Raw genomic sequence first — 57671 nt, forward strand, 5'->3', positions numbered from 1 at the left:
GCCGTGGGTGATTCGTGCGCAGGTCCTTGACCTGGCAGTTACTTTCGGGCTATCCGTGACTCCTTGGAAGTTTCCTTCACGAGCTTCCGGGGAGTCCGCACCTGGATTCCTTCAACCTCGCACGGCCGGAAGGAGCATCAGTGCACCACCGCGCCCCCGCCCCCTCCCGACGCACCCTCCTCACGGTGACCGCCGCCGCGGCAGCGGCCGCCGTCACAGGGGCGAGCAGCCCCGCCCTCGCCGGACAGGACCGGTACGACGACCGGAAGCTCCGGCGGATCATCGACCGCATGTCCCTGGAGGAGAAGGTCGGCCAGCTCTTCGTGATGCGGGTGTACGGCCACTCGGCCACCGCACCCGACCAGGCGGACATCGACGCCAACCTCCAGGAGATCGGCGTCCGTACGGCCGCCGAGCTCGTCGAGCGGTACCACGTGGGCGGTGTCATCTACTTCTCCTGGGCCCACAACACCCGGGATCCGCAGCAGATCGCCGCGCTGTCCAACGGCATCCAGCAGGCCGCGCTGGCCCAGCCCACGCCCGTCCCCGCGCTCATCTCCACCGACCAGGAACACGGCATCGTCTGCCGGATGGGCGAGCCGGCCACCCTGGTGCCCGGGGCCATGGCCCTCGGCGCGGGCGGCTCGCACGCCGACGCCCGCCGCGCGGCGCAGATCGCGGGCGCCGAACTGGCGGCCGTCGGCATCCGGCAGAACTACGCCCCGGTCGCCGACGTCAACGTCAACCCGGCCAACCCGGTCATCGGCGTGCGCTCCTTCGGCTCCGACCCGGCGGCGGTCGCAGGCCTGGTCGCCGCGCAGGTCAAGGGCTACCAGCGGGCCGGAGTCGCGGCCACCTCCAAGCACTTCCCGGGGCACGGCGACACCGCCGTCGACAGCCACTACGGCCTCCCGACGATCACCCACACCCGGGCCCAGTGGAGCGAGCTCGACGCTCCGCCGTTCCGGTCGGCGATCGCCGCCGGGATCGACTCGATCATGACCGCGCACATCGTCGTGCCGGCCCTCGACCCGAGCGAGGACCCGGCGACGCTCTCCCGGCCGATCCTCACCGGCATCCTCCGCGAGGAGCTCGGCTACGACGGCGTGGTGGTCACCGACGCGCTCGGCATGGAGGGGGTGCGCACCAAGTACGGCGACGAGCGCGTCCCGGTCCTCGCCCTGAAGGCCGGCGTGGACCAGCTGCTCAACCCGCCGAAGCTGGACGTGGCCTGGAACGCGGTCCTGAAGGCCGTCCGGGAGGGCGAACTGACGGAGGCCCGGCTCGACGAATCGATCCTGCGGATCCTGCGGCTCAAGTCCAAGCTCGGCCTGTTCCGGAACGCCTACGTCACCCGGGCCGGTGTCGAGCGGGTGGTCGGCACCGCGGCCCACCTCGCCCAGGCCGACCGGATCGCCGAGGCGACCACGACCCTGCTCGTCAACGAGGGCGGCTTCCTGCCGCTGGACCGGGCCCGCCACCGCTCGGTCCTGGTCGTGGGCGCCGACCCCGCCTCCCCGTCGGGCACGACCGGCCCGCCGACCACGACGCTCGCGACCGCGCTGACGGAGCTGGGGTTCACCGCGACCGCGCTCTCCACCGGGACCGCCCCGACCGCCGCGCGGATCGAGGAGGCGGTGGCGGCGGCCGCCGGGAAGGACGTCGTCGTGGTGGGCACGTACAACGTCACCGCGGCCAGTACGCAGCGCACGCTCGTGGCACGGCTGGCCGCCACCGGGGTGCCCGTCGTGACGATCGCGATCCGCAACCCGTACGACGTCGCCCGGACCTCCGGCCAGCGGGCCGCGCTGGCCACCTACTCCTGGACCGACGTCGAACTCCGGGCCGCCGCAAGGGTTCTGGCGGGCCGGGCGCGGCCCGGGGGCCGGCTGCCGGTCCCGGTGCAGAGCGCCGACGACCCGGCGACGGTGCTCTACCCGGTGGGACACGGCCTGTCGTACCGCCGGAGCGGCTGACACGGCGGGGGCGGGGCGGGCCGCCGGCGCGCCCCGCCCCCGCGCGGGGTCACGGCCGCAGGCCGTGCTCCTTCGTCGCGTCCTCGTCGACCTTCCGGTCGAGGCGCGCGTCGAAGCGGGCGAGCGGCTGCGCCGCCTGGACGGCCGGGGCGGGGACGCCGGCCCAGGCGAGGATGCGGGCGGTGGCCTTGTTCCGCTCGGCCTCGACGAGACCGTCGACGTTCGCGCCGTGGTTGGCGCCCGGCGCCACGTACACGTAGCTGTCGCGGGCGCTCTTGCCCAGGTGGAACTTCTCGGAGCCCCACGGGTCGTTGCCGCCGTACACGAACAGCATCCGGTTCGCGTTCCTGCGGACCCAGTCGTCCACGTCGCGCATGGCGTGCGGCTTGAACCTCATCGGGATCTCGCGCGGCACGAAGTTGCGCGCGGGCTGGTAGCCGTAGCGGCTCAGGCCCTTGAGGTGCGGCTGCTTGATGTCGGGCGAGCCGAGCTCCGTCGCCGCCTGGTAGTAGTACGGCGTGTACGGCTCCAGGCCCTGGTCGGTGTACGCGGACCAGCCGGAGTAGGCGTCGATCGTCTCGTAGACGGTGTCGTCGCTCGCGGTCCGGGCGTCCGGGATCTGGTCGCAGACGTCCTCGCCGTAGTACTGCCAGAAGCCCCACACGAAGTCGAGGACGACGGCTTCGAAGGCCTTGTCCAGGGTGCCGATGGTGTTGAAGGTGGCGCCCTCCGACTCGGCCCACGCCTTGTACTTGGCCTCCAGGGGCGCGCGGCGGAGCAGGGCCTCGCGCTGCATGCCGTTCAGCCGGTCGCGGCACTCCTTGGTGCCGACGGTCGCGAAGAACCGGTCGTAGGCCGAGTCCTCCTTGTTGACCACGTCGTTCGGGGCCACGTAGGCGACGACGCCGTCCATGTCGTTCGGGTAGAAGCGCTCGAAGTACGTGGCGGTCATGCCGCCCTTGGAGGCGCCCGTGGAGAGCCACTTCTGGCCGTAGATCTTCTTCAGTGCGGTGAAGATCCGGTGCTGGTCGCTGGCCGCCTGCCAGATGTCGAGCTTCGACCAGTCGGCGGGCTGCGGGCGGGACGGCGTGAAGAAGCGGTACTCCATGGAGACCTGGTTGCCGTCGACGATCCGCGTCGGCTCGGCGCGGCTCGGGGTGGTGCTCAGCGAGTATCCGCTGGTCCGGAAGACGGTCGGGCGGCTCGTGTCCTTGTGGAGGACGGAGATCCGCTGGTCGAACGTACCGGCCCACGGGCGCCGGTGGTCGATCGGCTGCTTGTAGTTCAGGACGAAGAAGCGGTAGCCCGCGTACGGCTTCTCCTCGATCAGGCTCATCCCGGGGATCGCCAGGATGCGGTCCTTGATGTCCGTGCTCTGCGAGTCGACGACGGCCGTGCTGTCCGTGTCCGTGTCCGCGGCGGTAGCCACGCCGGTCGGTGCCACGGTGCCTATGAGCACCGAAAGCGACAGCGCCCATCTCAGCGACTTGCGCATTGACCCTCCTTGGTTCACAACGGTGTCGCGAACCTAGCGGGGGCAACGTGCGGACCGCCAGACCCAGTTGACCCTTACCCTTGGACTTTCCTGTACATCAGCACAGGATCCAGCCCACGGACGTACCCCTCCCGGCCACCGAACCGCTCGCCCGGACGCAGCGGTTGAGGGCGTGGACGGTGACGGGGCCGGCCTGCCGCGCGAACCGGCCGGCCTGGACGGCGGGCCGGCCGCCGCGCGGCTGCAGCGAGACGGCCATCGGACGGCGGGCGCCGGGGCGCTTGGCGACGGTGACCGCGCAGGCGTAGTGCCGGGTGCGGTAGAGCCGGAGCTCTCCGGTCGCGAAGGTGATCGTGCGGGCGGGCCGGCCCTGGCAGACGGAGACCGCGTCGGCGGTGCCGGCGCCGGCCCCCGGGACGAGGGTGTCCGGGGTGAGCACCAGCACGAGGGCCGCGAGGAGCGGCGTGAGCACCCGGGCGAGCAGCCGTTGGCCACGTCGTGCGTGCTGCGTGTCCGTGGCCATGCGTTCCCCTCCCGAGTGGACCGGCGTACGGGCGTACGACGCACCCCGGCGCGGAATGGTTGCCTCCGCCCCTCGTCCGGCAGGGAACACGCGGCCCCGGAGATCACCGCGGGTGCCCGCCCGCGGGGCTCTCCGGGGGCTCCCCCCGCGGGGTCTCCGGGTGTTCGCCGGCGGGGTTCCGGGTGCTCAGACCCGCTCCGGCTCCCCCTCGTCGGCGGTCTCGCCGATGAAGGTCCGCCACAGCGTCGCGTAGCGGCCGTCCAGGGCGAGGAGCTCCGCGTGGGTGCCGTCCTCCGTGACCCGGCCGTGGTCCATGACGACGACCCGGTCGGCGCGGGCGGCGGTGGTCAGCCGGTGGGCGACGATCAGGGTGGTGCGCCCGCCGGGGCCCTCGGCGGGCGCGCCGGGCGGGGCCGCCCCGCCGGACCGGCGTCCGGAGAGGCGGTCCGTGGCCTGGTTGACCTGCGCCTCGGTGGCCAGGTCGAGGGCCGCGGTGGCCTCGTCGAGGAGCAGGATGTCCGGGTCGACGAGTTCGGCGCGGGCGAGGGCGATGAGCTGGCGCTGGCCCGCGGACAGGTTCCGGCCCCGCTCGGCGACCTCGTGGAGGTAGCCGCCGTCGAGGGTGGCGATCATGTCGTGGGCGCCGACCGCCCGGGCCGCCGCCTCCACCTCGGCGTCGGTCGCCTCGGGACGGCCGTACGCGATGGCGTCGCGGACCGTGCCGGCGAAGAGGTAGGCCTCCTGCGGGACGACGCCGAGCCGGTGCCGGTACGCGGTGAGGTCGAGGTCGCGCAGGTCGGTGCCGTCGGCGGTGACCCGGCCGGCCGTCGGGTCGTAGAACCGGGCGACCAGCTTGACCAGGGTGGACTTCCCCGCGCCGGTCTCGCCGACGAACGCGACGGTCTGCCCGGCCGGGATGCGCAGGTCGATGCCGGTGAGGGCGGTCTCCTCCTTCGGGGCGCCGTCCTCCCCGCCGTAGGCGAAGGACACGTCCTCGAAGGCGATCTCGCCGCGCAGCGACAGCACGTCCAGGGGCGCGGGCGCGGCGGCCGTCGACGTCGGCTCCTGGAGGAGCTCCTGCATCCGCTTGAGCGAGACGGCGGCCTGCTGGTAGCCGTCGAAGACCTGCGAGAGCTGCTGCACGGGGGCGAAGAACAGGTCGATGTAGAGGAGGTAGGCGACCAGCGCGCCGGTGGTGAGCGTGCCGCCGTCGATGCGGTTCGCCCCGACGATCATGACGGCCGCGGCGGCCACCGAGGACAGCAGGGTGACGAACGGGAAGTAGACGGAGATCAGCCACTGGCCGCGGACGCGGGCCTCGCGGTAGTGGTCGCTGCGCTCGGCGAACCGGGCCGCTCCGGACTCCTCGCGGCGGAAGGCCTGCACGATCCGGAGGCCGGAGACGGACTCCTGGAGGTCGGCGTTGACGACGCTGATCCGCTCGCGGGCCAGCTCGTACGCCTTCACGCTGGAGCGGCGGAAGAAGTACGTGGCGACCGCGAGGACCGGCAGGGTCGCGAAGACCACCAGGGCGAGCTGGAGGTCGAGCACGAGCAGCGCGACCATGATCCCGAAGAAGGTCACCACGGAGACGAAGGCGGTGACCAGGCCCGTCTGCAGGAACGTCGACAGGGCGTCCACGTCCGTGGTCATCCGGGTCATGATCCGGCCGGTCAGCTCGCGCTCGTAGTAGTCCAGGCCGAGCCGCTGGAGCTGGGCGAAGATCTTCAGGCGCAGCGCGTAGAGGACCCGTTCGCCGGTGCGGCCGGTCATCCGGGTCTCGGCGGTCTGCGCGACCCACTGCACGAGCACGGTGACCAGGGCGAGCGCGGAGGCCGCCCAGACGGCGCCGATCGCGAGCCGGTTCACGCCCTCGTCGATGCCGTGCCGGATCAGGACCGGCAGCAGCAGTCCCGCGCCCGCGTCGACGGCGACCAGGCCGAGGCTGATGAGCAGCGGGACCCCGAAGCCGCGGAGCAGCCGGCGCAGGCCGTAGCTGTCCTCGGGCGAGACGGCGCGGGCCTCGTCGATGCCGGGGGTGTCGGTGGCGGGCGGCAGGGCCTCGACGGCGGCGAGCAGCTCGGGGGTGGCTCCGGGGGCGTCGCTCTCCCGGTCGGCCGCCTCGTCGCGCACCCAGAGGGTGGGGGTGATGCCGCGCTCGGCGTCGAACTCGGCGTCCAGTTCGGCCCGCAGGGTGCGGTCCACGGGCGGCTCGACCGGGGTGGTGTGGCCCGGGGAGACGGCGCCCAGCTCGTCCGGGTCGGTGAGCAGGCGGCGGAAGAGCGGGGAGCGCTCCTCCAGCTCGGCGTAGGTGCCGAGGTCGGCGAGCCGGCCGCCCTCCAGGACGGCGATGCGGTCGGCGAGGCCGAGGGTGGAGCGGCGGTGGGCGATGAGCAGGGTGGTGCGGCCCGCCATCACCGCCTTCAGGGCCTCGTGGATCTCGTGCTCGACCTTGGCGTCGACGGCGGAGGTGGCGTCGTCGAGGAGGAGGAGCCGCGGGTCGGTGAGGATCGCGCGGGCCAGGGCGACGCGCTGGCGCTGGCCGCCGGAGAGGGTGAGCCCGTGCTCGCCGACCTTGGTGTCGTACCCCTCGGGCAGCTCGGCGATGAAGCGGTCCGCCTGCGCGGCGCGGGCCGCGGCCTCGATCTGCTCCTGCGTGGCGTCCGGGAGGCCGTACGCGATGTTGGCGCGGACCGTGTCGGAGAAGAGGAAGGAGTCCTCGGGGACGAGGCCGATCGCGGCGCGCAGCGAGTCCAGGGTGAGCTCGCGGACGTCGTGGCCCCCGACGAGGACGGCGCCGTGGTCGACGTCGTAGAAGCGCGGGAGGAGAAGGGACAGGGTGGACTTGCCGGAACCGGAGGCGCCGACGACGGCGACGGTCTCGCCGGCCCCGATCTCCAGCGAGAAGCCGTCGAGGACGGGACGGGTCCGGCCGTCGGCGGTCTCGTAGGCGAAGGACACGCCGTCGAACTCGACGGTGGCGGGCGCGTCGGCGGGCAGCTCCTTGCCCCCGTCCGTGACGAGCGGCTCGGTGTCGACGAGGTCGAGGACCCGCTCGACGCCGGCGCGGGCCTGCTGGGCGACGGTGAGGACCATCGCGAGCATGCGGACCGGGCCGACGAGGGAGGCCAGGTAGGCGGAGAAGGCGACGAAGGTGCCGAGGGTGATCTGGCCGCGGTAGGCGAGCCAGCCGCCCAGGGCGAGGACGGCGACCTGGCCGAGGGCGGGGACGGCCTGAAGGGCCGGGGTGTAGCGCGAGTTCAGCCGGACGGTCCGCAGCCGGCCGGCGAACAGCTTCCGTCCGGCCTCGCGGATCTTGCCGGTCTCCTGGTCCTCCTGGCCGAAGCCCTTCACGACCCGGACGCCGCTCACGGCCCCGTCGACGACTCCGGCGACTACGGCGGCCTGCTGCTGGGCGTGCCAGGTGGCGGGGTGGAGGCGGGTGCGGCTGCGCTTGGCGATGACCCAGAGGGCAGGGGCGACGGCGAGCGCGACGAGCGTCAGCGGCAGGGACAGCCAGGCCATGACGCCCAGCGAGATGAGGAAGAGGAGGACGTTCCCGATGGTCATCGGGAGCATGAACAGCAGGCCCTGGATGAGCTGGAGGTCGCTGGTGGCCCGCCCGATGACCTGCCCGGTGGACAGTTCGTCCTGCCGCCGCCCGTCGAGCCGGGTGATGGTGGCGTACATGTCGGTGCGCAGGTCGTGCTGGACGTCGAGGGCGAGGCGGCCGCCGTAGTACCGGCGGACGTAGGTCAGGGCGTAGACGAGGACGGCGGCCCCGATGAGGAGGCCGGTCCAGACGGCGAGGTCCCGGGTCTTCGCCCCGATGACGTCGTCGATGATCACCTTGGTGACCAGCGGGACGAGGGCGAGGACGGCCATGCCGGCGAGCGAGGACCCGAGCGCGAGCAGGGTGTTCGCCTTGTACCGCCATGCGTACCCGGCGAGCCTGCGCGCCCAGCCCTGTTGTTTCTCCCCGACCGCCGCCACGAGTGGCCTCCCGTTCCGTCCTGCTCTACCGGAAGGCCCAACACGCCTGGACTGCGATTTCATCCCGCCGCAACAAACCGGCGCACGGGTGCGTCCGCGGGCCCCGGGGTGCGGGAAGGGTGCGGTGGTGGGTAGGGAACCCGGCGGGCCGTCCTCGGGCCGGCCCCGGGTGTCCGGGAGAAGAGGTGGTACGTGGCACGGGTCGAGGACGGGATGCCGTACGCGTGGGGGCAGCTGTACGCGGCGCTGCTCGCGGTCGGGGGGCTGGCCAGGGCCGGCCGGGTGCAGCCCGCGGAGGCCCGGCAGCTGGAGCGGACGGCGGGCAACCCGCGCAACGTCTGCTGGCAGCTGCTGGGCGAGGCCGGGCAGCAGGCGTTCCTGGCGCGGGAGCGCGGCGGGGTCGTCGCCGAGGCGGCGGTGGCCGTGATGGCCGACGCGGTCCGGCTGCTGCCGGCGCGGCGGGTGTCCCGGGACGGCTTGCGGCAGGACGAGGCGGCGGCGTTCCGGCAGGGGTACGAGGAGCGGCTGGCCGCCTACCGGAAGGAGTGGGAGGGGCTCGTGGGGTGAGCGGCCGCCGCGGCCCTCGGCGGAGCGGGTGAGCGGCCGCTGCGGGCCCGGCCCGGATCCGGTGGCGGCCCGGTGGCCCCGCCCGGGTCGGGCGGGGCCACCGGTGCGGTGCCGTCGGCTCCGTCAGCGCGGTCGGCGCCGGCAGCGCGGTCGGCTCCGTCAGCGCCGGCAGCACCGTCAGAGGTGTGTCGGTTCGAACATCCTGAGGAGGGCGGGGAGGACGATGACCGAGGGGCCCGGGGCGGCGAGGGCCTTCGCGAGGTCCGCCGCCAGGTTCTCCGGGGTCGTCGAGGTCGCCGGGACGCCGAAGGACTCCGCGAGGGCCACGAAGTCGGGCCGGGACAGCTCCGTGCCCGTCGCCTCGCCGAACGCGCCCGTCATGTACTCGCGCAGGATGCCGTAGCCGCCGTCGTCGACGATCAGCCACGTCACGTCGAGGCCGTACTGCCGCGCCGTCGCCAGCTCGGCGATCGAGTACATCGCGCCGCCGTCGCCGGACACCGCGAGCACCGGCCCGCTCGGGTCGGCCGCCGCCGCGCCGAGCGCCGCGGGGAAGGCGTAGCCGAGGCCGCCCGCGCCCTGCGCGGAGTGCATCGTGTTCGGGTGCCGCGCGTCGAAGGCCGACCACGCCCAGTACGCCAGGATCGTCATGTCCCAGAAGCTCGGGGAGCGCGCGGGGAGCGCCTCCCGCACCGCCGCGACGATCTGCTGCTCCAGGTCCAGGCCCTGCGCCGCGATCCGGTCGCGGACCTTCTTCAGGACGGCCGCGACCCGCTCGGGGGCGGTGGCGTCCCGGCGCTCCCCCACCGTCTCCAGGAGGGCCTGGAGGGCGAGCCGGGCGTCCGCGTGGATGCCGAGCGCGGGGTGGTTGGACTCCAGCTTCCCGGCGTCCGCCTCGATCTGGATCACCCGGCCGCGCGGCGCGAAGGTGTGGTAGTTGGAGGACAGCTCGCCGAGTCCGGAGCCGACGACGAGCAGGACGTCGGCGTCCTCCAGGAAGTCGGTGGTGTGGCGGTCCTCCAGCCAGGACTGGAGCGACAGCGGGTGCTCCCAGGGGAACGCGCCCTTTCCGCCGAAGGTCGTCACGACGGGGATGTCGAGCCGCTCGGCGAGCGCCAGGAGCTTGCCCGAGGCGTCGGAGCGGACGACTCCGCCGCCCGCGATGATCGCCGGGCGCTCGGCGTTCGCCAGGAGGTGCGCGGCGACCGCGGTCAGCTCGGGGCGCGGGGCGATGTCCTCGGGGGTCGCGTCCATGGCCGTCACGACCGGCAGGGTGGTCTCCGCGAGGAGCACGTCCTGCGGGATCTCGACCCAGACCGGGCCGTGCGGGGCGGTGAGGGCGGACTCCCAGGCCGCGGCGATGGCGGACGGGATCTGGGACTGCGTACGGACCGTGTGGACGGACTTCACGACGTCCCGGAAGGAGGCCTGCTGGTCGCGCAGCTCGTGGAGGTAGCCGTGCCGGCCGCCGCCGAGGCCGGCCGCCGGGATCTGGCTGCCGATCGCGAGGACGGGCGCGGAGGCGGCGGCGGCCTCCTGGAGCGCGGCGAGCGACATGAGGGCGCCGGGGCCGGTGGAGAGCAGCAGCGGGGCCGCCTCGCCGGTGATCCGGCCGTAGGCGTCGGCGGCGAAGCCCGCGTTGTTCTCGACGCGGAGGCCCACGTACCGGAGGGAGGAGCGGCGCAGGGCGTCGAACATGCCCAGGGCGTGCTGGCCGGGGAGGCCGAAGACGGTGGTGGCGCCGAGGCCGGTGAGGGTCTCGACGACGAGGTCGCCGCCGTTCCGCCCGGCGGGCGGGTTGAGCGCGGCGGTCGTCTGCGCCTCCGTGGGCCGGAGTACCAGGTCGTGGTCGTGGGTCATGGCGTCCCTCTGGGCGTGGCGTGGTCGGTCGGATGCGGCCCGGCGGGTCGGGGGTGTGCCGTGCGTTCCGCCGGGGAGTGCCCCGGGCGGAAGGTACACGGCACACCCCCGGCGGGTGCTACTGCGCGGCGCGGCTCTCGGCGATCTGGCGGGACATGATCGTCGTCAGCTCGTACGCGGTGTGGGAGGCGGCGACCGCGGTGATCTCGGCGTGGTCGTAGGCCGGGGCGACCTCGACGACGTCCGCCGACACCAGGTTGCAGGAGGAGAGGCCGCGGAGGATCTCCAGGAGTTCGCGGGAGGTCATGCCGCCCGCCTCCGGGGTGCCGGTGCCGGGGGCGTGGGCCGGGTCGAGGCAGTCGATGTCGATGGAGATGTACAGCGGGCGGTCGCCGATGCGCTGGCGGAGCTGGTCGGCGACCTCGTCGGCGCCGCGGCGGTAGATGTCGGCCGAGGTGACGATGCCGAAGCCCATCTTCTCGTCGTCGGTGAGGTCCTGCTTGCCGTAGAGCGGGCCGCGGGTGCCGACGTGGGAGAGCGCCTCGGTGTCGAGGATGCCCTCCTCGACGGCGCGGCGGAACGGGGTGCCGTGGGTGTACTCGGCGCCGAAGTACGTGTCCCAGGTGTCGAGGTGCGCGTCGAAGTGGAGCAGGGCGACGGGGCCGTGCTTCTTGGCGACGGAGCGGAGCAGGGGCAGCGCGATGGTGTGGTCGCCGCCGAGGGTCATCATGCGGGCGCCGGAGTCCAGCAGGTCGTCCGCGGCGGCCTCGATGGTCTCGACGGCCTCGTTGATGTTGAACGGGTTGGCGGCGATGTCGCCGGCGTCCGCGACCTGGGCGAGGGCGAACGGGGAGGCGTCCTGCGCCGGGTTGTAGGGGCGCAGGAGGCGGGAGGCCTCACGGATGGCGTTGCCGCCGAAGCGGGCGCCGGGGCGGTAGGAGACGCCGCTGTCGAAGGGGACGCCGACCACGGCGATGTCGGCGGTGCCGACCTCGTCGAGCCGCGGCAGCCGGGCGAACGTCGCGGGACCGGCGTACCGCGGGATGCGGGACGAGTCGATCGGGCCGCGCGGGGTGTTCTGGTCGCTGCTGCTCATGGTCGGGTCCTCCTGGGTGTTTCGGTGGGGTCCGGCCGGGGCCCGGGTCTCGGGGCCCCGGCCGGGGGTCTCGGTGCGTCAGCCGGTCGCGGCGGCCGGCACGGTCTCCGGCGTCGCGTCGGTCTCGGGGGTCTCCCGGCCCGCGAGGCGGGCGCGCCAGTGCGCGAGCACGGCGGCGTCCGTCGGGCGGGTGGCCAGGGAAACGATCACATAAGCGGCAAGGGACGCCAACAATCCATAGTAAACAGGCTCATTTGCGAGGATTCCGTAAGCCCACATCAGGCCAATGACGGCCAGTCCGCCGACGGCGACCGCGGCGAGCGCGCCCTGGACCGTGCCGCGGCGCCAGAGCAGCCCGCCGAGGATCGGCACGAGCAGCCCGCCGACCAGCAGGTTGTAGGCGACGGTGAGGGCCTGGACGACGTCGTTGAGGGCGATGGCGATGAGGATGACGGCGACGCCCATGATCAGGATGAAGGCGCGGTTGCCCTTCACCTCGTCGTGGTCGTCCGCCCCGGTACCGCCGGATCCGCCCCGCAGCCGCGACCAGATGTCGTTGTTGGCGACGGTGGCGCAGGCGATCAGCGCGCCGGAGGAGGTCGACATGACGGCGGCGAGGGCGGCGGCGAGGACGAGGCCCCGGACGCCCATCGGCAGCTCGTCCTTGACGATGGTGGCGAAGGCGTCGTCCGCGCTGGGCAGCTTCGGGTAGAGCACCTTCGCCGCGGTGCCGATGACGGCCCCGGCGAGGGCGTAGGCGAGGCAGTAGGTGCCGGCGACGGTGCCGCCCCACCGGGCGACCTTGTCGGTGCGCGCGGTGAAGACCCGCTGCCAGATGTCCTGGCCGATGAGCATGCCGAAGGTGTAGATCAGCACGTAGGTGAAGATCGTCTCGCCGCCGATGCCGAGGGGCTCGAAGTACGAGGTGGGCAGCGCGGCCCTCATCTCGGCGAAGCCGCCGGCCTTGACGACGGCGATCGGCAGCAGCAGGAGCAGCACGCCGATGGTCTTCACCACGAACTGCACCATGTCGGTGAGGGTGATCGACCACATGCCGCCGAGCGTCGAGTAGGCGACGACGATGGTGCCGCCGAGGACGATCGCGAGGGTCCTCGGCAGGTCGAAGAGGACGTCGAAGATCGTCGCGTAGGCGATGGTCGAGGTGACCGCGAGCATCAGCGTGTACGCCCACATGACGACGCCCGAGATGACGCCGGCCCGGCCGCCGTAGCGCAGGTCGAGCATCTCGGAGACGGTGTAGACCTTCAGCCGGGCGATCCGGGCGGAGAAGAACACGCTCAGCGCGAGCAGGCCGAGGCCGATGGCGAAGACCATCCAGGCCCCCGAGAGGCCGTACTTGTAGCCGAGGCCGACACCGCCGATGGTCGAGGCGCCGCCGAGCACGATGGCGGCCATCGTGCCGGAGTACATCCAGGGTCCGAGGCGCCGGCCCGCGACCAGGAACTCGCTCTTGGACTTGGCACGGCGCATGCCCCACCAGCCCATCGCGAGCATGCCGGCCAGGTACAGGGCTATCACTGCGTAGTCGACGGCCATGCGGCCTCCTTCGTTCACCTCGGTGGCGTGTCGTGCAGGGGAGTGACCGGAAGCTGGTCGCGGGGACATCCGCCCGTACCCGCGGCCTCCGGATGCCATGACAGTAGGTGGCCGGAAAGCGACGTTGAAGTGTACGTTTCCTCCACTGACCGGGCGGGGGATGTACGAAGGATCCATGGCCATGACCTCCGCCGAGCCCACCCCCACCCCTCCCGCGCCGCCCGTCCCGCTGACCGCGCTGCTCGCCCGGCGGGACCTCGGGCTGCGGCTGCTCGCCGGGCCGGAGGACGTCCCGATCCACTGGGTGCACACCTCGGAGATGGCCGACCCGTACCCGTACCTCCTCGGCGGTGAGCTCCTCATGACGGCGGGAGTGCTGCTCGCCGACCCGGCGCACTACGTGGCCCGGGTGGTGGAGGCGGGGGCGGCGGCGCTCGCCTTCGGTGTGACCCCGGTCTACGACACGGTCCCGGCGGATCTCGTCGAGGCCTGCGCACGGCACGGGCTGCCGCTGGTCGAGGTGCCGCCGCGGACCCCGTTCACCGCGGTGGCGCGGGCGCTGTGGCGGCTGATGGCGGAGGCCCGGCTGCACGAGCTCCGCCGGGTGACGGAGGCGCAGCAGTCCCTGGCGGCGGCCGCGGCCCGGCCGGCCCCCGTCCCGGCGGTGCTCGGCGCGCTCGCCTCCCGCCTCGGCGGGCGGGCGGCGCTCTTCGCGGCGGACGGCACGGAGTCGGCGGCGGCCGGCCGGGAGGTGCCGGCGGAGGCGGCGCGCGCCCTGCGGGACCTCGTGGGCGTCCTGGGGCCGCGTCCCGGCGGACCCGCCTCGGCGAGCGGCGACGGCGGCGGGCTCCGGCTGGCCGCGTACGCGCTCGGCGGCGGGGACGGCCTGACGCTCGGGGTGGCGACGGAGCGGCGCGGCCCCGGGGACCACACGGTCGCGGGGGTCGCGGTCGTCCTGCTGTCCCTGCTGACGGCCCCGCACCGGGGCGCGGAGGCGGCCGTACGGGACGGGGCCCTGGTCCGGCTGCTGCTGGGCGCGGCCCCGCCGGAGATCGCGGAGACGCTGGGCGCGGGTCCGTGGACGGTGGTGCACGCGGCGGGCGGCGACGGCACCCCCTTCGCGGCGGCCTCGCTGGCCGCGGCACTGGGGACCCCGCTGGTGGACGCGGGCGAGGGCGGCGGAGGAACGGGCCGGGGTGGCGGGGTGCGGGCGGACGGCCGGGAGGCGGACGGCCTGGAGGCGGACGCCGTGAAGGCGGGCGGCGGCCTGCGGGACGGCACCCCCGTGACCGTCCGCCTGCTGCTGCCCGCCTCCACGCCCGTCACCGAGCAGCCCGGCTGGACCCTCGGGGTCGCCGCGCCCGCCGCGGCCGACGAGCTCGCCGCGGCCGACGCGCAGGCCGCGCGCGCCCTGCGCCGGGCGGAGGCCGTCCGGGCCCCCCTGGTCCGGCACCGCCCGGGCGGACTCGCGGCCCTGGTGGACCCGGACGAGGCCGCCGCCCACGCCCGCGCCCTGCTCGGCCCCCTCACGGAACCGCTCGGGGAGACCCTGCGCACCTGGCTGTCGCTGCACGGCAGCTGGGACCGGACGGCGGTGGCCCTGGACGTGCACCGCAACACCGTCCGCCAGCGGATCACCCGCTGCGCCGCGCTCCTCGACCGGGACCTGGACGACCCGGACGTGCGGATGGAGCTGTGGTTCGCGCTCGGGTCCCGCTGAGGCGCGGGGCGGCGCGGGGCGGCGCGGGGCGGCGCGGGGTCGTGCCGGGCGCTCGGGAGAGCGCCCGGACCAGCGGTCTCCGGATCAGTAGAGCTTGTTCACGGCCGTCTTCGTCGTCGTCTTGAAGGCGGTCAGCGGGGCGTCCTTCAGGTCGCCCATCTGGCCCCAGCGGACGAAGGTGACGGTCCGGCCGTCCCGGCCCACCGAGAAGAGGTGGATGTCGGTGCTGCCGATCTGCGGGTCGGCGGTGTCCAGGCTGTAGACCCAGGCGCCCTCCTCGACGGCGACCTTGCCGTGGGCGGCGCTGACGGCCTTCAGGCCCGGGTTCTGCTTCTGGAGCAGGGGGCCGCAGCCGGCGAGGGACTTGCGCAGGGTGTCGACCAGCTTCACGGCGTCGGCCTCGGTGCGGGCGACGTTGGTGATCTGGACGCCGTTGGTGTCGAGCTCGGTGCTGAACTCGCGGTAGCGGGAGTTCTGCGCCGGGATCTTGTACGGGGCGCAGAGGGCGCCGCCGTTCTCCGGGACGCCGGTGAAGACCTGGGTGGCGGTCCACGAGGTCGCCGACGGCGGCATCTGGGAGGCGGCGAGGAAGGCGGGCTGCGCGGCGGCCTGCGCCGGGCCCGTGGCGAGGGCCGCGACGCCCAGGGCAGCAGCGGCGGCGGTGGCCAGTGCGGTGCGGAGCTTGTTCATGGTGGTGGATCCCCCGTCGGGTGGTTCGGTCAGTGCTCCACCAGCGTCGGGTCCGGCACCCGCCGCCTGCAACGGTGCCGCGCCCGCCCTCCGTCCCGGAACCATTCCACCCCCGCTGACGTGCAAGGACGTGAAGGGTGGGACGCAGGGTCGAGGGGGATGGAATGCCGAAGGACGCCGCTGTCGAGGAGTTCGCGGGGCTCGTGCGCGCGCTGAAGGCGCGGGACGGGAGGAGTTACGAGGCACTGGGCCGGCGTCTGAGCGTCAGCGCCTCCACCCTCCACCGTTACTGCTCCGGCGCGACCGTCCCGGAGGAGTTCGCCGTGGTCGACCGCCTCGCCCTGCTGTGCGGCGCGGACGAGGAGGAGCGGCGGGCCCTGGAGGCGGCCTGGGCACGGGCGGACGACGCCCGCCGCCCTCCGGTGCCGGAACCCCGCGGGGAGCCCGCGCCGGAGGCGCGCACGGAGCCGACGGCGGCACCGCGCCCCGAGCCCGGCCCGGAGCGCGCACCAAGCCCCGGGCCCGCACCCGGACCGAGCCCGGAGCCCGCACCCGAACTGGACCCCGTGCACGCGCGCGTGCCGGACCTCCCGTCGGAGCGGCGGAGGCGCCGCTGGGGGTGGCCGGGCGTGCTCGGCGGGGCGCTGGCGGTCGCCGGGACGCTGGCGCTCGGAGCCGTACTCCTGCCCGGCAAGGCCCCCGGGCGGCCCGCCGCACCGCCGGCGCCGCTCACGTGGACGGTCGCCTCCGACCTCTGGGAGAACGGCTGCGGGCACACCTACCTCGCGCGGCGGACGCCCCCTCCCCCGCCGGAGGCCGCCGACGCGCGGCGCTGGGCGGCGGCGCAGGGGGCCGTGGACGGCGGGAAGACGCTCGTGCGGGTGTCGGTGCAGGGGAAGGGCACGGCGGCCGTGGTGCTCCAGGCGCTGCACGTGCGGGTGGTCGAGCGGGGCGCCCCGCTGCCGTGGACGGCGTACCGGATGGACGACGGGTGCGGCGGGGCGGTGACGCCGCGCCGCTTCGAGGTGGACCTGGACCGGCCGCGGCCGGTGGCGCGGGCGCGGGACGGGTACGACGCCTCCGGGCAGGAGGGCCGGACGCTCCCCGCGGTCTCCTTCCCGTACGCGGTCAGCGTCGGCGAGCCGGAGGAGCTGCTGGTCTCGGCGGGGACGGCGCGCTGCGACTGCCGCTGGTACCTGGAGCTGGAGTGGAGCTCGGAGGGGCGCCGGGGCACGGTCAGGATCGGGGACGAGGACGGCGCGCCCTTCCGGACGAGCGGGGCGAAGGGCCGGCCCGTGTACGGGTACGACTCCGCGGGGCGGGCCTGGATCACAGGCGAGGACTCTGGACAGGGCGGGTGACCGCTGGGTAACTTCGTTGACGACAGACTGAGCAAGCGCTTAGACAACTGGGCCCGCACACCGGAGGAGCCGCACCGTGCGCCGTACCGTATTCAACGAGGACCACGAGGCGTTCCGGGAGACCATCCGCGCCTTCATCGAGGCCGAGGTCGTGCCGGTCTACGACGAGTGGTTCGCGGCCGGCCAGGCGCCGCGCGAGTTCTACGACAAGCTCGGCGAGCTGGGCGTCTTCGGCATCAACGTGCCCGAGGAGTTCGGCGGCGCGGGCCTGGACACCCACAAGTTCGAGGCCGTCCTCTACGAGGAGACCTCGCGCGCGGGCGTGCAGTTCGGCGGCTCCGGCGTCCACGTGCTGCTCGCCCTGCCGTACATCAAGATGCTCGCCACCGGCGACCAGAAGAAGCGCTACCTGCCGAAGTTCGTCACCGGCGAGGAGATGTGGGCCCTCGCGATGACCGAGCCGGGCACCGGCTCCGACGTCGCGGGCATGAAGACCACCGCCAAGCTCTCCGAGGACGGCACGCACTACGTCCTCAACGGCGCCAAGACCTTCATCACCGGCGGCGTCCACGCCGACCGCGTGATCGTCTGCGCCCGCACCTCCGCCCCGACGGCCGAGGACCGCCGCTTCGGCATCTCCCTCTTCGCCGTGGACACGAAGTCCGAGGGCTACTCCATCGGCCGCAAGCTGGACAAGCTGGGCCTGCGCACCTCGGACACGGCCGAGCTGGCCTTCGTCGACGTCAAGGTGCCCGTCGAGGACCTCCTCGGCGAGGAGGGCAAGGGCTTCTCCTACCTCGGCCACAACCTGGCCTCCGAGCGCTGGGGCATCGCCTTCGGCGCGTACGCCCAGGCCAAGGCCGCCGTCCGGTTCGCCAAGGAGTACGTGCAGGACCGCACCGTCTTCGGCAAGCCGGTCGCCCACTTCCAGAACACCAAGTTCGAGCTGGCCGCCTGCCAGGCAGAGGTCGACGCCGCCGAGGCCGTCGCCGACCGCGCCCTGGAGGCCCTGGACGCGGGCGAGCTGTCCCCGGCCGAGGCCGCGAGCGCCAAGCTCTTCTGCACCGAGGTCGCGCACCGCGTCATCGACCGCTGCCTCCAGCTGCACGGCGGCTACGGCTACATGAACGAGTACCCGATCGCCCGCCTGTACGCCGACAACCGCGTCAACCGCATCTACGGCGGCACCAGCGAGATCATGAAGTCGATCATCGCCAAGTCGATGGGCCTGTAAGTGCCCCACGCCCCCACGGCACTGGATGGCCTGCTCGATCTGCTCGACCTGGAGCGGATCGAGCGGGACATCTTCCGGGGCGAGTCCCGCTCCGCGCTCGTCCCGCGCGTCTTCGGCGGCCAGGTGGCCGCCCAGGCCCTGGTGGCGGCCGGCCGGACCGTACCCCCGGACCGCCCGGCGCACTCGCTCCACGCGTACTTCCTCCGCCCCGGGGACCCGGGCGCGCCGATCGTCTACACGGTCGACCGGATCCGCGACGGACGCTCCTTCACCACCCGGCGGGTCGTCGCCGTCCAGCACGGACAGCCGATCTTCCACCTCTCGGCGTCGTTCCAGACGTACGAGGAGGGACTCGACCACCAGGCCGACATGCCGGCCGCGCCGGACCCCGAGTCGCTGCCCACCCCGGCCGAGATGCTGCCCCGCCACCTCCCGCGCGAGGTCGCGGACCGGCTGATCGAGGCCCGCGCGGCCGTCGACCTCCGCTACGCCGACGTCCCCCCGTGGGGCTCGGTCGGCGAACCGCGCGAGCCGCGCTCCCAGGTCTGGTTCCGCACCAACGGCAAGCTGGCCGACGACCCCCTGCTCCACGTCGTCCTCGCCACCTACGTCTCCGACATGACGCTGCTCGACTCCGTCCTGCTCGCGCACGGGCGGGGCGGCTGGGCCGTCGGGGACGTCGTCGGGGCGTCCCTGGACCACGCGATGTGGTTCCACCGGCCCTTCCGGGCCGACGAATGGCTCCTGTACGACCAGGAGTCGCCCACCGCGTCCGGCGGACGCGGCCTGGGCCAGGCGCGGATCTACACCCAGGACGGCCGGCTCGCCATCTCGGTCATCCAGGAGGGTGTCGTTCGCGTTCCCCGCAGCTGACCGGACATAACGTCCGGTCCATGGCGGAACAGGGCGAGAGCACGTTCACGGTGATCGTGGCGGCGGTGGCGAATCTGGGGATCGCCGCCGCCAAGGCGGTCGCCGGCATCGTCAGCGGGTCCAGCGCGATGCTGTCGGAGGCCGCCCACTCGGTCGCCGACACCGTCACCGAGGTCATGCTGCTCACCGCGCTCAAGCGGAGCGACAAGCCGGCCGACGAGGACCACCCGGTGGGCTACGCGGGCGAACGCTACGTCTGGGCGCTGCTCGCGGCCGTGGCCACCTTCGTGGGCGGCGCGGTCTTCTCGGTCTACGACGGCGTCCACACCCTCACCCAGGGCGAGGAGGTCGGCGACCCGCTCCTCTCGTACCTCGTGCTCGGCATCGCCTTCGTCCTGGAGGGCTTCTCGCTGCGGACCGGCGTCCGGCAGATGCGGGCCGAGGCCGAGCGGTCCCGGATCCCCTTCGCCCGCTACCTCCGCGTCACCCCCGACACCACGGTGAAGGCGGTGGTCATGGAGGACTCCGCCGCCCTGGCCGGCCTGATGCTCGCGGCCGGCGGTCTCCTCGGCGTGCAGATCACCGGCTCCAGCGTCTGGGACGGCGTCGCGTCGATCCTCATCGGCCTGCTGCTGGTCTACGTCGCCTGGGTGCTGGGCCGCTCCAACGCCGAACTCCTCATCGGCCGGCCGCTCCCCCGGCACGTGCGGACCGAGATCCGCGAGGAGCTGCTCTCCGTCCCGCACATCGTGTCCGTGCTCGACCTGACGACGCTCATCCAGGGACCGGGCGAGGTGCTGGTCGCGGCGAAGGTCGACTTCCGCGACGTGGCGTCGGCGGCGCAGGTCGAGTGGGCGTGCGAGGACGCCGAGTCCCAGCTCCGGGAGCGCTTCCCGTCGATCCGCCGGGTGTACCTGGACCCGACGCCGGGCGCGGCGCAGCGCCGGGACGGACGGCCCTCCGGTCCGGACCCGGTCTGACGAAATCGATCTTCCTTCCGCATCCCGTACAACCTTGCACGGTTGCCGCGGGTCCAGTGGTCGTGGCGTAGGAACGCCCCCACCACGACGCGGAGGAAGCCTCTTGAAGTACCTCAGCCCGGCCGGACGGAACGTCGCGGTCGCCGTCGCCGTCACCCTCGCCGTGACGGCCGGGACGGCCCTGGCCGCCACCCCCGCCCTCGCGACCCCCCAGGCCGCCGCCACCGTCGCGGCGGAGCAGCGGACGGGGCCCTTCGCCCTCGCCTCCGGCGAGGCGCTGTACGGCGCGGGCGCCACGGGTTTCGTGACGTTCGTCCAGGCCCACGACGGCGAGAACACCACCTGGCAGTGGCGCCGGTCCGCGGACGGGGCCGCGACCGTCCTGCCCAAGGGCGCCCCCGACTTCGCCAACCCCACGGCGGCCGCGAACAGCGACCTCGTCGCGGTGCAGACGGGGGTGAGCGCCTACCGGCTCCTGGACATGGCGGGCGGCCCGTCCGTCGACATCGACACCACCTCGGTCGGTGCGGGGGCGGAACTCCGGGAGTTCGCGCGGGACACCCTCGTGATGGTCCGCGACGGCCGCAGTCTCCACCTCGTCTCCAAGCCCGGCGGTTCCGTCGTGCACCGCCCGGTGCAGGGCCTTCCCGCGGACGCGGAGATCCGGGACCTCAGGTACTCCGCCTCCGGCGCCCTCGCCGTCCGGTACGAGGTCGCGGACGTGGAGCACCTCGCCGTCGTCGACCTCGCCACGGCGAAGGTCGTCGAGGACCGGGCCGTGCCCCGCCTCTACCACGCGTCCGAGATCGCGGTCTCGGCCACCCACCTGGCCTGGTCCGAGAGCAACGCCGACGGCTCCGTGACCCTGGTGACGGCCCTCCGGGGCGCGGCGGGGACGACCCGGCACACCACCTTCGAGACCCACGGCGGCCGCTACGTCCCGGTCTCCCTGCTCGGGGACTGGGTGGTGTTCGGCCTCTCCGACATGGACCTGTCGGCCGTCTCCCTCGAGGACGGGACGACCACCGGTCTTCTCGGCGACCTCAGGGGGGTGTCGGCGTCCGGCGACCACCTGCTGGCGCGGGCCGCCACAGCGGAGCACGGCAAGGGCCTGTACCGGATCGCCCCCGACGGCGACGGCCGTCCGGCCGTGACCCAGGTGGCGACCGACGGCGTGCGGACGCCCGTCGCCGTCGTGGACGAGCAGGTCCCCGCCACCGCGGGCTTCGGCACGGCCGGGTCCACGGCGGAGCTGCGGTGGAAGCTCAGCCGGGGCGACGTGAAGGTGAGCCTCAAGCTGACGCACCAGGCGACGGGCAGGACCTGGACGCCCGTCAAGGATCTCCTGGGAACGGCCACCGAGGCCGTCTTCACCTGGGACGGGACCTTCGCGAACGGGACCGCCGCGTACAACGGCGCCTACGCGTGGGAGGTGACCGTCTCTCCGCTCAACGGCGTCGGCGGGTCGGTCACGCGGAGCGGCGCCCTCCAGGTCGGCAGCGGCACCGCGCCGCACGACTACTCCGACAGCGGCTCCCCGGACCTGCTCGTCCGGGACAGCGCGGGCCGGCTCGCCTCGTACGACGTCCGGCAGTTCGTCACGCACCCGGAGGAGCCGTGGGAGCGGACCGAGCGGGGCGGCGGCTGGTCCGTGTACGACCGGCTGCTCTCCGCGGGGAACCTCGACGCGACCCCCTACGCGGATGTCGTCGCCCGCGACAGGGACGGCGTGCTGTGGCTCTACTCGGGCACCGGACACTCCCTCGCGCCGCGGGTCCGGGTCGGCTCCGGCTGGGGCGTCTACACGACCTTCGCGGCGGGCTCCGACCTGACCGGCGACGGCCGCCCCGACCTCGTCGCCACCGACACGGCGGGGGTGCTGTGGCTGTACAAGGCCACCGGCGACGCCGCCAAGCCGTTCGGGGCGCGCGTCCGCGTCGGCGGCGGGTGGAACACGTACGACCTGCTCACCGCCCCGGGCGACATCGGCGGTGCGAAGTCCGGCGACCTCCTGGCCCGCGACCGGGACGGCGGGCTGTGGCTGTACCTCGGCAAGGGCGACGGCACGTTCGCGGCCCGCAGCAGGGTCGGCGGCGGATGGAGCCAGTTCCGGCACATCGTCAACGTCGGCGACGTGGACCGGGACGGCCGGGCGGACCTGATCGCGGAGAGCGGTTCCCCGCAGGCCACGCTGCTCCACGTCTACAAGGGCACCGGTGACTGGAAGGCGCCGTTCGGGCGCGGAACGAACCTCGACGTGGTCTCGCCGTACAGCTCCCCGTACGACGCCCCCGCCCCCGTCGTCTTCTGATCCCCGTCACCGCGGAGGGGGAGGCACCCCCGGACACGGACGCCCCGCGCCCACTCGGCGCGGGGCGTTCCCCGTCACCGGGGGCGGAGGGTCCCGGCCGTCAGAGGAGCCCCGCCGCGTTCAGCGTGTACGCCGTCATCGGCTCGTAGAAGCGCGGGTCGAGGACGTGGTCGTCCAGCGGGATCGTGACCTGCATCGTGCCCTCCGCCTCGCCGATGAAGAGGGCGGGGTCGTTGCAGTCGGCGTAGCCGACGGAGTCGATCCCCCGCTGGCCGGCGCGCCCGGCCCAGCCGTGGTCGGCGACGACCAGGTCGGGGCGGCCGTCCTCGCCGAGCGCGTCGAGGATCGCGTTCATGGGCTCCGGCGAGTGGGTGTGCCAGAGGCTCGCGCCGCGCTCGAAGACGGCGACGTCGGCGAACTGCACGACGTACCCCTCGTCGGCGACGAGCCCGCCGGGGATCTTCACGATGTCGCAGCCCCGGGCCCGCAGGGCCGCGGCGACCTTGCCGTGCACGTCGATCAGCGCGCCGGGGTGGCCGGTGGCGAAGAGGACCCGCTCCCGGCCGTCGGCGGCCTTGCGCAGCCGGGCGGCCATCCGCTCCAGGCCGTCGACGGTGAGCTCGGGGTCGATGGTGTCCTGGCCGGTCCGGTGGGCCGGGTCGTCGATCACGCCGCAGCGCTCGGCCATCACGGCGAGCACGTCCTGCTCGTCGGTCCAGCGGTCGCCGAGCTCCAGGCCGAGCCAGTAGTGCCGGTCGCCGTTGGCGAGCTTGCGGTAGTGGGAGAGGTTGTTGTCGCGCGGGGTGGCGACGTCTCCCGCGATCCGGCTGCGGACGAGGTGCTCGACGAGGGCGGGGCGGCTGAGTATCGGCATGGGGTTCATTCTGGACGACGGCCCGTCGTCGTGGGCAATCGTTCCGTCCCGTGGACCCGGCGGAACCGGGGCGCCGCTCAGCCTCCGAGCGCCCCGAAGGCCCCGTGGGCGAGGCGTCTGAGGAGGTCCTCCATGGACCGGCGGCCCACGGCGTCGAGGTGCGGCGTCGAGTTGAGCAGCCCGAACACCGCGTGGACCGCCGTCCGCGACTCCGACTCCCCCGCGTCCGGGTACAGCTCGCGCACGACCGCCACCCACAGCTCGACGTACTGGCGCTGGAGCTGCCGCACCCGCTTGCGGTCCTCGTCCTTGAGCCGGTCCAGCTCGCGGTCGTGGAGGGTGATCAGGGGCCGGTCGTCGAGGGCGAAGTCGATGTGGCCGTCGATGAGGGCGCCGAGCAGGGCCTCGGGGTCGCCGGTGGTCTCGCCGACCCGCAGCCGGCCGCCGTCGAGGAGCCGCTCGCTGATGCCGACGAGGAGCTCGGCGAGCATCGCGTCCTTGCCGGGGAAGTGGCGGTAGAGGCCGGGGCCGCTGATGCCGACGGCCGCTCCTATCTCGTCCACGCCCACGCCGTGGAACCCGCGCTCGGCGAAGAGGCGGGCGGCCTCCTTGAGGATCTGCTCGCGCCGCGTCGGGGCATCGGTCCTGCCGGTGGCGGTCCGGGTCGGGGTGGTGGTCATGGATTCGATTCTAGACAACCCGGTTAGCGGTCGTTAACCTGAACGCCATACGTTAACGCTCATTAACCGAGCAAGGGAGCTCGAGGGATGCAGCAGGCACCTGTGCTGGCGAGTGCGGCGGACCCCGCCTCGCCGGCCTGGCAGGCGAACGAGGCGGCGCACCACGAGCTGGCGGCCGTCCTGCGCGCCAAGCTCGCGGAGGCGGCGCTGGGCGGCGGTGAGAGGTCCCGGGCCCGGCACACCGCGCGCGGGAAGCTGCTGCCGAGGGACCGGGTGGACACCCTGCTCGACCCCGGTTCGCCCTTCCTGGAGCTGGCCCCGCTCGCGGCGAACGGCATGTACGGCGACGCCGCCCCGGCGGCCGGCGTCATCGCGGGCATCGGCCGGGTCTCGGGCCGCGAGTGCGTGATCGTCGCCAACGACGCCACGGTCAAGGGCGGCACGTACTACCCGATGACGGTGAAGAAGCACCTGCGGGCCCAGGAGGTGGCGCTGGAGAACCGTCTCCCCTGCCTGTACCTGGTCGACTCGGGCGGCGCGTTCCTGCCGATGCAGGACGAGGTCTTCCCCGACCGGGAGCACTTCGGCCGGATCTTCTACAACCAGGCCAGGATGTCGGGCGCGGGCATCCCGCAGATCGCGGCCGTCCTCGGCTCGTGCACGGCCGGCGGCGCGTACGTGCCGGCGATGAGCGACGAGGCGGTGATCGTGCGGAACCAGGGCACGATCTTCCTCGGCGGTCCGCCGCTGGTGAAGGCGGCGACCGGTGAGGTCGTGACGGCGGAGGAGCTGGGCGGCGGCGAGGTCCACTCCCGGATCTCCGGCGTCACCGACCATCTCGCCGAGGACGACGCCCACGCGCTGCGGATCGTCCGGAACATCGTGGCGACGCTCCCCGAGCGCGGCCCGCTGCCCTGGTCGGTCGAGCCCGTCGAGGAGCCGAAGGTGGACCCGGCCGGGCTGTACGGCGCGGTGCCGGTGGACTCCCGCACGCCCTACGACGTGCGCGAGGTCATCGCCCGGGTCGTGGACGGCTCCCGCTTCCAGGAGTTCAAGTCCGAGTACGGGCAGACGCTGATCACCGGCTTCGCCCGGATCCACGGGCACCCGGTCGGCATCGTCGCCAACAACGGCATCCTGTTCGCCGAGTCCGCCCAGAAGGGCGCCCACTTCATCGAGCTGTGCGACCAGCGCGGCATCCCGCTGGTCTTCCTGCAGAACATCACGGGCTTCATGGTCGGCAAGGCGTACGAGCACGGCGGCATCGCCAAGCACGGCGCGAAGATGGTCACGGCCGTGGCCACCACCCGGGTCCCCAAGCTCACGGTCGTCGTCGGCGGTTCGTACGGCGCGGGCAACTACTCGATGTGCGGCCGGGCCTACTCGCCGCGCTTCCTGTGGATGTGGCCGAACGCCAAGATCTCGGTCATGGGCGGCGAGCAGGCCGCGTCGGTCCTCGCGACCGTCAAGCGCGACCAGCTCGGCGACGGGTGGAGCGCGGAGGACGAGGAGGCCTTCAAGGCCCCGATCCGCGAGCAGTACGAGACCCAGGGCAGCGCCTACTACGCGAGCGCCCGGCTCTGGGATGACGGGGTCATCGACCCGCTGGAGACCCGGCAGGTCCTCGGACTCGCCCTGACCGCCTGTGCCAACGCGCCTCTGGGAGAACCCCAGTTCGGCGTCTTCCGGATGTGAGGGTGTGAGGACGTCCATGTTCGACACAGTGCTCGTCGCGAACCGCGGCGAGATCGCGGTGCGGGTCATCCGCACCCTGCGGGCGCTCGGTGTGCGTTCGGTCGCGGTGTACAGCGACGCGGACGCCGACGCCCGGCACGTGCGGGAGGCGGACACGGCGGTGCGGATCGGCCCGCCGCCGGCCTCGGAGTCGTACCTGTCGGCGGAGGCGCTCGTCGACGCCGCCCGCAGGACGGGCGCCCAGGCGGTGCACCCCGGGTACGGCTTCCTCGCGGAGAACGCCGGGTTCGCGCAGGCCTGCGCGGACGCGGGGCTCGTCTTCATCGGCCCGCCCGCCGCGGCCATCTCCCTGATGGGCGACAAGATCACGGCGAAGGAGACGGTGAAGGCGGCGGGCGTCCCCGTCGTCCCCGGCGCGGCCGACCCCGAACTGGAGGCCGCGGCGCGCGAGCTGGGCGCTCCGGTCCTCCTCAAGCCGAGCGCGGGCGGCGGCGGCAAGGGGATGCGGCTGGTCCGCGACCTGTCGGTGCTGACGGAGGAGATCGCCTCCGCGCGCCGCGAGGCCCGCGCGTCCTTCGGCGACGACACCCTCCTGGTGGAGCGGTGGATCGACCGGCCCCGGCACATCGAGATCCAGGTCCTGGCGGACGCCCACGGGAACGTGGTCCACCTGGGCGAGCGGGAGTGCTCGCTCCAGCGCCGGCACCAGAAGATCATCGAGGAGGCGCCGAGCGTCCTGCTGACCCCGGAGATCCGGGCGTCGATGGGCGCGGCGGCGGTCGAGGCGGCGCGGTCCTGCGGGTATGTGGGGGCGGGCACGGTCGAGTTCATCGTCCCGGGCGGCGACCCGTCCTCGTACTACTTCATGGAGATGAACACCCGCCTCCAGGTCGAGCACCCGGTGACCGAGCTGATCACCGGCGTGGACCTGGTGGAGTGGCAGCTGAGGGTGGCGGCGGGCGAGCCGCTCCCCTTCGCGCAGGAGGACGTCACCCTCACCGGCTGGGCGATCGAGGCGCGGATCTGCGCCGAGGACCCGTCCCGGGGCTTCCTGCCCTCGGGCGGTACGGTCCTGGCCCTGAACGAGCCCTCGGGCGCCGGGGTCCGCACGGACTCGGGCCTCTCGGAGGGCACGGAGGTCTCGTCCCTCTACGACCCGATGCTCTCGAAGGTGATCGTCCACGCCGAGGACCGCGCGACGGCCCTGCGCCGGCTGCGCGCGGCCCTGGCGGACACGGTGACCCTGGGCGTGCCGACCAACGCGGGCTTCCTGCGTCGTCTGCTCGCGCACCCGGACGTGGTCTCGGGCGCCCTGGACACGGGGCTGGTGGAGCGGGACGCGGAGAGCCTGGTTCCGGCGGGCGTACCGGCGGAGGTGTACGCGGCGGCGGCCGCCGTCCGGCTCGCCGAGCTGGCCCCGGCGGCGCGGGACGGCTGGACCGACCCGTTCTCGGTGCCGAGCGGCTGGCGGCTGGGCGGCAGCCCGGCGCCGCTGCCCTTCACCGTGCGGGTGGCGGGCCACGAGCCCGTCCCGGCCGAGGCGCCGGCCGGCGCCCGCGTCACCGCCACCTCGGTGGCGGTCACGGTGGACGGCGTCGTCCACCGCTTCCACCGGACGGGTGACTGGCTCGGACGGGACGGCGACTCCTGGCACGTCATGGACCACGACCCGGTGGCCGCCGCGCTCTCCGGCGCCCGGCTCGGGGGCGCCGACACGCTCGCCGCCCCGATGCCCGGGACCGTGACCGTGGTCAAGGTGGCCGTCGGCGACGAGGTCGAGGCCGGGCAGAGCCTGCTGGTCGTGGAGGCGATGAAGATGGAGCACGTCATCTCCGCCCCGCACGCCGGCACCGTCACCGAGCTGGACGTCACGCCCGGTTCGACCGTCGCCATGGACCAGGTGCTGGCCGTGGTGACGCCCCGCGAGGAGGAGGACGCGTGAGCCTGCCGATGACCGTGGTGGACCCGTCGCTGCCCGCCCGGGTGCGGATCCACGAGGTGGGGGCCCGGGACGGGCTGCAGAACGAGAAGACGGCCGTCCCGACCGGGGTGAAGGCCGAGTTCGTCCGGCGGCTCGCCGCCGCCGGACTCGGCACCATCGAGGCGACCAGCTTCGTGCACCCCACGTGGGTGCCCCAGCTCGCCGACGCCGAGGACCTGTTCCCCCAGGTCCGCGACCTTCCCGTCCGGCTCCCGGTGCTCGTGCCGAACGAGCGGGGTCTCGACCGCGCCCTCGCGCTCGGGGCCCGCGAGGTGGCGGTGTTCGCCTCGGCGACCGAGTCCTTCGCGAAGGCCAACCTGAACCGGACCGTGGACGAGGCGCTCGCCATGTTCGCGCCGACGGTCACCCGGGCCATAGAGTCCGGCCTCAAGGTCCGCGGCTATCTGTCGATGTGCTTCGGCGACCCCTGGGAGGGCGCCGTCCCGATCGAGCAGGTGGTCCGCGTGACCAAGGCCCTCGCCGAGATGGGCTGCGACGAGCTGAGCCTCGGGGACACGATCGGCGTGGCCACCCCGGGACACGTCCAGGCGCTGCTGACGGCGCTGTCCGAGGCCGGTGTCCCGGTCTCCCGCCTCGCCGTGCACTTTCACGACACCTACGGCCAGGCCCTGTCGAACACCCTGGCCGCCCTCCGCCACGGAGTGACCACCGTCGACGCCTCCGCCGGCGGCCTGGGCGGCTGCCCGTACGCGAAGAGCGCGACCGGCAATCTCGCCACCGAGGATCTCGTGTGGATGCTCGACGGCCTCGGCATCGAGACCGGGGTCGATCTGGCCGCCCTCACCGCCACGAGCGTGTGGATGGCCGAACAGCTGGGCCGCCCCAGCCCCTCCCGTACCGTCCGCGCCCTCTCCCACAAGGAGTGACGAAAGACATGTCCCTCGACCACCGGCTCTCCGCAGAGCACGAGGAACTCCGCCGTACCGTCGAGGCGTTCGCGCACGACGTCGTGGCGCCGAAGATCGGCGACTACTACGAGCGGCACGAGTTCCCGTACGAGATCGTCCGCGAGATGGGCCGCATGGGCCTGTTCGGGCTGCCGTTCCCCGAGGAGTACGGCGGCATGGGGGGCGACTACCTGGCGCTCGGCATCGCCCTGGAGGAGCTGGCCCGGGTCGACTCCTCCGTGGCCATCACCCTGGAGGCGGGCGTCTCGCTCGGCGCGATGCCGGTGTACCTCTTCGGTACGGACGAGCAGAAGCGGGAGTGGCTGCCGCGGCTCTGCGCGGGCGAGCTGCTGGGCGCCTTCGGCCTCACCGAGCCCGGCGCCGGCTCGGACGCGGGCGGCACCCGGACCACGGCCGTGCGGGACGGCGACCACTGGGTGATCAACGGGTCGAAGTGCTTCATCACCAACTCCGGTACGGACATCACGGGTCTGGTGACGGTGACGGCGGTCACCGGCCGCAAGCCCGACGGCCGTCCGCTGATCTCCTCGATCATCGTCCCGTCCGGCACCCCCGGCTTCACCGTGGCCGCGCCCTACTCGAAGGTCGGCTGGAACGCCTCGGACACCCGGGAGCTGTCCTTCGACGACGTGCGCGTCCCGGTGGAGAACCTGCTGGGCGAGGAGGGCCGCGGGTACGCGCAGTTCCTGCGGATCCTGGACGAGGGCCGGGTCGCGATCGCGGCGCTGGCGACGGGTCTGGCGCAGGGCTGTGTCGACGAGTCGGTGAAGTACGCGAAGGAACGTCACGCCTTCGGCCGCCCGATCGGCGACAACCAGGCCATCCAGTTCAAGATCGCCGACATGGAGATGCGGGCGCACATGGCCCGGATCGGCTGGCGGGACGCGGCCTCGCGACTGGTCCTCGGCCAGACGTTCAAGAAGGAGGCGGCGATCGCGAAGCTGTACTCCTCGACGGTGGCCGTGGACAACGCCCGCGAGGCGACCCAGATCCACGGCGGCTACGGCTTCATGAACGAGTACCCGGTGGCCCGGATGTGGCGCGACTCGAAGATCCTGGAGATCGGCGAGGGCACGAGCGAGGTCCAGCGCATGCTGATCGCCCGGGAGTTGGGCCTCCAGGGCTGATCGGCGCCGGCCGTCCGCACGGGGGCGGCCGGGCGTGGACGGAGGGTCCGCCGCCCCGAGGGGTGGCGGACCCTCCCCCTGACCGGCAGTTATGAGGTTAGGCTAACCTATGTCCCCATGACGACGCCTGACACCGCCCCCTTCCAGTTCTTCCGCCTGCGGGTGGACCGGACCCGGCGGCTCGGTCCTTCCCTGGTCCGCGTCACCTTCACCGGCGACGAGCTGAAGGGCTTCGCCGCCGGCGGCCGCGACCAGTCGCTCTCCCTCTTCCTGCCGCACCCCGGCCAGGACGCCCCGGTCCTGCCGCCGCTGGACGGCGGGGACATGTACGCGATCCTCGGCGCCTGGCGCGCGATGCCCGACGACGTGCGGGCCGTGATGCGCTCGTACACCGTTCGCGAGCAGCGCACCGAGCAGGAGCACGGCGAGAACGCCGTCGACATCGACTTCGCGCTCCACGAGGACGGCGGCCCCGCCTGCCGCTGGGCCGCGCGGGCCGTCCCCGGCGACCGCGTGGTCGTCCTGGGCCCGGCGGTCGCCGAGAACACCGCCGTCCGCTTCCGGCTGCCCGAGGACGCCGACTCCGTCCTCCTGTGGGCGGACGAGACGGCCCTGCCGGCCGCCTCGGCGATCCTGGAGTGGCTGCCGGCCGGGACCCGTGCGCAGGTGTTCCTGGAGGTGCCCCACTCCGGCGACCGCGCCGAGCTCGCCACCCGGGCCGACGCGACCGTCACCTGGCTCGTGCGCGAGGAGGGCGCGCCGTCCGCCGTGGACGCGGTGCGCGGGCTCGAACTGCCCGGGGCGGCGCCGTACGTGTGGATCGCGGGCGAGTCGGGCGCGGTGAAGGCGCTGCGCCGCCACTTCGTGCGGGACCGCGAACTCGACCGGCGCCGGGTGACGTTCGTCGGCTACTGGCGCAAGGGGCTCTCCGAGGACGCGCTGCGCGAGGTTCCGGACGAGACCCAGGAAGACGTGTAGCCGTCCGCCTTGGTGACGTTCCGGACACTCCGGGCGTGATGTGCGTCGACCCCTGCGACCCATGAGGGGCGAGGGGCGGACACGGTGAGAAATTAGGTTAGGCTAACCTTGTTTCACCGTGTCGCCCCTCGCCCCTTTCCCCTGTCCGGAGGGCGCGACCCAGCCCCGTACCTGGAGGCCCCCCACATGCGCTCTCACCTGCTCAACGACGCCACGGCGGAGAGCTACCGGCGCTCCGTCACCGAAGGAGTCGAGCGGGTGGCGGGGAAACTCGCCGCGACGCGGGGCCCGTTCACCGGAGTGACCCCGGCCGAGCTCGCTCCCGCCCTCGACGCCGTCGACCTCGACCGGCCGCTGGGCGACTCCTCCGCCGCGCTCGACGAGCTGGAGAACCTCTACCTCCGCGACGCCGTCTACTTCCACCACCCCCGCTACCTGGGCCACCTCAACTGCCCGGTGGTCATCCCGGCCGTCCTCGGCGAGGCCGTCCTCTCGGCGGTCAACTCCTCGCTGGACACCTGGGACCAGAGCGCCGGCGGCACCCTCATCGAGCGCAAGCTCGTCGACTGGACCAACGGCCGCATCGGCTTCGGCCCGGGCGCCGACGGCGTGTTCACCAGCGGCGGTTCGCAGTCCAACCTCCAGGCGCTGCTCCTCGCCCGCGAGGAGGCGAAGAGCACCGACCTGTCGAGGCTGCGGATCTTCTCGTCCGAGTGCAGCCACTTCAGCGTCCAGAAGTCGGCCAAGCTCCTCGGCCTCGGCATGGACGCCGTCGTCTCCGTCCCGGTCGACCGGAACAGGCGCATGCAGTCCGTCGTCCTCGCCGCCGAGCTGGAGGCCTGCCGCGCCGAGGGCCTCGTCCCGATGGCGATCGTGGCGACCGCCGGCACCACCGACTTCGGCTCCATCGACCCGCTGCCCGAGATCGCCGCCCTGGCCGAGGAGTACGGCGCCTGGATGCACGTGGACGCCGCCTACGGCTGCGGTCTGCTCGCCTCCCCGACCCGCCGCCGGCTCCTGGACGGCATCGAGCGGGCCGACTCGGTCACCGTCGACTTCCACAAGTCGTTCTTCCAGCCGGTGAGCTCCTCCGCGATCCTGGTCCGCGACGGGGCGACCCTGCGGCACGCGACCTACCACGCCGACTACCTGAACCCGGCCCTCCCGGCCGCCGAGCGGATACCGAACCAGGTCGACAAGTCCCTCCAGACCACCCGCCGCTTCGACGCGCTCAAGCTCTGGATGACCCTGCGCGTGATGGGCGCGGACGGCGTCGGCACGCTCTTCGACGAGGTCTGCGACCTGGCCGCCGAGGGCTTCGCGCTGCTCGCCGCCGACCCGCGCTACGACGTCGTCGTCGAGCCGCAGCTCTCCACCCTCGTCTACCGCTACGTCCCGGCCGCCGCCGTCTCCCCCGAGGAGATCGACCGCGCCAACCTGCACGCCCGCAAGGCCCTGTTCGCCTCCGGCGAGGCCGTCGTCGCGGGCACCAGGGTCGACGGCCGCCAGTACCTCAAGTTCACCCTGCTCAACCCCGAGACCACCGCGGCCGACATCGCCGCCGTCCTCGATCTGATCGCCGGCCACGCCGAGCAGTACCTGGGAGAGACCCTTGTCCACGCCTGAGACGACCGAGATCCACGACTTCATCGGCATCGGACTCGGTCCGTTCAACCTCGGACTCGCCTGCCTGACCGAGCCGATCGACGAGCTGAACGGCCTCTTCCTGGAGTCGAAGCCCGACTTCGAGTGGCACTCCGGGATGTTCCTGGAGGGCGCGCACCTCCAGACGCCGTTCATGTCGGACCTGGTCACGATGGCCGACCCGACCTCGCCGTACTCGTTCCTGAACTACCTCAAGGACAAGGGCCGGCTGTACTCGTTCTACATCCGCGAGAACTTCTACCCGCTGCGCACCGAGTACAACGACTACTGCCGCTGGGCCGCCGCTCGCCTCTCCTCGATCCGCTTCTCGACGACCGTCGCGACCGTGGTGTTCGACGAGGCGGCCGAGGTGTACGCGGTGACCACCGAGGCCGGGGAGACCTTCCGCGCCCGCCGCCTGGTGCTGGGCACCGGCACCCCGCCGTACGTGCCCGAGACCTGCCGGGACCTCGGCGGCGACCTCGTCCACAACTCGCGCTACCTCCCGAACAAGGAGGAGCTCCAGAAGAAGAAGTCGATCACCCTGGTCGGCAGCGGCCAGAGCGCCGCCGAGATCTACTACGACCTCCTGAGCGAGATCGACGTCCACGGGTACCGGCTGAACTGGGTGACGCGCTCCCCGCGCTTCTTCCCGCTGGAGTACACCAAGCTCACCCTGGAGATGACCTCCCCGGAGTACGTGGACTACTTCCACGCGCTGCCCGAGCAGACCCGCTACCGCCTGGAGACCCAGCAGAAGGGCCTCTTCAAGGGCATCGACGGCGAGCTGATCGACGCCATCTTCGACCTGCTCTACCAGAAGAACCTGAACGGCCCCGTCCCCACCCGGCTGCTCACCAACTCCGCGCTGCGCGACGCCGCCTACGAGGAGTCGACGGGTACGTACACCCTCGGCTTCCGCCAGGAGGAGCAGGAGCGGGACTTCACCCTGGACACCGAGGGCCTGATCCTCGCCACCGGGTACCGGTACAGCGTCCCCGCCTTCCTGGAGCCGGTCCGCGACCGCCTCGTCTGGGACGGTCAGGGCCGCTTCGACGTGGCCCGCAACTACGCGATCGACACGACGGGCCGCGGGGTGTTCGTGCAGAACTCCTCCGTGCACACCCACTCGATCACCTCGCCCGACCTCGGCATGGGGGCGTACCGCAACGCGTACATCATCGGGGCGATGCTGGGCTACGAGTACTACCCCGTCGAGAAGACCATCGCTTTCCAGGAGTTCGCGGCATGAAGGTATCGATACGCCCGTACGACCCGCTGAAGGACGCGGAGCTGATCCATCCCTGGGTCACCCATCCCAAGGCCGCCTTCTGGATGATGCAGGACGCCACGCTCCAGGACGTCGAGCGCGAGTACGCGGCGTTCAGCGCCCACCCGCACCACCACGTCTCCATCGGCCTGGTCGACGGCGAGCCCGCCTTCCTGATGGAGCGGTACGACCCCTCGAAGCTGGAGCTGGTCGGGCTGTACGACCCGCTCCCCGGCGACGTCGGCATGCACTTCCTCGTCGCGCCCACGGACACCCCCGTGCACGGCTTCACCCGGACCGTGATCACCGCCGTGATGACGGAGCTGTTCGCCGATCCGGCCACCGAGCGGGTCGTCGTCGAGCCGGACGTGGACAACAAGGCCGTCCACGCCCTCAACGCGACCGTCGGGTTCGTGCCCGAGCGGGAGATCCAGAAGCCCGAGAAGAAGGCCCTGCTGAGCTTCTGCACCCGGGAGCAGTTCGAGGCCGCCGTGGGAGCCGCCGTATGAGCACCGCCGACCTGTCGAACCCCGTCGCGCACCTCACCCCCGAGCTCTGGGCCGAGGCCAACCGCGCGCTGATCCGCAAGGGCCTCGCCGAGTTCGCCCACGAACGGCTGCTCGACCCGCGGGAGCTCGGCGACAGCCGGTACGTGGTCCTGTCGGACGACGGCGCCACCGAGTACCGCTTCACCGCGGACCGGTTCGCCCTCGACCACTGGCAGGTCTACGCCGAGTCGATCAGCCGCCACCGCGGCGACGAGCAGCTCCCGCTGGACGCCCTCCAGTTCGTCACCGAGCTGCGCGGCGCCCTCGGCCTGAGCGACGAGGTCCTGCCGGTGTACCTGGAGGAGATCTCCTCCACCCTGGCGGGAACGGCCTTCAAGGCCACCAAGGAGCCGGTGACCTCCGCCGAGCTGGCCCACGCGGGCTTCCAGGCGATCGAGACGGGGATGACCGAGGGCCATCCCTGCTTCGTCGCCAACAACGGCCGGCTCGGCTTCGGCGTCGACGAGTTCCGCGCGTACGCCCCCGAGGCGGCGAGCGAGATCCGGCTGATCTGGCTGGCGGCGCGGCGCGACCGGACCACCTTCACGGCCGGCGCGGGCATCGACTACGAGGCCTTCGTCCGCGAGGAGCTCGGCGACGCGACGGTCGACGCCTTCGCGGCGACCCTGGCGGCGCGCGGCCTCGACCTGGCCGACTACCTCCTGATGCCGGCCCACCCCTGGCAGTGGTGGAACAAGCTGTCCGTCACGTTCGCCGCCGAGGTCGCGCAGCAGCGCCTGGTGTACCTGGGCGAGGGCGACGACACCTATCTGGCGCAGCAGTCGATCCGTACCTTCTTCAACACCTCGGACCCGGCCAAGCACTATGTGAAGACGGCGCTCTCGGTCCTCAACATGGGCTTCATGCGGGGTCTGTCGGCCGCGTACATGGAGGCCACGCCGGCCATCAACGACTGGCTGCACACCCTGATCGCGTCGGACGAGACGTTCCGCTCGGCCCGCTTCTCGATCATCCGTGAGCGGGCGGCCGTGGGCTACCGGCACCTGGAGTACGAGGCGGCGACCGACCGCTACTCGCCGTACCGCAAGATGCTGGCGGCGCTCTGGCGCGAGTCCCCCGTGCCGACCCTCGCCGAGGGCGAGCGCCTGGCGACGATGGCGTCCCTCCTGCACGTGGACCGCGCGGGCGCGTCGTTCGCGGGTGCGCTGATCAAGGAGTCGGGCCAGGAGCCGACCGCGTGGCTCCGCGGGTACCTGGACGCCTACCTGCTCCCGGTCCTGCACAGCTTCTACGCGTACGACCTGGCGTTCATGCCGCACGGCGAGAACGTGATCCTGGTCCTCGACGAGCGCGGAGGGGTGGCGCGGGCGATCTTCAAGGACATCGCCGAGGAGATCGTCGTCATGGACCCGGCGGCGGTCCTGCCGCCGGCGGTGGAGCGGGTCCGTGCGGACATCCCGGAGGACATGAAGCTCCTCTCGGTCTTCACGGACGTCTTCGACTGCTTCTTCCGCTTCCTGGCGTCGACGCTCGCCGCGGAGGGCGTCCTCGGCGAGGACGACTTCTGGCGGACGGTCGCGGAGTGCGTCCGCGGCTACGAGCGGTCGAAGCCGGAGCTGGCGGACCGGTTCGCCCAGTACGACATGTTCGCGGAGACCTTCGCGCTGTCGGCCCTGAACCGCCTCCAGCTCCGCGACAACCAGCAGATGGTCGACCTCTCGGACCCTTCGGCGGCCCTCCAGCTCGTCGGCGACCTGGTGAACCCGATCGCCCGCTTCGCGTGACCCCCTGACCGATGCGAGCCCCGCCGGAGTACGGTCCTCCGGCGGGGCTCGCATCTCCGTGTACGGGCTACTCCGCCGGCCAGGGCACCTCGGGCGAGCGGTAGTAGTCGATGCCGAGGGCGTCGAACCGGGGGGCCTGTTCCGCCAGGCGGACCTTGTAGGTGTCCCAGTCGTGGGTGGCCGCCGGCGACCAGCCCAGTTCCGCCAGGCCCGGGAGGCGCGGGAAGGCCATGACGTCCAGGTCGTCCGTGGTGGCCAGGGTCTCCGTCCACAGCGGGGCCTCGATGCCCCGGACGGAGTCCGCGGGGGCGCCCGCGAGGTAGCCGGCCGGGTTCCAGTCGTAGGACCTGCGGACCTCCACGTAGCCCGCCCAGGCGAGGCCGAGCTTGGTGTCCGCGGTGTACTTCATGTCGAGGTAGGAGCGGTCGGCCGGGGAGAGGATCAGGCCGGCGCCGTTGCGCGCGGCGGCCGCCACCCGCTCCTTCTCCGCGGCGGGGGTGCGGTCGAGGCCCCAGTACTGGACGAGGGCGCCCTCCGCCGGGGTGGTGCCGGTCAGCTGGTGCCAGCCGACGACCTTCTTGCCGTACTTGGCCACGACCGGCTGGACCTTGTCCATGAAGGTCACGTAGTCCGCGTGGCTGGTGGAGTGCGCCTCGTCGCCGCCGATGTGGATGTACCGGCCGGGGGTGAGGGCGGCGATCTCGCGGATCACGTCGTCGACGAAGTCGTACGTGACGGGCTTGGGCACGCACAGGGAGCTGAAGCCGACCTTGATGCCGGTGTAGAGCTCCGGTGCCACGCCGTCGCAGTTGAGCTCGGCGTAGGAGGCGAGGGCGGCGTTGGTGTGGCCGGGGAGGTCGATCTCGGGGATGACCTCCTGGTAGCGGGAGGCGGCGTACTCGACGATCTCCCGGTACTGCGCCTTGGTGTAGAAGCCGCCCGGGCCGCCGCCGACCTCGGTGGAGCCGCCGTGGGTGGTGAGGCGGGGCCAGGAGTCGACGGCGATGCGCCAGCCCTGGTCGTCGGAGAGGTGCAGGTGGAGGGTGTTGACCTTGTAGAGCGCGAGCTGGTCGATGTACCGCTTCACCTCGTCGACGGTGAAGAAGTGCCGGGAGACGTCGAGCATGGCGCCCCGGTAGGCGTAGCGCGGGGTGTCGGTGATCGTGCCGCCGGCGATCTTCCAGGGCCCGTTCTGGACGCTCTTGCGCTCGACGGCGGAGGGCAGCTGCTGGCGCAGGGTCTGGACGCCGCGGAAGAGCCCGGCGGGTGCGCGGGCGGTGAGGGTGACGCCGTCGGGGGCGGAGTGGAGCCGGTAGCCCTCGTCGCCGAGCTCGGTGTCGCCCGGGCTGAGGCGGAGCCGGATGCCGCCGCGGGCGGCCTGGTCGTCGACGACGGGCAGCGGGAAGCCGGTGGCGGGGCGGAGCAGCCCGGCGAGGTAGCGGGCGAGGTCGCGGGTCTCGCGGTGGGTGCCGTCGGCGCCGATGCGGGTGGTCCGGGAGAGGGCGAAGGGCTCGCCCTCGGGGGCGACGGAGGCGGGTACGGGCACGATCCGGCCGAGCGGGCGGACCTCGGGCTCGGCGGCCACTGCGTTCTTCCCGTCCGCCGTGCCGTCGGCGGCGGCCTCCCCGCAGCCGACGCCGGCGGCGGCGACCAGGAGCAGGGATCCGATCAGGCGCGGAATCCTCAGGCGCTGTGTCAAGGCTGGTCCCCTTCGGGCGTTGGATCAGTCGTCGGACGCGTCTGTCGAGTTCTATATCCGCACCGCCCCCATGCGTACCGCCGGGGCCCTCCACCGTCAAGGTCTGGACCAAGGGACCCGAAAAGGGGGTGGATCATGAAGGTCCTGCCCGATATCGGGCAGGATTCTTGCGGATGCCGTCGCCACACCTCAGTATTCATGGGTGCTCGAACGCCGCCCGTCGCACGACGACCTCATCGACCACCTGGTCCGCAGCACCGCGCTCCAGCGCGGTGAGGCCGCCCGGGTGATCCTCGACGTGCTGGCGTACTTCGACGAGACGACCGAGGAGTTCGTCCGCCGCCGACACCGCGAACTGCAGTCCGGCGGGGCCGTGAACACCGAGATCTTCGAACGGATCTCGGCGGAACTGCCCCACCGGGCCGTGGCGCCGCCGGAGCTCTCGCTCCGCCAGCTGCGCCGCATCGTCTACGGCTGATCCCGCGAGCGGGCACGCGGACACACTCACCAACCTGGAGGGGTTTCACCTTTATGTGCGGAATTGTCGGTTACATCGGAAAGCGCGACGTCGCCCCCCTGCTCCTTGAGGGCCTGGCGCGTCTGGAGTACCGGGGATACGACTCGGCCGGCATGGTCGTCACCAGCCCGAAGGCCTCCGGCCTGAAGATGGTGAAGGCCAAGGGCCGCGTGCGCGACCTGGAGGCCCGGGTCCCCAAGCGCTTCACCGGTACCACCGGCATCGCCCACACCCGCTGGGCCACTCACGGCGCGCCGAGCGACATCAACTCGCACCCGCACATGGACCCCGAGAACAAGGTCGCGGTCGTCCACAACGGCATCGTCGACAACGCCCAGGAGCTCCGCGCCAAGCTGGAGGCCGACGGCGTCGTCTTCGCCTCCGAGACGGACACCGAGGTCATCACCCACCTCATCGCCCGCTCCCAGGCCACCACCCTGGAGGAGAAGGTCCGCGAGGCGCTCAAGGTCATCGAGGGCACCTACGGCATCGCCGTGATGCACGCCGACTTCAACGACCGCATCGTCGTGGCCCGCAACGGCTCGCCGGTCATCCTCGGCATCGGCGAGAAGGAGATGCTCGTCGCCTCCGACGTCGCCGCGCTGATCGCCCACACCCGCCAGGTCGTCACCCTCGACGACGGCGAGATGGCCACCCTCAAGGCCGACGACTTCCGCACCTACACGACCTCGGGCGCGACCACCACCGCCACCCCGGAGACCGTGGAGTGGGAGGCCGCCTCGTACGACATGGGCGGCCACGACACCTTCATGCACAAGGAGATCTCCGAGCAGCCCGACGCGGTCGACCGCGTGCTGCGCGGCCGGATCGACGACCGCTTCTCCACCGTGCACCTGGGCGGCCTGAACCTGGACCCGCGCGAGGCCCGCACCATCCGCCGCATCAAGATCCTCGGCTGCGGCACCTCGTACCACGCCGGCCTCATCGGCGCCGGGCTCATCGAGTCCATGGCCCGCATCCCCGCGGACGCCGAGCCGGCCTCGGAGTTCCGCTACCGCAACCCGGTCGTGGACCCCGACACCCTTTACATCGCCGTCTCCCAGTCCGGTGAGACCTACGACGTGCTCGCCGCCGTCCAGGAGCTCAAGCGCAAGGGCGCCCGCGTCCTCGGCGTGGTCAACGTGGTGGGCTCCGCCATCGCCCGCGAGGCCGACGGCGGCGTGTACGTGCACGCCGGCCCCGAGGTCTGCGTCGTCTCCACCAAGTGCTTCACCAACACGGTCACCGCCTTCGCGCTGCTCGCCCTGCACCTGGGCCGCATCCGCGACCTGTCCGTCACCGACGGCAAGCGGATCATCGAGGGCCTGCGCAAGCTGCCCGCGCAGATCCAGGAGATCCTGGAGACCGAGGACGAGATCAAGAAGATCGCCGCGGAGTACGCCGGCGCCCAGTCGATGATGTTCATCGGCCGCGTCCGGGGCTACCCGGTGGCCCTGGAGGCCTCCCTCAAGCTCAAGGAGATCTCCTACATCCACGCCGAGGCCTACCCGGCCTCCGAGCTCAAGCACGGCCCGCTCGCCCTCATCGAGCCGGCCCTGCCGACGGTCGCGATCGTCCCCGACGACGACCTGCTGGAGAAGAACCGCGCCGCCCTCGAGGAGATCAAGGCCCGCAGCGGCCGCATCCTCGCGGTCGCGCACCAGCCGCAGGCCAAGGCCGACCACACCATCGTCGTGCCGAAGAACGAGGACGAGCTGGACCCGATCCTGATGGGCATCCCGCTCCAGCTCCTCGCCTACCACACGGCGCTCGCCATGGGCCGCGACATCGACAAGCCGCGCAACCTGGCCAAGTCCGTCACGGTCGAGTAGCAGCGTCTCGGGGCCTGTCCCCCCGAGCCTCGCCGCCGGGCCTGTCCCCCGGCGGTTCGACCGGACACGAAGCGGTCCCCCGTGCATCCCAGGTGCACGGGGGACCGCTTCTCTTCGTCCCGCTGCCGTACGTCCCGCCGTCAGCTCGCCGTGGCCGCGCCGCGGTTCGCCCGGCCGAGCGCGGTCGGCCAGCCGGCGACCGCCGCCGTGGCGCCGTACCAGGCGGCCAGACCGGCGACCGCCGCCACCCAGCCGCCGGCCTTCGCGAGCCCGCCGTTGTCGGCGAGCGCCCCGATGCCGAGCAGCAGGAGCGCGACGAAGAGCAGCCCGTAGACGCCCTGCCCGAACAGCCCGCCGCCCGAGGCGGCCAGCGTCAGCGTGAGCGCCAGGAGCGCCCACAGGAGCAGGAAGACGCCCACCGCGTCGGCGGACGCGCCGCCGCCGGCAGCGGTGCCCCAGGTGAACCAGAAGGCGCCGAGCGCCGCGAACGCCGTGCCGTCGCCCTTGTCGCCCGCGCGGAGGGCGAGCAGACCGACGAGGAAGAGCGTCACCCCGCCGACCCAGGTGGCGAGGCCCGCGGCATCCGTTGCCGCGACGTTGTCGATGATCCCCGTCCCGCCCAGGCCGAAGGCCAGCAGGGTCAGTCCGAGTGCGAGGTGGCCGAGAGTGGAGGTGGTGTTTCCCGCGGCGACGTCGTTGTCCACGGCGGGCTCCCTTCAGATGCGCAGGTGTCCTGCGTGAGCTGCTGTGTTCCGGTGACGCTTATGTACCCTTCACAAGCACACAATTCACCTGAGGAAGGCCGAATTTATGTCGCGATGACGTCAGTTGGGAGAGTCATCCCACGGGTCGCGCGGAACGGGCGGGAGAACAGGGGTGGTTGTGGCCGCGGACCGGGGCGCGGAAGCCCTCGTCCGCCCTACGGGATGACGATGACGGGCCGCTGGGCGCGGCGGGCGAGCCGGCCGGCCACCGAGCCGAAGATCCGGCCGACGATCCCGTGCGTGGAGCCGACCACGATCGCGTCGGCGGAGTACTCCCGGCCGACCTCCTCCAGCTCGTGGCAGATGTCGCCACCGCGCTCGACGAGGATCCAGGGCACCTCGGAGAGGTGCTCGGCGCAGGCCAGCTCCAGGCCGAGGACCTCGGTCCGGTGGTCGGGCACGTCGACGAAGACGGGGGGCTCGCAGCCGGCCCACACCGTGGTGGGCAGCCGGTTGGCCACGTGCACGATGATCAGGCCCGAGCCGGAGCGGCGGGCCATGCCGATGGCGTACGCGAGGGCGCGCTCACTGGACATGGAGCCGTCGAAGCCGACGACGACGCCGTGCCGGAAGGCCGGGTCGCAGGCGTGACGTGGCTGTTCGACCGCGAGGGGGTCGACCGTGGAGTCGGCGACGCGCTTGCGGTCCGCGGGTTCGGGGAATTCGTGACCGGCCATCGGTGTCTCGGCGAAGAGGGTCCTCGTGGGAAGGGACGGGAAACGGAGGGGCGGAACAACGGGTGGCGGCGGAGCTGTGTCCGGGAATCATCTTCCCAAGCCCATACCCCCAAGGGTACGGCGACACTCCTCTCCTGCCCAGAGCCCGCCGCGTCACTCCCCGGCGTGACCCCGCTCGCGCGCGGCGTCCCAGGGAGCATGCACGAGGGTCTCGGGATCTGGCAATGCCGGTTGTGCCCTACAGGTGTCCGTACAGGGGCCAAACGGACGTCGCCGAGAGTGACCGTAACGTTCCGCTTCTCGTTGCCACAGGTCCAGCCCACCGTCGCAGGGAGACCGCCCGTGCACGCACCATCGACCGCCGCCGGCCAGACCTCCACCGCCCCCGCCACCCGCACCGCCGCCGTCTCGGGGCCCCGCGGCCGCCGCCGGGCGCCCGTCCTCGGCCCGCTCGCCGGCCACCCGGATCCGGGCGCCGCGACGGGGGCGGGGCCGCGGGCGGGAGGCGGCGCCGGGCCGGCGGGCGGAGCGGACACGGGGCCGTACGGGGGGACGGGGGCGACCACGGGGAGCGACGAGGGGACGGCCCCCGGGTCGGCCGGGGCGGACCAGTCCGGTGACGTCGTCCGCTGGGCGGTCTTCTGCTGCGTCCTGGTCCCGGTGGTCCTGCTGGTCTACGGCAGCTCGCTCGGCGGCGCCACCGGCACCGCGCTGGGCCTCGTCTCGGTGACGGCGGCCTGCCGGGCCCTGCTGCGCCGCTCGGAGCGGGGCATGCGGAGCGAGGGTGTGCGCGGTCGTCGGCGGGGGCAGGACACCCCTTAGCTTTCCGGGGGTGCAAACCCTCCCGAACCGGGGCGCCGATCGGGCCCGGCGCCCGTGGAGTTGACAGGTTCGTACAGGCGAACCCATATGTTTTCAGCCAACTTCCAGCCACCGGCGAGTCCTTGGCGAAACGGTTGCCCAACCCCGGCCCCGACACCCGCGCGAGCCCTGTCCCCACGGCCCGCACCCCCCGCGTACGGGGGCGTTCGCCACCCCGCCCCTGCCGCGGGGCGGCTCCCGGCGGAAGACTTCGCGATCGATCGCTTCACGCCAAGTGGCCTTGTCGACAATCCACCGGATGAAGAACTTGTCACGCCGGCGCCACAGGACACAGTAGATTCGATCATGGGTACCGAAGACTGGGGTCTCGTGCAAAACCGAGGGGAAACGTGCAGGAGCGACACGACCAGGGAGACGCGAACACCGAGGGGGGCTTAGCGTCATGAGCCAGGACTCCACCGCACCGGAGGCCGCACGGAAGCTGACCGGGCGCCGCCGTCGCGAAGTCGTCGCGGTGCTGCTGTTCAGCGGCGGCCCCATCTTCGAGAGCTCCATCCCGCTCTCCGTGTTCGGCATCGACCGGCAGGACGCCGGAGTGCCCCGCTACCGACTGCTCGTCTGTGCGGGCGAGGACGGACCGCTGCGGACCACCGGTGGCCTCGAACTGACCGCGCCGTACGGCCTGGAGGCCATCAGCAGGGCGGGCACCGTCGTCGTCCCGGCCTGGCGGTCGATCACCTCGCCGCCGCCGCCGGAGGCGCTCGAAGCGCTGCGCCGCGCCCACGAGGAGGGCGCACGGATCGTCGGCCTGTGCACCGGGGCGTTCGTCCTGGCCGCGGCCGGCCTGCTCGACGGCCGCCCGGCGACGACGCACTGGATGTACGCGCCGACGCTCGCCAAGCGCTACCCGTCGGTCCACGTGGACCCCCGGGAGCTCTTCGTCGACGACGGGGACGTGCTCACCTCCGCGGGCACGGCGGCCGGAATCGATCTGTGTCTGCACATCGTGCGGACCGACCACGGCACGGAGGCCGCGGGCGCCCTGGCGCGCCGGCTGGTCGTCCCGCCGCGGCGCAGCGGCGGTCAGGAGCGCTACCTCGACAGGTCTTTACCCGAGGAGATCGGCGCCGACCCGCTGGCCGAGGTCGTCGCCTGGGCGCTGGAGCACCTCCACGAGCAGTTCGACGTGGAGACCCTGGCCGCCCGCGCGTACATGTCACGGCGGACCTTCGACCGCCGGTTCCGCTCGCTGACGGGTTCGGCCCCCCTCCAGTGGCTGATCACCCAGCGGGTGCTCCAGGCGCAGCGGCTCCTGGAGACCTCCGACTACTCGGTGGACGAGGTCGCCGGCCGCTGCGGCTTCCGCTCGCCGGTGGCTCTGCGCGGCCACTTCCGGCGGCAGCTCGGCTCCTCGCCGGCGGCCTACCGGGCGGCGTACCGTGCGCGGCGGCCGCAGGGCGAGGCCGCCACGGCCGTGCTCGACCCGGTCGTGCCCGCGCAGGTGGTGGCCGGAATCAGGCGCCCGGTGTCCCCGCTGGACCAGGGGAAGCCGCAGTCGGACGCCTACGCTCCGGGGCGCCCCTCGCTCCCGGGCCAGCGGAGCGCGCCGTGAGCGGCGCTCCGTAAGAAGGAGACCGTCGCCGCCACAAGCGGCGCGACGCGGGAACGACGGGCCCCCGGGAACATCCTCCCGGGGGCCCGTCGGCGTCCCGTACCCGCCGCGCGGCGGCCCCGTCGCCCGGGAACGGGCCGGTGCCGGGGCGGCTCGGCCCGCTCCGACCCGGGGAAGAGCCCCTAAGGTGGACGCATGAACGATCGCATGGTGTGGATCGACTGCGAGATGACCGGGCTCTCGCTGACGGACGACGCACTCATCGAGGTGGCCGCACTGGTCACCGACTCGGAACTGAACGTGCTCGGCGACGGGGTGGAGATCGTGATCCGCCCGCCGGACGCGTCCCTGGAGACCATGCCCGAGATCGTGCGCCAGATGCACACGGCCTCGGGGCTGCTCGACGCGCTCGCCGGCGGCACGACGCTCGCCGACGCGGAGGCCCAGGTCCTCGCGTACATCCGCGAGCACGTCAAGGAGCCCGGCAAGGCGCCCCTGTGCGGGAACTCGGTCTCCACGGACCGCGGCTTCCTCGCCCGGGACATGCCCGCCCTGGAGGGCCACCTGCACTACCGGATCGTCGATGTCTCCTCGGTCAAGGAGCTGGCCCGCCGCTGGTACCCGAGGGCGTACTTCAACAGTCCGGAGAAGAACGGCAACCACCGGGCGCTCGCCGACATCCGCGAGTCCATCGCGGAGCTGCGCTACTACCGCGAGGCGGTCTTCGTCCCGCAGCCCGGTCCCGACTCGGAGACCGCGAAGCGGATCGCGGCGCGCCACGTCGTCCCGGCCGAATAACCCCCTCCGCGCAGGGCCGCTCGTGCCCGCAGATCAATGCGGGCGCGAGCACCCTCCAGGACCCTGTAGACTTCTTCTCGGCCGGTCGGGGAAACCCTCGGGAAACCGCCGGTCATGGTGGGTATAGCTCAGATGGTAGAGCACCTGGTTGTGGTCCAGGATGTCGCGGGTTCGAGTCCCGTTACTCACCCTTTCGGGTCAGGCCCCGGTTCCTTGCGAACCGGGGCCTGAGTCATGTCACGGCCCCCCTGCCCATCGGGCCCCGGGCCGGCGCGCCCGTCTCCGCGGGGCCCGGCGTCCGCGCGAGTCGAGCACCTCTCACTAGCTCACTCGTTCGGGTGAGGCGTTGACCACGTTCCGCCGTCACCCTGTTAGCGTCCCCTTATGTCCAATATCCTCACCATTCGCCCTGCTTGGGCGGGGTGAGGGCGGATGGGAGTCCTGCGCGACAACCCCGAACTCGCCCTCTTCCTCTGCCTCTCCGCCGGCTACCTCGTCGGCAAGCTCCGGGTCGGTCCCATCACCCTCGGCGGCATCTGCGGAACCCTGATCGTCTCGCTGCTGCTCGGCGCCTGGACCAAGCTCACCATCTCCGACGACGTGAAGACGATCTTCTTCGCGCTCTTCATCTTCTCGCTCGGCTACATGGCCGGACCCCAGTTCTTCGCGAACCTCAACAAGAAGAGCCTGCGGTTCTTCGCCCTCTGCCTGATCGAGGTCGTCTGCGTCGTCGGCATCGCCCTCGGTCTCGCCGAGGCCTTCGACCTGGACGTCGGCACCGCCGCCGGCATCCTCGCCGGGGCCGCCACCGAGTCCGCCGTCGTCGGCACGGCCACCGAGGCCATCGGCAACCTGTCCGACCTGACCCAGGAGCAGATCACCCAGTACCAGGGCCATGTGGCCACCGCGTACACCGTCTGCTACCTCTTCGGCCTGATCACCATCGTCATCTACACCAGCCAGATCATGCCGATGATGATGCGGATCAACCTCCGCGACGCCTGCCGCGAGCTGTGGGAGAAGATGCGCGGCTCCGGCGGCGGCCTGGAGGACGACGAGCGCGAGGCGCTGCCGGGCATGGTCGGCCGGACGTTCCTGGTCACCCAGGCCGACGGCACCCGGGTCGCCGACCTGGAGCACGCGCTCGGCGGCCGCGTCACCGTGGAGGCGGTGAAGCGGGGCAGCAAGGTCCTCACCCCTCCCCCGCCCGACTTCGAGCTGACGCTCTCCGACCTGGTCCTCACCGTCGGACGCCGCGCCAACATCATCGAGGCGGGCCGGGTCATCGGCCCCGAGACCCCGGCCGTCCCGGGGCTGGACACGCCCCTCGCCACCACCCAGGTCTCACTGACCGACCGCAGCGCGGCGGGCAAGTCCCTGGACACCCTCTCCCGGGAGCACCCGGAGTTCTCCTCCGGCGGGGTGTACGTGACGGACGTGCTCCGCAACGACCAGCACCTGCCCGCGACCCCGGAGACCGTCGTGGCACGGGGCGACGTCCTCACCCTGGTCGGCGCCCGCGCCGGCCTCGGCAAGCTGGCGTCCAAGGTCGGCGCGGTCGTCAGGAACGACGCCACCGACTTCATCTACCTGGGCCTCGGCATCGTCTGCGGCTCGCTCCTCGGGCAGGTCGTCGTCGAGTTCGGCGACGTCCCCATGTCCCTCGGCACCGGCGGCGGCTGCCTGATCTCCGGCCTGCTCTTCGGCTGGTTCCGCTCCCGGACGCAGACCTTCGGCGCCTTCCCTCCGCAGGCCGCCGCCACCCTCAAGGACATGGGCCTGGCGATCTTCATCGCCTGCACGGGCCTGGTCTCGGGCCCGCAGGCCTGGCCGCTGCTCAAGGAGTACGGGGCGCTGCTGCCGTTCGCCGGGATCGCGATGGTCCTGATCCCCGCGACGATCTCGCTCCTCGTCGGCCGCAAGCTCCTGCACATCGAGAAACCGCTGCTCATCGGCGCGATCGCCGGCCAGCAGTGCTCGACCCCGGCCATCACCTCGGTGACCCAGGTCGCCCAGAGCTCCGTACCGATGCTCGGCTACACGATCACGTACACGCTCTCGAACTTCCTCCTGCCCCTGACCGGACCGCTGCTCGTCGGCATTCTCGGAGCGTGAGGAACACATGATCGACTTCCTGAACCGGAACATCTTCCAGCCCCACCCCGAGCTGCTCGTCTTCCTGACCGTCGCGCTCGGCTTCCTCTTCGGCAAGCTCCGCTACAAGGCGATCGCGCTCGGCGCCGTCACCGGCTGCCTGGTGGCCGGCCTGCTCCTCGGCGCCCAGTTCAAGGTCACCATCGACGGCACGGTGAAGAACCTCTTCTTCACGATGTTCCTCTTCGCCCTCGGCTACAAGGTCGGCCCCCAGTTCTTCCGCGGCCTGAAGAAGGACGGCATCCCGCAGGTCGTCAACGCCGTCGTCGTCTGCGTGACCGGGCTCCTCGTGTCCTGGGGCTTCGCCGTGATGCTCGGTTACGGCCCCGGCCTCTCCGCCGGCCTCCTCGGCGGCGCGCTCACCCAGTCCGCGGTCATCGGTGTCGCCCAGGACGCCATCGGCACCCTGCCGGGGCTCTCCGCCGAGCAGGTGAAGACCGAGGAGAACCTCGTCGCGATCGGGTACGCCGTCACCTACCCGCTCGGCACCATCCTCTGCGCGATGCTGCTCGCGAACGTCCTGCCCAAGCTGTACAGGCGGGATCTGGCCGAGGAGTCCGCGCGGATGGCGAAGGAGCTCGACGCCCCCGCCGACGACCCCGACCTGGCCGAGGGCTACTACGAGGTCGTCCTGCGCGCGTACCGGATGGACCGCTCGCCGCTGGTCGGCCGGACCATCGACGACTTCGAGAACCAGCAGAAGCAGCTCGGGCACCGCATCTACATCACCCGGGTCCGGCGCGAGGGCGTGATCCTGGACCACGACCAGCAGACGGTGCTGCGCTCCGGCGACGTGGTCGCCGTCAGCGCCCTGCGCGGCTCGCTCGTCGACTTCGACGCCCGCACCCACATCGGTCCGGAGACCGACGACGTGGAGCTGCTCGGCTACCAGACGGAGACCCTGCACGTCGTCGCCTCGGAGAAGGCCCGGCTCGGCACGTCCATCGCCGACCTGCGCCGCGAGCCGTTCATGGTCGGCGTGTACGTCGACAAGGTCTACCGTTCGGGCGCGGAGTTCCCCTACCGGCTGTCCACGACCCTGGAGCGCGGCGACACGGTGGTCCTCACCGGACCCAAGCGCCTGGTGGACCCGGCCGGCCGGGCGATCGGGAAGCCCGTGCCGACCTCCTTCGCCACCGACATGCTCTGGGTGGGCCTCGGCATCTTCCTGGGCGGCTGCATCGGCATCCCGGCGCTGACCGTGTCGGGGGTGCCGATCTCGCTGTCGACCTCGGGCGGCGCGCTGATCATGGGTCTGGTCTTCGGCTGGATCCGCGGCAAGTACCCGACGTACGGCAACGTGCCGCCGGGCGCCCAGTGGTTCATGGACACCCTCGGCCTCTGCCTCTTCGTCGCGGTCGTCGGCATCAACGCCGGCCCCAGCTTCACCAGCGGCCTCTCGACGGCCGGCTGGGGGCTGCTCGTCTGGGGCGCGGTGGCGACGGTGCTGCCGCTGCTGGTGGGCTTCGGCGTCGGCCACTACATCCAGAAGATCCGCTTCCCGATCCTGATGGGCGTCCTGGCCGGCGGCCAGACGACGACCGCGGCGATCGGCGCGATCAACGAGCAGTCCCGGTCCCAGATCCCCACGCTCGGCTACACGATCCCCTACGCGGTGGGCAACGTCCTGCTGACCATCTGGGGTGCCGTGATCGTCATCCTCAACCACTGAGCCGACCTCCCGCCCCCTCTCGCACCTAAGGAAGTCACCGTGCCCAGGACCACCTTCACCCGCGAGGAGATCCAGTCCTTCGCGCAGCTCTCGCCGTTCGAGCTGAAGGACAAGTTCATCAGGCTCGCGCAGGCCGCCCAGGCCGACCAGCCCGGCCAGAAGGACAAGTCGCAGACCCAGATGCTCAACGCGGGCCGCGGCAACCCGAACTGGGTCGCCACCGGCCCCCGCGAGGCCTTCCTCGCCCTCGGCCACTTCGCGCTCTCCGAGTCGCGCCGCGTCTGGACCGCCGACGACCTGGGCGGCATGCCGGAGCTCCCGGGCTCCGGCGACCGCTTCGACGCCTTCGTGCGGCGGCACCCGGACCTGCCCGGCATCGAGCTGCTGCAGAGCTGCGTGGAGTACGCGATCGAGCGCTTCGGCTTCGGCAAGGACGCGTTCGTGCACGAGCTGACCGACAGCTCGATCGGCGACAACTACCCGGTGCCGGACCGGATGCTGCCGCACGCCGAGCGGATCGTCCGCGGCTACCTCGACGACGAGATGTTCGGCAAGCGGCCGCCCGCCGGGACCATGTCGCTGTTCGCGACCGAGGGCGGCACCGCCGCCATGTGCTACATCTTCGACTCCCTCATGAAGAACGGGATCCTGCGGAAGGGCGACCGGATCGCCCTGATGGTGCCGGTCTTCACCCCGTACATCGAGATCCCCGAGCTCGACACGTACGACTTCGACGTCGTGACGGTCAACGCGAGCCTGTTCACCGAGACGGGGGTCCGCGAGTGGCGCTACCCGGCCGAGGAGGTCGCCAAGCTCGCCGACCCCTCGGTGAAGATGGTCTGCCTGGTGAACCCCTCGAACCCGCCGTCGCTCGCGCTGAGCGACCGGGTCGCGAGCCAGATCCAGGAGATCGTCGCCACCAGCAACCCGAACCTGCTGGTGGTCACGGACGACGTGTACGGCACCTTCGTCGAGGGCTTCCGCTCGATCGCCGCGGACCTGCCCCGCAACACGCTGCTCGTCTACTCGTACTCCAAGCACTACGGCTGCACCGGGCACCGGCTCGGCGTCATCGGCCTCCACGACGACAACGTCCTCGACGAGATGCTGGCGAACCTGCCGGCGGCGGAGAAGGAGCTCCTGAACAAGCGGTACGGGACGCTGTCCCTGGAGCCGGAGCGGATCCGGTTCATCGACCGTCTGGTCGCCGACTCCCGCCAGGTCGCCCTCAACCACACGGCGGGCCTCTCGCTCCCCCAGCAGGTCATGATGGTGCTGTTCTCGCTGTTCGACCTGCTGCCCGAGGGCCAGGCCTACAAGGAGAGGATCCGCGGCATCGTCCGGCAGCGCCTCGACCTGCTCCTCGAAGGCGCCCAGATGAAGATCGCCGAGGACGTGAAGCGGGCCGGCTACTACGTGGAGCTCGACCTGCTCGCCGAGGCCGAGCGGGTGCACGGGAAGAAGTTCGCGGACTTCCTGGAGAAGAACTACGAGCCGGTCGACCCGCTGTTCCGCCTCGCCGAGCAGACCGGCGTCGTCCTCCTCAACGGCGGCGGCTTCGACGGCCCCGAGTGGTCGGTCCGGGTGTCGCTCGCCAACCTCGACGACCTGGACTACCTGAAGATCGGCCATCACCTGCGGGCGATCTTCAACGACTACGCGGAGGAGTGGCGGGCCGCCGGGGCCTGACGGCCGCGGACACGGGGGTGCGCGCCCCGGCCGGGAGGTGGGGTGTCTCCGGCCGGGGCGCGCGGTGTGGGGGGCGCAGTGGTTCCTGGGGGCGGACCGGCGGGTCCGGGGGGCTACTTGTAGGCGGCGAAGGCCTTCGTGAAGGCCAGCGGCTGCTGGAGGATCGAGGAGCAGGTGGCGTCGGCGCGGTTCACGGCGCCGTCCGGGCACTGCTTGTCCCGGGTCGAGGACCACATCGAGAGCCAGCCGATGCCCTTGGACTTCGCGAAGTCGACGAGCTGGGTGGCGTCGTCGACCCTGAAGACCTCGCTCACGACGTCGTTGACGCCGATCATCGGGGTGACGGCGACGGCCTTCCAGGCGGCCGCGTCGGAGAGCCCGAGGACGCCCTTGATCTGCGCCTGGGTCGCGGTCGCGGCCTGGACGGCGTACGTGCCCATGTCGGCGCTGTAGGCCGGTCCGTAGTCCATCGCCATGATGTTGACGGCGTCGATGCGGACGCCGTTGCGGCGGGCGTCGGCCAGCAGGTCGACGCCCGGCTGGGTCAGGCCCTCGGGCATGACCGGCAGGGTGAAGGACACGTTGAGGCCGGGGTGGGACTTCTGGAGCTGGGCGATGGCCTGCGAGCGGCGGGTGTTGGCGGCGGTGTCCGGGAGCGCGGCGCCCTCGACGTCGAAGTCGACCTTGGTCAGCCGGTACTGGTCGACGACCTTGCCGTAGGCGGCGGCCAGCGCCGAGGCGGAGGAGCAGTTGAGGGCCAGCTCGTGCCCGGCGGCGCCGCCGAAGGAGACCCGGACGTCGCCGCCCTTGGCGCGCAGGGCGCCGATCTGGGCGGCGACCCGGTCGTTCGCCAGGTCGGTGACGCCGCCCCACAGTGGGGCGCAGGTGCCGCCGGAGGTGATGAAGGCGAGGTTGAACTCCTTCACGCCGGTGGCGTCGGCGGTGGCGATCAGGTCGTACGCCGGGTAGAGCGAGGTGTCGACGTAGGGCGCGTAGCGGGCGGCGGTGGCGGGCGCGCCGGTCGCGGTCGCGGTGGGCGTCGGGGTGGGGGGCGCCGTGGGCTTGGGGGGCGCCGTGGTCGCGGTGGCCGTGGGCCGGGGGCTCGTGGTGGCCGTGGCGGTCGGCTTCGGCGTCGCCGTGGGCGCGGGGGCGGTCGTGGTGGGGCGGCCGCTGGGGGTGGGGGCGGGGCCTCCGGCGGAGCAGGCCGCCCGGTTGATGAGGCAGCCGGCGGGGTCGCCGGCCTGTCCGGCGGAGCCGGTGGTGAAGCCGACGGTGACGGACGCGCCGGGCGCCAGCCGCTTGTTCCAGTCGGCGGGCTTCACGGTGACGTGGCGCCCGGAGACGGTGTGCTCGCCGTTCCAGAGGGAGCCGAGGGTGGTCCCGGCGGGGAGGTCGAACTCCAGGGTCCAGTCGGTCTGGACGGCGGAGGTCTCGTTGGTGACGACGTACTGGCCGGTGTAGCCGCCGGTCCAGGAGCTGGTCCTGGTGTAGGCGGCGCCGACCGAGGCGGCCTGGGCCGTACCGGTGAGCGCGAAGGCGGCCCCGCCGACGACGGCCGCGGCGACGACCGCTCCGACGGCCTTGGTCCTGGCGCTCGCCCTGCGCCGGTGCGAACTGGTGCCCATCGCGTGCCTGCCTCTGTGTGCCGGGGGTGGTGAGGGGGTGCGGCAGCACGCTAGCGACCGGGAAGGGGACAAACCGGCGTCCGGGGACACGGGTGGGGATCCTTAGGGTCCCTTTAAGGAAGGCATCGGGACCACGAAAGGTTGGCGGGCGGGCCGGGGCGGTCAGCCCTCGGCGGCCCGCCGGGAGCCGCCGCCGCGTCGGCGGCGGGCGGGCCGGTGGCCGCGGCGGCCGGCCGTGCCGCCCGTGCCGCGGCCGTCGAGGCCGATCCAGATCCGGACCTCCGTGCCGCCGAGGACCGAGTGCCCGAGGCGGACGTCGCCGCCGGTGGTCTCCGCCATCCGCCGCACGATGTCCAGGCCGAGGCCGGTGGAGCCGTCCCTGGAACCGCTGTTGCCCCGGGCGAGCGCGGCGGCCGGGTCGGCGATGCCGGGGCCCGCGTCGGAGACGAGGACGATGACGGCGTCCTCGCCGTTGTGGACGTCGAGGGAGAAGGCCGTGCCCTCGGGGGTGTGCCGGAAGACGTTGCCGAGGAGCGCGTCGAGGGCGGCGACGAGTTCGGGGCGGGCGACGGGGATGCGGACCGGTCGGTCGACGCCGGCGACGCGGACCAGGCGCCCCTCGTCCTCGGCGAGCGCCGACCAGAACTCCATCCGCTCGCGGACCACTTCGGCGGCGTCGCAGCCGGCGCCGGGGCCGGTGGCCTGGGTCTGCGGCTTCGCGTCCCGTGCGGTCCGGATGATGATGTCGACCTCGCGCTCCAGCTGCTCGACGGCGGCGCGGGTCTGTTCGGCGGCCGGGCCGGAGCCGAGCGAGGCGGCGTTGAGCCGGAGGACGGTGAGCGGGGTGCGGAGCCGGTGGGAGAGGTCGGCGGCCAGTTCCCGCTCGTTGGCGAGGAGTTGTACGACCTGGTCGGCCATCGAGTTGAACGCGACGGCGGCCGACTTGAGTTCGGGCGGCCCCTCCTCGGGGACGCGGGCGCCGAGTCTGCCCTCGCCGAGGTCGTGGGCGGCGCCCGCGAGCCGCTGGGCGGGCTGGACCATCCGGACGCCGAGGCGGTCGGCCACGGCGACGGAGCCGACGATCAGGGCGATGCCGACGCCGGCCAGGACGAGCCAGGCGGTGGCGACGCCGTTGGACACCTCGCCCTCGGGGACGAAGAGTTCGACGACGGCGACCTGGCCGCTGCTGAGCGCGGTGGGCTGGAGCAGCGCGAATCCCCCGGGGACCTCGGCGATGGACGCCCGGCCGAGCCGGCGGGTGGCGGCGAGCTCGGCCGCGCCGGCCCGCCGGGTGCCGATCTCCAGCCCCGGGTCGCCGGGTTCGGCGGCCGGGACGTGGACGGCGAGCCGTCCGGCGGCCCCGTCCTCGGTGGTGGCGACGGCCTTGTCGAGTTCCTCGCGGTCGGTGGTGATGGCGAGGACGGGGGCGAGGCCGGCGGCCCGCCGTTCGGCGTTGGAGAAGGCCCGGTCGCGGGCCATCTCCTTGACGACGAGCCCGAGGGGTACGGCGAAGGCGACGACGACCATGGCGGTGACGGCGAGCGACACCTTGACGAGCGCCCATCTCACGGCTGCGTCTCCCGGGGCGGCTCCAGCTTCACGCCGACCCCGCGCAGGGTGTGCAGATAGCGGGGCCGGGCGGCCGTTTCACCCAATTTCCGCCGCAGCCATGACAAATGTACGTCGATGGTCTGGTCGTCGCCGTACGACTGCTGCCACACCTCGGCGAGCAGTTCCTTGCGGGGGACGACGACACCGGGCCGCCCGGCGAGGAAGGCCAGCAGGTCGAACTCGCGGCGGGTGAGGTCCAGCGGGCTCCCGTCCAGCTCCGCCTGACGGCGCAGCGGATCGACGGTGAGCCCGCCGACCCGGATCACCCGGGGCGGCGGGGCCTCGCCCGCGGCGGACCGGGCCCGGCGCAGGACGGCCGCCATCCGGGCCGAGAGGTGGTCGACCGAGAAGGGCTTCACGAGGTAGTCGTCGGCGCCCGCGTGGAGGAGCCGGACGATCTCCGCCTCGTCGTCCCGGGCGGTCGCGATGATCACCGGTACATCGGTGATCCCGCGCAGCATCTTGAGCGCCTCCGACCCGTCCAGATCGGGCAGTCCGAGGTCCAGGATGACCACGTCGAACCGGAAATGGGCGACCTCGCGCAGCGCCTCCAGGGCCGTACCGACGCTCCGTACCGTGTGGGAGGCCTCGGAGAGCCGGCGGATGAGGGCGGAGCGCACGAACTGGTCGTCCTCGACCACGAGCACACTTGCCATGGGCCGCACCGTACGCCATTCGGGCGAACGCGCGGCACGGCGCACCCTGCGGCGGGGACCGCGGCGGCGTGGTGCAGTATGGCCCCGATGCGAAGAGGACTCGTTCACGCCCTGGCCTGGTCGCTCGCCACCGGCGCGGCGGTCACGCTCTCCTGGTGGGGAGTGCACACGGTCCTGTCCGGAACGGTGTACGACCCCCCGCGCGCACTGCCCCTCCCGGCCGGCGGCGCGGACGAACCGGCCCCGGTCGGCGGCGATCCGCTGACCTCCTCGACCCGGCGGCCCGAGACCGTCGAGCCCACCGCGGCCGTCACGAGGAGGCCGACGCCCGACGGCACGGGCGCGACCGCCGCGACGCCGTCGGCGACCCCCTCCCGGACGCCGCGGCCCACGACGGAGCCGCCCCCCGCGACGACCGCGCCCTCGACCGGCTCGAACGTGAAGACCTACACGGTGGACGGCGGCCGGGTCACCTTCGACATGGGAGCGGACTCCGCCGAACTGGTCTCGGCGACCCCCGCGTCGGGCTGGCGGATGCAGGTGTGGAAGCAGACGACCTGGATCCGGGTGACGTTCACCGGGGAGGGCCGCGAACTCTCCGTCTTCTGCGTCTGGCACGACACGGCGCCCCGCGTGGAGATCGACGACCGCCGGCTCTGAACCGACGCCCCCGCGGTCAGCGGAAGGCGGACGCGGGCGGTACGGGCGAGGGTTTGGCGCTCGCGTCGGTGACCGGCGCCGCTCCCCCGGCGAAGTCGGCGAGCGCCCTTCCGTGTTCGACCCGGCCCGGGTGCGGGTCGGTGGCCACCCGGCGGGTCAGCTCGGCCACCGGGAGCTCCCGGTCGGAGGCGAGCAGCACCGCGTTGCCGAAGCGCCGGCCGCGCAGCACCGTCGGATCGGCGGCCAGGGCCAGTTCGGGGAAGACGGACGCGGCCGTGGCGATCTGGCCGCGCAGGTGCGTCAGCGGCGGACCGTCGGCCAGGTTCGCGGCGTAGAAGCCGCCGGGCCGCAGCACCCGGCGCACCTCGCCGAGGAACTCGGTGCTGGTCAGGTGGGCGGGGGTGCGGGCGCCGCTGAACACGTCGGCGATGACCAGGTCGGCCCAGCCGTCCTGGACCTTGGCGAGCCCGGCGCGGGCGTCGGTGGAGCGGACCCGGATGCGGGCCCCGGCGTCGAGGGGCAGCTCGCGGCGGACGAGCTGGACGAGGAGGCCGTCGAGTTCGACGATCTGCTGTGTGGAGCGGGGCCGGGTCGCGGCGACGTACCGGGCGAGGGTGAAGGCGCCGCCGCCGAGGTGGACGGCCTGGAGCGGCCGCTGCGGCGGGGCGACGAGGTCGGCGATGTGGCCGAGGCGCCGCTGGTACTCGAAGGTCAGGTGGGCCGGGTCGTCGAGGTCCACGTGGGACTGCGGGGCGCCGTCGATGAGCAGCGTCCACGCGCGGGGGCGCTCCCGGTCGGGTATGAGTTCGGCGAGCCCGCCGTCGACGGTCTCGACGACGGAGGCGGCGGACGCCCGGTCGCGCTGTCTGTTCCTGGCCACAGGGCCATTATCGGGGCATTCGCCCCGGCCCCGCCGCGCGGCCCCCGGGCCCGGCGGCGGCGTCCGCGGGGCTCAGTGGCAGCCGTCCGCCGCCTCGATGAGCCGGGCCGCCTCGCCGAGCGCCTCGCGCAGCACGACGGGGTCGGTGACGGGGTCGGCGTCGCCCGGAGGCAGCAGCCAGCCGGCCGGGCGGGGCGCGTCCCCGGCGGGTTCCGGCAGCTCGGGGAGCTCGGGCAGGCGCAGGCCGCGGCCCGAGGTCCTGGTACACGCGCTGCCGGGCATGTCCCAGCCGGCGGCCGTGCCGGGCGGGACGAGGAAGCCGAGGGTGTCACAGGTGCCGTCGTGGACGACGGGGCCGACGGCCGGGACGGCGCCGCGGCGCAGGATGTCGACGGCCTCCAGGCCCTGCCGGACGGGCACGGTGACCAGGTCCCAGGGCTCCGCGGACTGCGGTGCGCCGGCCTGGAGGGGGGCCCTGTCCTGGGGGGCGGTCCGGGACGCGCGGGCGTCCGGGGCGGGCGCGTGCCGCGTGGCCGACTGGGAACCGATCTCCGACATGGGACCCCTCCTCGCTCCTGAGGAGACACGTTCCGTCTCTCCCATACGGTTCAACGCCCGTGCGCGTCAACGGCTACGGCGCCATGCCGCCGCAAAGGATGGCAGTTCATGGCAGATCGCAGGCGAGATATCCGATTTGTAGCCAAACTCTGTGTGTCCGTCCGGTCACAGCAGGTACGTTCTTGCCGCCGGACCACCCGGCAGCACAGGAGAGGGCTCGGCCATGGCGACGTCACGGGCAGTTCCCAATCTCGCCTTCCGCAGGCTCCGCGGGCAGCATTCGCCGGCGGAGTTCGCCGCGGCTGTCCGGCGGGCGGCGCGGGAGATCGGCGAACAGGTCGCGTGCGACGCCCGCTACATCGGGCGCGTGGAGGCGGGCGAGATCCGTTGCCCCAACTACGCGTACGAGCGGGTCTTCCTGCACATGTTCCCCGGTCTGGATCTGTCGGACCTGGGCTTCTCCGCGCGGGAGACGGTGCGCGGCCGGCGGCAGCCGGTCGCGGCCGGGGCTCCGGCTCCCGCGGTACTCCCGACCCGGAACGATGAGGAGAGCGACGTGCTGCGTCGCGCATTCATGACGAGCGGCTCCGCCACCCTGGCGGCCGCCTCGCTGGGACTCGGCGGCCCCGCCGTCGCGATTCCCTCCCCCCGCGGCACCCACCGGATCGGCGACGCCGAGGTGCGGGCCGTCGAGGACGCCGTACGGCAGATCCGCCTGCTCGACGACCGGCACGGCGCCGACGGGCTCTACAAGGTCGCCGCCCATCCGCTCCGCGCCGCCTACGCGCTGCTCGACACGGGCACCATGACCCGCCGCTCCACCGAGGACCGGCTGCACGCGGGCGCCGGCGAGCTCTCCCTCTCGGTGGGCTGGCTGGCCCACGACTCGGGCCGGCATGAGGACGCCCGCTCGCACTACGCCGAGGCGCTGGCCACCGCGCGCGTGTCGGGGAACGCCGCCCTGGAGGCGCACGCCTTCTGCAACACCTCGTTCCTCGCCCGGGACACCGGCCGGTTCCGCGAGGCGGTCCGGGCCGCGCAGGCCGGCCTGCGGGCCGCGCAGACACTGGACTCGGACCGGCTGCGGTCGCTGCTCTCGCTGCGGGAGGCGGCCGCGTGGGCCGGACTCGGCGACCGGTCGGCCTGCGAGCAGGCCCTCGGCCGCGCCCACGGCTTCTTCGACCGCGGCACGGCCGACGACGACCCCGAGTGGATGTCGTTCTTCGGGGAGCCGGAGCGGGAGGCCCTGGAGGCCCAGTGCTGGTCGGCCCTCGGCGACTGGGGCCGGGCGGCCCGGCACTCCCACCGGGCCGCGGTCCTGCAGAACCCGCACTTCGCGCGGAACCTGGCGCTCTACCGCGCCCACCTCGCCAAGAACCTGGCGCACGCGGGCCGCCCGGACGAGGCGGAGGCGGAGGCGAAACGGGTGGTGGACTCCCTGGAGGGCATCGCCTCGGCGCGGATCCGGGGGATGCTCGTCGACACCCGCCGGGCCCTCGCCGCGTACTGACCGCGTACTGACCGCGGACCGGCCGCCGGCCCCGGCGGCCGGGGCGCCTACTCCAGGTGCCCGGTGTCGTTCCAGCGCTCGACCGCCGGCGCCCCGTACGCCCAGCCGAGGACGGACAGGCTCGTCGGGTCCAGGCGGATGCGGGAGGCGAAGGAGACGTCCTCGCCGAGCCAGCGGGCGCCGATCGACCGCAGGATGTGGCCGTGCGCGAAGACCAGCACGTCGCGG

General features: G+C 72.8%; 46 protein-coding genes and 1 tRNA gene (2 of these 47 cut by a window edge). 29 read left to right on the top strand and 18 right to left on the bottom strand.

Going from position 1 to position 57671, the window contains the following annotated elements; genetic code table 11:
* Together ACF09E_RS07345 and ACF09E_RS07350 are read left to right on the top strand one after the other, a co-directional pair.
* Positions 1-30, top strand: partial view of a LysR family transcriptional regulator gene (locus ACF09E_RS07345; RefSeq protein WP_392204273.1) — the end only. 900 nt of this gene lie to the left of the window's left edge; the window shows 30 of its 930 coding nt (coding positions 901-930); its start codon lies off the left edge, out of view; the stop codon is at positions 28-30.
* A gap of 110 nt (positions 31-140) precedes the next feature.
* Positions 141-1976, top strand: a complete 1836-nt coding sequence (locus tag ACF09E_RS07350) for a glycoside hydrolase family 3 protein (RefSeq protein WP_392204274.1) — start codon at positions 141-143, stop codon at positions 1974-1976.
* A gap of 49 nt (positions 1977-2025) precedes the next feature.
* On the opposite strand, the gene ACF09E_RS07355 is transcribed toward ACF09E_RS07350, so the two are convergent.
* The 3 genes from ACF09E_RS07355 to ACF09E_RS07365 form a co-directional block, all read right to left on the bottom strand.
* Complete coding sequence (locus ACF09E_RS07355) at positions 2026-3471, bottom strand: aminopeptidase (protein ID WP_392204275.1); 1446 nt, start codon at positions 3469-3471, stop codon at positions 2026-2028.
* A 97-nt stretch (positions 3472-3568) separates the two neighbouring features.
* The gene (locus ACF09E_RS07360) at positions 3569-3994 is read right to left on the bottom strand and encodes a hypothetical protein (RefSeq protein WP_392204276.1); all 426 of its coding nucleotides are present in this window, start codon (positions 3992-3994) and stop codon (positions 3569-3571) included.
* Between the two features lie 186 nt (positions 3995-4180).
* Positions 4181-7987, bottom strand: coding sequence for an ABC transporter ATP-binding protein (locus ACF09E_RS07365; RefSeq protein ID WP_392204277.1), 3807 nt, complete (start codon positions 7985-7987; stop codon positions 4181-4183).
* A gap of 192 nt (positions 7988-8179) precedes the next feature.
* Here ACF09E_RS07365 and ACF09E_RS07370 point away from each other — a divergent pair, with 192 nt between their 5' ends.
* The gene (locus tag ACF09E_RS07370) at positions 8180-8554 is read left to right on the top strand and encodes a hypothetical protein (protein ID WP_392204278.1); all 375 of its coding nucleotides are present in this window, start codon (positions 8180-8182) and stop codon (positions 8552-8554) included.
* 177 nt (positions 8555-8731) lie between these two features.
* Here the strand turns inward: ACF09E_RS07370 and ACF09E_RS07375 are convergent, their stop codons facing one another.
* The 3 genes from ACF09E_RS07375 to ACF09E_RS07385 form a co-directional block, all read right to left on the bottom strand.
* The gene (locus tag ACF09E_RS07375) at positions 8732-10414 is read right to left on the bottom strand and encodes a thiamine pyrophosphate-binding protein (protein WP_392204279.1); all 1683 of its coding nucleotides are present in this window, start codon (positions 10412-10414) and stop codon (positions 8732-8734) included.
* A 118-nt stretch (positions 10415-10532) separates the two neighbouring features.
* The gene (speB, locus tag ACF09E_RS07380) at positions 10533-11510 is read right to left on the bottom strand and encodes an agmatinase (RefSeq protein ID WP_392204280.1); all 978 of its coding nucleotides are present in this window, start codon (positions 11508-11510) and stop codon (positions 10533-10535) included.
* Positions 11511-11588: 78 nt separating this feature from the next.
* Positions 11589-13067, bottom strand: coding sequence for a sodium:solute symporter (locus ACF09E_RS07385; protein WP_392204281.1), 1479 nt, complete (start codon positions 13065-13067; stop codon positions 11589-11591).
* 160 nt (positions 13068-13227) lie between these two features.
* Here ACF09E_RS07385 and ACF09E_RS07390 point away from each other — a divergent pair, with 160 nt between their 5' ends.
* Complete coding sequence (locus ACF09E_RS07390) at positions 13228-14787, top strand: PucR family transcriptional regulator ligand-binding domain-containing protein (protein WP_392204282.1); 1560 nt, start codon at positions 13228-13230, stop codon at positions 14785-14787.
* A gap of 84 nt (positions 14788-14871) precedes the next feature.
* Here ACF09E_RS07390 and ACF09E_RS07395 read toward each other — a convergent pair whose 3' ends face one another.
* Positions 14872-15477: a hypothetical protein gene (locus ACF09E_RS07395; protein ID WP_392204283.1), complete on the bottom strand. Its 606-nt coding sequence runs from the start codon at positions 15475-15477 to the stop codon at positions 14872-14874.
* Between the two features lie 164 nt (positions 15478-15641).
* Here ACF09E_RS07395 and ACF09E_RS07400 point away from each other — a divergent pair, with 164 nt between their 5' ends.
* The 5 genes from ACF09E_RS07400 to ACF09E_RS07420 all read left to right on the top strand — a co-directional run bounded on the left by ACF09E_RS07400 (position 15642) and on the right by ACF09E_RS07420 (position 22236).
* Positions 15642-16838 (top strand): helix-turn-helix domain-containing protein, encoded by a 1197-nt coding sequence (locus tag ACF09E_RS07400; RefSeq protein WP_392204284.1) that lies wholly within the window; start codon positions 15642-15644, stop codon positions 16836-16838.
* 76 nt (positions 16839-16914) lie between these two features.
* On the top strand, positions 16915-18072 hold the full coding sequence (locus tag ACF09E_RS07405) for an acyl-CoA dehydrogenase family protein (protein ID WP_361852018.1): 1158 nt from the start codon (positions 16915-16917) through the stop codon (positions 18070-18072).
* The gene (locus ACF09E_RS07410) at positions 18073-18945 is read left to right on the top strand and encodes an acyl-CoA thioesterase (protein ID WP_392204285.1); all 873 of its coding nucleotides are present in this window, start codon (positions 18073-18075) and stop codon (positions 18943-18945) included.
* A gap of 20 nt (positions 18946-18965) precedes the next feature.
* Positions 18966-19925, top strand: a complete 960-nt coding sequence (locus ACF09E_RS07415; RefSeq protein WP_392204286.1) for a cation diffusion facilitator family transporter — start codon at positions 18966-18968, stop codon at positions 19923-19925.
* Positions 19926-20028: 103 nt separating this feature from the next.
* Positions 20029-22236, top strand: a complete 2208-nt coding sequence (locus tag ACF09E_RS07420) for an FG-GAP repeat domain-containing protein (RefSeq protein WP_392204287.1) — start codon at positions 20029-20031, stop codon at positions 22234-22236.
* A 100-nt stretch (positions 22237-22336) separates the two neighbouring features.
* Here ACF09E_RS07420 and ACF09E_RS07425 read toward each other — a convergent pair whose 3' ends face one another.
* The gene (locus ACF09E_RS07425; RefSeq protein WP_392204288.1) at positions 22337-23110 is read right to left on the bottom strand and encodes a phosphatase; all 774 of its coding nucleotides are present in this window, start codon (positions 23108-23110) and stop codon (positions 22337-22339) included.
* Positions 23111-23187: 77 nt separating this feature from the next.
* Positions 23188-23790, bottom strand: a complete 603-nt coding sequence (locus tag ACF09E_RS07430; protein ID WP_361852033.1) for a TetR/AcrR family transcriptional regulator — start codon at positions 23788-23790, stop codon at positions 23188-23190.
* Positions 23791-23877: 87 nt separating this feature from the next.
* Here ACF09E_RS07430 and ACF09E_RS07435 point away from each other — a divergent pair, with 87 nt between their 5' ends.
* From ACF09E_RS07435 to ACF09E_RS07475, 9 genes are all read left to right on the top strand, one after another.
* Positions 23878-25485 (top strand): carboxyl transferase domain-containing protein, encoded by a 1608-nt coding sequence (locus ACF09E_RS07435; RefSeq protein ID WP_392204289.1) that lies wholly within the window; start codon positions 23878-23880, stop codon positions 25483-25485.
* A gap of 16 nt (positions 25486-25501) precedes the next feature.
* The gene (locus ACF09E_RS07440) at positions 25502-27427 is read left to right on the top strand and encodes an acetyl/propionyl/methylcrotonyl-CoA carboxylase subunit alpha (protein WP_392204290.1); all 1926 of its coding nucleotides are present in this window, start codon (positions 25502-25504) and stop codon (positions 27425-27427) included.
* A complete protein-coding gene (locus tag ACF09E_RS07445; protein ID WP_392204291.1) occupies positions 27424-28353 on the top strand; it encodes a hydroxymethylglutaryl-CoA lyase in 930 nt (309 codons plus the stop codon). Before ACF09E_RS07440 ends, ACF09E_RS07445 begins: the two co-directional genes overlap by 4 nt.
* Before the next feature lie 8 nt (positions 28354-28361).
* Entirely contained in the window at positions 28362-29522 is a 1161-nt protein-coding gene (locus ACF09E_RS07450; protein WP_361852044.1) for an acyl-CoA dehydrogenase family protein, read from the top strand.
* A 117-nt stretch (positions 29523-29639) separates the two neighbouring features.
* On the top strand, positions 29640-30500 hold the full coding sequence (locus ACF09E_RS07455) for a siderophore-interacting protein (RefSeq protein ID WP_392204292.1): 861 nt from the start codon (positions 29640-29642) through the stop codon (positions 30498-30500).
* Positions 30501-30686: 186 nt separating this feature from the next.
* Positions 30687-32126 (top strand): pyridoxal phosphate-dependent decarboxylase family protein, encoded by a 1440-nt coding sequence (locus tag ACF09E_RS07460; protein WP_392204293.1) that lies wholly within the window; start codon positions 30687-30689, stop codon positions 32124-32126.
* Complete coding sequence (locus ACF09E_RS07465) at positions 32113-33396, top strand: lysine N(6)-hydroxylase/L-ornithine N(5)-oxygenase family protein (RefSeq protein ID WP_392204294.1); 1284 nt, start codon at positions 32113-32115, stop codon at positions 33394-33396. Before ACF09E_RS07460 ends, ACF09E_RS07465 begins: the two co-directional genes overlap by 14 nt.
* Complete coding sequence (locus ACF09E_RS07470; RefSeq protein WP_392204295.1) at positions 33393-33923, top strand: GNAT family N-acetyltransferase; 531 nt, start codon at positions 33393-33395, stop codon at positions 33921-33923. Before ACF09E_RS07465 ends, ACF09E_RS07470 begins: the two co-directional genes overlap by 4 nt.
* On the top strand, positions 33920-35707 hold the full coding sequence (locus ACF09E_RS07475; RefSeq protein ID WP_392204296.1) for an IucA/IucC family protein: 1788 nt from the start codon (positions 33920-33922) through the stop codon (positions 35705-35707). The genes ACF09E_RS07470 and ACF09E_RS07475 overlap by 4 nt, the downstream gene beginning before the upstream one ends.
* Positions 35708-35774: 67 nt before the next feature.
* On the opposite strand, the gene ACF09E_RS07480 is transcribed toward ACF09E_RS07475, so the two are convergent.
* The gene (locus tag ACF09E_RS07480) at positions 35775-37406 is read right to left on the bottom strand and encodes a beta-N-acetylhexosaminidase (RefSeq protein WP_392204297.1); all 1632 of its coding nucleotides are present in this window, start codon (positions 37404-37406) and stop codon (positions 35775-35777) included.
* Between the two features lie 202 nt (positions 37407-37608).
* Between ACF09E_RS07480 and ACF09E_RS07485 the strand changes: the two genes are divergently transcribed.
* On the top strand, positions 37609-37884 hold the full coding sequence (locus ACF09E_RS07485; protein WP_361852065.1) for a hypothetical protein: 276 nt from the start codon (positions 37609-37611) through the stop codon (positions 37882-37884).
* Positions 37885-37937: 53 nt separating this feature from the next.
* Positions 37938-39755, top strand: a complete 1818-nt coding sequence (gene glmS / locus ACF09E_RS07490; RefSeq protein WP_229313884.1) for a glutamine--fructose-6-phosphate transaminase (isomerizing) — start codon at positions 37938-37940, stop codon at positions 39753-39755.
* 140 nt (positions 39756-39895) lie between these two features.
* Here the strand turns inward: glmS and ACF09E_RS07495 are convergent, their stop codons facing one another.
* Positions 39896-40459, bottom strand: a complete 564-nt coding sequence (locus ACF09E_RS07495) for a GPR1/FUN34/YaaH family transporter (protein ID WP_388798490.1) — start codon at positions 40457-40459, stop codon at positions 39896-39898.
* A 215-nt stretch (positions 40460-40674) separates the two neighbouring features.
* On the bottom strand, positions 40675-41196 hold the full coding sequence (locus ACF09E_RS07500) for a universal stress protein (protein WP_055643330.1): 522 nt from the start codon (positions 41194-41196) through the stop codon (positions 40675-40677).
* A gap of 342 nt (positions 41197-41538) precedes the next feature.
* On the opposite strand from ACF09E_RS07500, the gene ACF09E_RS07505 reads away from it, so the two are divergent.
* The 7 genes from ACF09E_RS07505 to ACF09E_RS07535 all read left to right on the top strand — a co-directional run bounded on the left by ACF09E_RS07505 (position 41539) and on the right by ACF09E_RS07535 (position 49943).
* Positions 41539-42018 (top strand): hypothetical protein, encoded by a 480-nt coding sequence (locus ACF09E_RS07505; RefSeq protein ID WP_392204298.1) that lies wholly within the window; start codon positions 41539-41541, stop codon positions 42016-42018.
* Positions 42019-42460: 442 nt separating this feature from the next.
* Positions 42461-43630 carry a helix-turn-helix domain-containing protein gene (locus tag ACF09E_RS07510; RefSeq protein WP_392204299.1) on the top strand — a complete coding sequence of 390 codons (1170 nt, stop codon included), beginning with the start codon at positions 42461-42463 and terminating at the stop codon, positions 43628-43630.
* A gap of 195 nt (positions 43631-43825) precedes the next feature.
* Positions 43826-44428: an oligoribonuclease gene (orn, locus tag ACF09E_RS07515; RefSeq protein ID WP_361860367.1), complete on the top strand. Its 603-nt coding sequence runs from the start codon at positions 43826-43828 to the stop codon at positions 44426-44428.
* A gap of 117 nt (positions 44429-44545) precedes the next feature.
* Positions 44546-44618 (top strand) — tRNA-His (locus ACF09E_RS07520).
* 242 nt (positions 44619-44860) lie between these two features.
* Positions 44861-46543 (top strand): aspartate-alanine antiporter, encoded by a 1683-nt coding sequence (gene aspT / locus ACF09E_RS07525; RefSeq protein WP_392204300.1) that lies wholly within the window; start codon positions 44861-44863, stop codon positions 46541-46543.
* A 7-nt stretch (positions 46544-46550) separates the two neighbouring features.
* On the top strand, positions 46551-48254 hold the full coding sequence (gene aspT, locus ACF09E_RS07530) for an aspartate-alanine antiporter (protein ID WP_392204301.1): 1704 nt from the start codon (positions 46551-46553) through the stop codon (positions 48252-48254).
* Between the two features lie 39 nt (positions 48255-48293).
* Positions 48294-49943: a bifunctional aspartate transaminase/aspartate 4-decarboxylase gene (locus ACF09E_RS07535; RefSeq protein WP_392204302.1), complete on the top strand. Its 1650-nt coding sequence runs from the start codon at positions 48294-48296 to the stop codon at positions 49941-49943.
* Between the two features lie 113 nt (positions 49944-50056).
* Here the strand turns inward: ACF09E_RS07535 and ACF09E_RS07540 are convergent, their stop codons facing one another.
* The 3 genes from ACF09E_RS07540 to ACF09E_RS07550 all read right to left on the bottom strand — a co-directional run bounded on the left by ACF09E_RS07540 (position 50057) and on the right by ACF09E_RS07550 (position 53835).
* A complete protein-coding gene (locus ACF09E_RS07540; RefSeq protein ID WP_392204303.1) occupies positions 50057-51568 on the bottom strand; it encodes a cellulose binding domain-containing protein in 1512 nt (503 codons plus the stop codon).
* 162 nt (positions 51569-51730) lie between these two features.
* The gene (locus ACF09E_RS07545; RefSeq protein ID WP_392204304.1) at positions 51731-53137 is read right to left on the bottom strand and encodes a sensor histidine kinase; all 1407 of its coding nucleotides are present in this window, start codon (positions 53135-53137) and stop codon (positions 51731-51733) included.
* On the bottom strand, positions 53134-53835 hold the full coding sequence (locus tag ACF09E_RS07550; RefSeq protein WP_361853081.1) for a response regulator transcription factor: 702 nt from the start codon (positions 53833-53835) through the stop codon (positions 53134-53136). The genes ACF09E_RS07545 and ACF09E_RS07550 overlap by 4 nt, the downstream gene beginning before the upstream one ends.
* A 78-nt stretch (positions 53836-53913) precedes the next feature.
* Between ACF09E_RS07550 and ACF09E_RS07555 the strand changes: the two genes are divergently transcribed.
* On the top strand, positions 53914-54495 hold the full coding sequence (locus ACF09E_RS07555; RefSeq protein ID WP_392204305.1) for a hypothetical protein: 582 nt from the start codon (positions 53914-53916) through the stop codon (positions 54493-54495).
* Positions 54496-54511: 16 nt separating this feature from the next.
* Here ACF09E_RS07555 and ACF09E_RS07560 read toward each other — a convergent pair whose 3' ends face one another.
* Together ACF09E_RS07560 and ACF09E_RS07565 are read right to left on the bottom strand one after the other, a co-directional pair.
* A complete protein-coding gene (locus ACF09E_RS07560; protein ID WP_392204306.1) occupies positions 54512-55375 on the bottom strand; it encodes a spermidine synthase in 864 nt (287 codons plus the stop codon).
* Between the two features lie 72 nt (positions 55376-55447).
* Positions 55448-55933: a hypothetical protein gene (locus ACF09E_RS07565; protein ID WP_392204307.1), complete on the bottom strand. Its 486-nt coding sequence runs from the start codon at positions 55931-55933 to the stop codon at positions 55448-55450.
* A gap of 223 nt (positions 55934-56156) precedes the next feature.
* Between ACF09E_RS07565 and ACF09E_RS07570 the strand changes: the two genes are divergently transcribed.
* A complete protein-coding gene (locus tag ACF09E_RS07570; RefSeq protein WP_392204308.1) occupies positions 56157-57443 on the top strand; it encodes a tetratricopeptide repeat protein in 1287 nt (428 codons plus the stop codon).
* A gap of 47 nt (positions 57444-57490) precedes the next feature.
* Here the strand turns inward: ACF09E_RS07570 and ACF09E_RS07575 are convergent, their stop codons facing one another.
* Positions 57491-57671, bottom strand: the 3' portion of a protein-coding gene (locus ACF09E_RS07575; RefSeq protein ID WP_392204309.1) for a histidine phosphatase family protein. It continues 413 nt past the right edge of the window; 181 of the gene's 594 nt are visible here — the last part of the coding sequence; its start codon lies off the right edge, out of view; it ends in the stop codon at positions 57491-57493.

The organism is Streptomyces sp. NPDC014891, assembly GCF_043081085.1.
GTDB lineage: Bacteria > Actinomycetota > Actinomycetes > Streptomycetales > Streptomycetaceae > Streptomyces.

What these genes read in the sequence shown, in the direction of transcription:
- ACF09E_RS07555 (WP_392204305.1), top strand. Translation starts at nt 53,914, where the DNA reads ATGGCCCCGATGCGAAGAGGACTCGTTCACGCCCTGGCCTGGTCGCTC.
- ACF09E_RS07510 (WP_392204299.1), top strand. Translation starts at nt 42,461, where the DNA reads ATGAGCCAGGACTCCACCGCACCGGAGGCCGCACGGAAGCTGACCGGG.
- aspT (WP_392204300.1), top strand. Translation starts at nt 44,861, where the DNA reads ATGGGAGTCCTGCGCGACAACCCCGAACTCGCCCTCTTCCTCTGCCTC.
- ACF09E_RS07425 (WP_392204288.1), bottom strand. Translation starts at nt 23,110, where the DNA reads ATGCCGATACTCAGCCGCCCCGCCCTCGTCGAGCACCTCGTCCGCAGC.
- ACF09E_RS07395 (WP_392204283.1), bottom strand. Translation starts at nt 15,477, where the DNA reads ATGAACAAGCTCCGCACCGCACTGGCCACCGCCGCCGCTGCTGCCCTG.
- ACF09E_RS07450 (WP_361852044.1), top strand. Translation starts at nt 28,362, where the DNA reads ATGTCCCTCGACCACCGGCTCTCCGCAGAGCACGAGGAACTCCGCCGT.
- speB (WP_392204280.1), bottom strand. Translation starts at nt 11,510, where the DNA reads ATGAGCAGCAGCGACCAGAACACCCCGCGCGGCCCGATCGACTCGTCC.
- ACF09E_RS07415 (WP_392204286.1), top strand. Translation starts at nt 18,966, where the DNA reads ATGGCGGAACAGGGCGAGAGCACGTTCACGGTGATCGTGGCGGCGGTG.
- ACF09E_RS07385 (WP_392204281.1), bottom strand. Translation starts at nt 13,067, where the DNA reads ATGGCCGTCGACTACGCAGTGATAGCCCTGTACCTGGCCGGCATGCTC.
- ACF09E_RS07455 (WP_392204292.1), top strand. Translation starts at nt 29,640, where the DNA reads ATGACGACGCCTGACACCGCCCCCTTCCAGTTCTTCCGCCTGCGGGTG.
- ACF09E_RS07375 (WP_392204279.1), bottom strand. Translation starts at nt 10,414, where the DNA reads ATGACCCACGACCACGACCTGGTACTCCGGCCCACGGAGGCGCAGACG.
- ACF09E_RS07550 (WP_361853081.1), bottom strand. Translation starts at nt 53,835, where the DNA reads ATGGCAAGTGTGCTCGTGGTCGAGGACGACCAGTTCGTGCGCTCCGCC.
- ACF09E_RS07470 (WP_392204295.1), top strand. Translation starts at nt 33,393, where the DNA reads ATGAAGGTATCGATACGCCCGTACGACCCGCTGAAGGACGCGGAGCTG.
- ACF09E_RS07500 (WP_055643330.1), bottom strand. Translation starts at nt 41,196, where the DNA reads ATGGCCGGTCACGAATTCCCCGAACCCGCGGACCGCAAGCGCGTCGCC.
- ACF09E_RS07460 (WP_392204293.1), top strand. Translation starts at nt 30,687, where the DNA reads ATGCGCTCTCACCTGCTCAACGACGCCACGGCGGAGAGCTACCGGCGC.
- ACF09E_RS07570 (WP_392204308.1), top strand. Translation starts at nt 56,157, where the DNA reads ATGGCGACGTCACGGGCAGTTCCCAATCTCGCCTTCCGCAGGCTCCGC.
- ACF09E_RS07400 (WP_392204284.1), top strand. Translation starts at nt 15,642, where the DNA reads ATGCCGAAGGACGCCGCTGTCGAGGAGTTCGCGGGGCTCGTGCGCGCG.
- ACF09E_RS07565 (WP_392204307.1), bottom strand. Translation starts at nt 55,933, where the DNA reads ATGTCGGAGATCGGTTCCCAGTCGGCCACGCGGCACGCGCCCGCCCCG.
- ACF09E_RS07355 (WP_392204275.1), bottom strand. Translation starts at nt 3,471, where the DNA reads ATGCGCAAGTCGCTGAGATGGGCGCTGTCGCTTTCGGTGCTCATAGGC.
- ACF09E_RS07435 (WP_392204289.1), top strand. Translation starts at nt 23,878, where the DNA reads ATGCAGCAGGCACCTGTGCTGGCGAGTGCGGCGGACCCCGCCTCGCCG.
- ACF09E_RS07475 (WP_392204296.1), top strand. Translation starts at nt 33,920, where the DNA reads ATGAGCACCGCCGACCTGTCGAACCCCGTCGCGCACCTCACCCCCGAG.
- aspT (WP_392204301.1), top strand. Translation starts at nt 46,551, where the DNA reads ATGATCGACTTCCTGAACCGGAACATCTTCCAGCCCCACCCCGAGCTG.
- ACF09E_RS07360 (WP_392204276.1), bottom strand. Translation starts at nt 3,994, where the DNA reads ATGGCCACGGACACGCAGCACGCACGACGTGGCCAACGGCTGCTCGCC.
- orn (WP_361860367.1), top strand. Translation starts at nt 43,826, where the DNA reads ATGAACGATCGCATGGTGTGGATCGACTGCGAGATGACCGGGCTCTCG.
- ACF09E_RS07440 (WP_392204290.1), top strand. Translation starts at nt 25,502, where the DNA reads ATGTTCGACACAGTGCTCGTCGCGAACCGCGGCGAGATCGCGGTGCGG.
- ACF09E_RS07430 (WP_361852033.1), bottom strand. Translation starts at nt 23,790, where the DNA reads ATGACCACCACCCCGACCCGGACCGCCACCGGCAGGACCGATGCCCCG.
- ACF09E_RS07540 (WP_392204303.1), bottom strand. Translation starts at nt 51,568, where the DNA reads ATGGGCACCAGTTCGCACCGGCGCAGGGCGAGCGCCAGGACCAAGGCC.
- glmS (WP_229313884.1), top strand. Translation starts at nt 37,938, where the DNA reads ATGTGCGGAATTGTCGGTTACATCGGAAAGCGCGACGTCGCCCCCCTG.
- ACF09E_RS07390 (WP_392204282.1), top strand. Translation starts at nt 13,228, where the DNA reads ATGTACGAAGGATCCATGGCCATGACCTCCGCCGAGCCCACCCCCACC.